Below are 57,671 nucleotides of genomic sequence, written 5' to 3' on the forward strand. Positions count from 1 at the left end.
TTCGTAATCCGCGCGGGTTTCGTAATCCGCGCGGGTTATGTAAAGGCTGTTCATGATGGTCAACAATTCCATAACTAATAAGTATAAATTAAGCAAAAGAAGACTAGGGCGTTATGCCTTAGTCTTCTTTGTTATGAAGAGCACGATGAATCATCGATGAAATAAGATTGACCCTATTCATTAAATGTGTTAATTTGGTAAAAATCATCGGAGTGGAGCGTGCTTATGCCGAAATCAGCGATATTAATTAAACCAACGATCGAATACCGCGACGCGTATATATCCTTTTATGAGGACTGGATAAAGAGCGGTGAAGATATGGTGCCGTGGGTCATTGAGAGAGAACCGGAAGATTTTAATGCCATGATAGATTTTTTGTATGCTGAAGATACTGAATCCAAAATATCAAGCAGTGATCGTGTTCCTCATTCCACTTATTGGCTCCTAAGTGAGGACAACTTAATTGTAGGAGCGGTTAATATTCGGCATCGATTGAATGAAAAACTGCTCAATCAAGGCGGCCATATCGGATATGGCGTTCGTCCATCGGAGAGAAGAAAAGGGTATGCCAATATCATATTATCAAATACGTTGGAGCTGTTAAAAGATTGGGGTCATCAAAAAGTTCTAGTTGTTTGTGATAAAGGGAATACCGGCTCAGAAAAAACGATTTTAAAAAACGGTGGCGTGTTGGAATCAGAATTCGTAGAGGAAAATGGCAATATTATTAAAAGGTTTTGGTTAGGCCTATAATCAATGCAGTTAGCTATTTTTTTAGCATTTGCAAACCATAAGCAGGTTTCCGTCGGGGTCTTTAAAGCTGAAAAAGTGACCATGTTCAATTTCGCTTACAAGCTCTACATTCTTATCACGCATGAACTGAAAAGCAGCATGGATGTCATCCGTATTAAAATGAAAAATAGGTGTTCTTGCATAAGTATCTTCTGTATAGATTTTACTGTCTAAAACAAGGTTTTGGCCGTTGTTATCTAAAGGAATACAGCATAAATGACCTGCAATGATATCATAGGTAGGCTCCAATTCAAGAATGGAGCAATACCATTCACGAGCTTTTTCAATATCGCTGACCGTAACAAAGATTGCTCCTACTCTATTTATAATAATACCCATCATGAAACACTCTCCTTTAGTTTTACATTTATTCTATCATGCTTAGTAGGCGAGTTCACTTCATTTTTCCATCATTAGTATAAAAAAAGAGGTTATTCCAATTGCTCGGAATAACCTCTTTAACTTATTGATCGCGAAGCAGCTTCTTATCAAGAATAAATGTGCCAAATGGAAGGAAAGCTGCGATAAACGCTGCTGCTGCCTTGAGAATCGACCAGCGGTGTTTAATCCAAACATGGAAGACAGCAAGGATATAAAGAACGAATAAGAGGCCATGAAGTCCGCCTACAATAGTCACAGGTTCTGGAATATCAGCCCAGTATTTGAGGGGCATTGCTATTAAAAGTAGTAATAGAAAAGATAACCCTTCGATGAAACCAACGACCCGCAGACGACCCATTGCGGTTTTAAGCATTAAAAAACCTCCATTTAATAAGATTGCGAGCGAGGCTCTAGTCCTGCCCACAATAGTTCTACGATTTCGAACGCGGCTTGTTCCACTGTTTTTTCATTATTAATGATTTCTTTACGGTTTCGTACCGTTAACATAGCTGTAAAGACATGAGCAAGCAACATCGAATCACCCCGTTTGATTTCGCCCTCGTCCATTGCCTTCTGAAATACACTCCCAATTAATTCGTGTATCGCTTGCTCACTCGTACGAATGCTCGTTATTTGCTCCTCAGTCAAACCGCTGGATGCTTCCCGCATCATCGTTTCAAACTCAACATGAGCATTGTTCATATGGCGCTCAGCAACAACAAGCATTCTTTCCTTCAGTGACCCGGTGCTGCTAACAATTTTTGAAGTTTGATCATAAGCCATCTTTAGAACAAATTGAAGACATTCCGTGAACAAAACGCTTTTATTATTAAAATAATAATAAACGCTTGCTTTAGTAACCCCGCATGCTTGGGCTACACTTTCTAATGAAACTTTTTCGAAACCTTGCTCCATAAATAAAAAGGCTGCTGTGCGCAAAATTTGCTGCATCGTCTGAATTGAACCTGTGCCTTTGGGCCGGCCTGGTTTGCGTTTTATTTGGTCCTCGCTCATCGACATGCCCTCCATTCATCAAATTGTAATAAATATGAATTGATTAATTAACCTTTCGGTATATATAATTAAATTATCGCTTGAGTTAATTTTAAACGATATTAGTCGTAATGTGAAATGGAGGATTTGTCAAATGATCGAAAGATTAGCAGGAATGGTCGCTGGACGACGTACAAGGTGGATAACATTAGTTGCGTGGATTGTATTAGCCGGGCTGGTAACTGTATTTCTGCCAGCTGTGGGCGACAAAGAAGTAAGCAATGCTCCAAACCTAGAGGCTGACAGCCCGTCCGTTGTCGCTGATGAGTTAATAAAAGATAAGTTTCCAAGCTCCTCTGGCATTCCAGCATTGGTGGTCTGGCATCGAGAAGGCGGCTTAACAGAAGCGGATTATGCGCTTATTCAAAAAACGACGCAGAAGATTGTTGAAAATCCGTTGAAAGAGCAAGGCGAGGTTATACCTCTTCATCAAATGCCTTTACCTGCTTTGCAAAAATTTGCTTCTGAGGACGGAACGACACTCGTTCAGCCGATTCAGTTCGGTGAAGCAACAGAAACTGAAGTTTTGAAGGAAAATATTGAGTCCATTAAAGCTATCATCGGAGAAGCATCAGGTAAAGAACCTTTTTCCATACCTATCGATGATGATGCTGAATTAAGCGTGCGTGTCAGTGGTCCAGTTGGTATTTCGGTTGATGCAACCGATTTGTTCAAAGGAGCGGATGTATCACTGATGATCGCAACAGTACTTATCGTACTAGTCTTGCTGCTCCTCATTTACCGCTCACCGATTCTTGCTATCATTCCACTAATTGGTGTTGGATTTGCTTATGCTGTTACAGGACCATTGCTTGGCTTTATGGCAGGTGAAGGCTGGATAACGGTGGATGGTCAAGCTATATCCATTATGACTGTGCTCTTATTCGGAGCGGGTACTGATTATTGTTTATTTTTCATCTCGCATTTCCGTCAAGAGCTTACTCGTGAAAGTGACAAAATGAAAGCACTAAAACGATCGTTCAAGGACGCCTCAGGTGCTATTGCAATGAGCGGCTTTACGGTAGTTCTTTCTTTGCTAGCTTTGCTTGCGGCTAAGTACGGTGCTTATGATCGCTTCGCAATTCCATTCAGTTTATCGATCCTTATTATGGGAATCGCAAGTTTGACGCTGGTTCCGGCATTGCTTTCGATTATTGGAAGAGCTTCCTTTTACCCGTTTATCCCGCGTACAGATGCGATGGGGCATGCACATGCGGACAAAAAAGGAAAAGTGTACCGTAAGCCGAATTCGGAGAAAAAGCTCGGCTCCAAAATTGGAAATCTCGTAATAACGAAGCCGTGGATGGTCGTTATCACCTCTGTTTTGATACTAGGAATTTTCGCAAGCTTCTCCAGTCAAATTAAATTTACTTATGATCTGCTGTCTTCTTTTCCAGAGGATATGCCTTCAAGAGAAGGGTTTGAAGTGATTTCGAAGTCATTTACGCCAGGAGATTTAGCGCCGATTACAGTGGTTGCTGCGACGGATGGTGCAGTACCTGAGTTAGCAGAAAAACTTGCTGCTGTCCCGCTTGTAGATCATGTTCAGGAGCCGCAGCCGAGCGTTAATGACCCTAATTTACTATCGTATACGGTCATCTTGAATACGAATCCATATTCCCAGGAAGCAATGGAGACGATTCCGTTACTCCGTGCGGCGGCAGAAGCTGCGCTTACGAATGGAAACGTTGCTGAGGCTGATCAAAAAGTATGGATCGCTGGCCAGACAGCTACACAATATGATGCTAAGGTGCTGACGGATCATGATAATAATGTCATTATTCCTTTAGTTATCGGACTCATCATGATTCTGCTGTTTGCTTATTTAAGATCCATTACTGCAACATTATACTTAATCGGCACTGTATTGCTGTCGTATGCAGCCGCACTAGGCTTGGGCTGGGTGATCCTGCATTACATCATGGGCGTTGACGCCATTCAAGGTGCAATTCCGCTTTATGCATTCGTTTTCCTCATTGCGCTTGGTGAAGACTACAATATATTTATGATCTCAAGCATTTGGAAAAAGAGCAAAACGCTGCCGCTGAAGCAAGCCATCAAAGAAGGGGTTAGCGAAACGGGCGGTGTTATCACTTCAGCAGGACTTATTCTTGCAGCTACGTTTGCCGTGCTTGCGACGCTTCCTATCCAAGTGCTTGTCCAGTTTGGCCTCATAACAGCGATTGGGGTATTAATGGATACCTTTATCGTTCGTCCATTCCTCGTACCGGCTATTACGACTTTACTAGGCAAGAGAGCGTTCTGGCCAGCAAAAGTATCGCTAGTAGAGGAATCCAAGCAAAAGGCAAAAGGATAATAACTAAAAAAGCTGTTTCGATCGTAGCTTCCACTACGGGAGAAACAGCTTTTTCATTGCTATAAATGAAACATTTTCCCAAAAGAAACCGTCTTAACCTAAAGGCATAAATGCCTGCTATAGAGAAAAGGTTGGGGGAGTAGATATGATTAATAAAAAACAGAGACTTTCAGTTGGATTCATTTTCATATTTTTTATTAGCAGCTTATTGATTATGCCATCGAATGTCCAAGCCTGTTCTTGCGTAAAACCAGGTACGGTGGAGGAGAGCAAAATCAAAAGTGACGCAGTGTTTGAAGGAACGGCAACTTCCGTTAAAACATCCTCACAATCCTTGTTTCGCTCCTCTGAGAGAGCGGTCAAAGCCAGCTTCCAAGTCAATGAAGTGTGGAAAGGACATGTTGCTCCAACGCTTGAAGTGAAAACGGCTGAAAGCAAAGACAGCTGTGGCTATACGTTTAAAGAAGGAGAACGTTATTTGGTTTACGCAAAAACAACTGGAAAATCGCTACATGCACTCTGCAGCGCAACTTTATTGCATAGTGAAGCAAATGAACATATCAAGCTGCTGGGTATTGGTTCATTGCCGCCGCAGCCGGAGATCCCCTTGCAGAAAACGGAAAGCTCATTAACACAAGGCTGGTACATAGGCCTTGGCGGTGTTGCTGTAGTATCACTCATCTCCGTATTTTATCGTCAACGAAAGCGATCTAAATCAAGAACATAGCAACGATCGTTGTCACACAAAGACCGATGAGCACCGGTTTTAAATTGCGACGCGCAAGTTCAAACGGATCTACCCCGCAAATGGCTGCAGCAGGGATAAGCGCCCAAGGAATGATTGTACCGCCGCCTACCCAGATTGCAGCAACTTGACCAAGAGCCGTCAAAGTGGCAATCCCGGAGCCTATGGCGTGGCCAAAGAGCTGCGCGATCGAGCCTGCAAGCGAGATACCAGAGAAGCCTGAGCCATCAAGGCCTGTCACTGCTCCGACTACTGTTAACGTAATCGAGCCAACAACTCCATTAACGGGCACGACATGAGCAAGGGCAATGCCGAGGTCATTAACTATTCCGTGCGACGCTTCAGGAAGCTTGTCGCCGAACATGGCCAGAAATCCAGAGTCGCCCAAGTAAAAGAAAGCCGCAATCGGTATAACCGGTCCAAATACTTTGAAGCCGAATAGGAAGCCTTCAATTAAATAACTAGTCGTTTTCTCGAACCCTTTGCCACGGTGTGTCAGCATTGTAATGAACAGCATAATGAGTATGGCTGTTCCGCCAATCAGCGCAGTGGCATCACCGCCTTGAAGCTTAAGCACGAACATGGCTGCCACATCAAGTGCGAATAACAAAGGAATAAGTGCTGCGAGCCAGCGCTTTGTACTCAGTGACAGCGCATTCCGGTCGGCATCGAAGCTGGGGTCGTTTGATGGATCTGGCCCTGCGGCTGAAAGGACAAGTCCATCACGCCATGTACCAAGTTTCTGATCACGTCGCATTATCCAGTAGGCAGCGACGGTTGTGACAACCCCCATGACAATGACTAACGGAATGCTGGCCTGCATGACGGAGCTGACAGGAATACCAGCAGCATCCGCAGTAAGCTTGGGTGCGCCTTGGATGATATAATCACCAGACAAGGCGATGCCATGTCCGAATAAATTCATCGCGACTGCTGCTCCGAGTGCAGGCAGCCCAACACGCAAAGCTACAGGGAGTAAGACGGCACCGATGAGTGCAACCGCTGGCGAAGGCCAGAAGAAAAATGAGGTTACCATCATAATTAAGCCGATTCCCCAGAAGGCGAGCGCGGGTGTTCTAAGAAAACGGGTAAACGGAGATATCATAATCTCGTTTATACCGGTTCGAATAAGGATACGACTCATGGCGACGATGATGGATATAATTAAAATCGTTCCCAGCAATTCTTTTATGGCAAAGATAAAGCTGTTAAAAATACCGCTTACAGAACCGCTTGCCGATGTGGTTGCTAGTATTCCAATTCCTAAGATTCCGGCAATACAAATAAGCGTTGTATCGCGTCGCATCAGCATAAATCCAATGATTGCGATAATAAAGGTCAAATAAACCCAGTGAATCGCCGATAAATGAATATCCATCTCGATCATCTCCTTGTGACATACACGAAACCAGCATGAGCTGTTAATCGTACAGTAATGTATGCATCAACTCGAATAGGCGTTCATCTCGGTAGTAGGATGATTATGACAAGGAGGTTGCTTATGATTAAACGGGGCGTTTCGATAATATTGCTCTCCATAATGCTAATGACATCTGGGTGTGGTATTATTGATCAAGTAGGTCAAACGGTAAATTTTGCAACAGAAACGACGGATTACTTACAAACGTTAACGGATTTCGGACAAGATATGAATACACTTGCAGAGCAAGCAGTGACGGATTTGGACAAAAGAACGGATTTAAAGGAGAAGCTTCTTGCTTTAAAGGAACAGGTTGTCCATTATGAGGGACTGCAGGTACCTGATTACGCAAAAGATATCCATCAATCGATTGCCGATTACAACGCGACGCTGCAGCAGGGTATCGATCAAGCTCTAACGAATATTGAGCAGGGTAGAGCCGCTTTTGAATCGACGGGTATTCCAGATACGATCAACAAAATTAACGAGCTGTTAAATCAAATCAATCAGCTCGCACCGTAATGAACGATGAGAAAGGAAGAACAGAAGTGATTAACATCAATGTATTACAGGCCACTATGACGTATTCGAAAGAAGACGGTTACGTAGGCAATGTTCAATTCGGGGTAGAAGGGCATAAGAATGAGTATGAAATTGCACTGCACAGCAAGCGAGGCAAAGAGTGGGGTTATGGCTTGTTTTTCCTTCATGAATCAGGTAAGGAAGAAGAACTGCTGGCACTTGAGGATTTGTTAGAGGAAGATGACGAGCTGTTTGATTTCTTCATCGATACAGCCAAGGAAAAGCTAGTTAAGGAAGAAAAACAGGAATAAAAAATGATTAGAAAAGCTCATGTTAGCACACCGACAGGTGCACTTGCATGAGCTTTGTTTGTTAATGACCGCCTGATGAAGTTAAGCCCAAATGACGTATAATTAATTTGCTTTCCTCATTGAGCCCCGTAAATGAAACTTTCTTGTTCAGCTGCTCATATTTGTTTTTAACCTTCGCTATGGCGGTCACCGCGGATTGATCCCATACATGCGAGCCGCTAAAGTTAATAGTCACATGTGTTGGATCGTCTTTATAATTAAAAAGAGTCACAAAACGACTGGTTGTCCCAAAAAACAACTGTCCACTTACATGATACGTAAGATTCTTCGAGCGTTCACCTGCGATGGAAACACGGATTTTCGCCATTTTACCAACGAATACAAATGCACTTAGCACAACTCCAGCAAATACGCCTTTGGACAAGTCATGTGTGATAAGAACAATAACTACTGTAACGATCATGATTAACGCATCGGTACGTGGAACTTTATGAATATGAAATACTGATTTCCAATCAAACGTGCTAATAGACACCATAATCATGACGCCGACTAAAGCAGCCATCGGAATTTTATTGACGACATCACTTAATACCATAATAAGAAAGAGCAGGAACGAGCCAGCTACGAAGGTGGAAAGCCTAGTTCGGCCGCCTGATTTCACATTGATAACCGATTGACCAATTAATGCACAGCCTGCCATTCCGCCAAAGAAGCCTGTCACCATGTTTGCAATGCCTTGACCGCGTACCTCTTTGTTTTTGTTGCTTGTGGTATCTGTCATTTCATCAAGGACCGAAGCTGTTAAAAGCGACTCCAAAATTCCTACGATAGAGAGTGAGAAGGAATACGGCAATATGATCCACAACGTATGAAGCGAAAATAACGTATCCGGAATATGGAACAGCGGCAATGTACTTTCGATTAAACCTCTGTCGCCAACGGTTTTGAGATCCGCGCCAATGGCAACGGCTATAATGGAAACGATAATAATTGCAGCCAGCGGTGAAGGTATAACCTTTGTGAATTTAGGCAGTGTATAGATAATGACTAATGTTAATGCAACGAGAGCATACATGATCCAAGTAGCACCCACAAAATGAACAAGCTGGGTAGTGAAGATGAGGATGCCTAATGCATTGACAAAGCCGAGCATGACGGATTGCGGAATGAATTGAATAAGCTGCCCTAGCTTGAGCACGCCCATAATATACTGCAATACACCCGCCAAAATCGTAGCAGCGAACAAATACTCGATGCCATGATCTTTAACTAGAGAGACCATCAGTAACGCCATCGCTCCTGTCGCAGCGGAAATCATTCCGGGCCTGCCGCCAACAATGGAAATAATGACAGCGATGCAGAAGGAGGCGTACAATCCAACCATTGGCCCAACACCTACCATTAAAGAAAAAGAGATAGACTCCGGTATGAGCGCTAACGCAACTGTAATGCCCGCCAAAATATCACCGCGTACATTTGAAAACCAAGATTTTTTTAGTTGTTCAAGCAAAGCAAATAAACCTCCCAAATTGCAGTCATTTGTCTAATTTTACTGACACCAAGAACATAACAAGGATATTGATTGACTTTCCTCTCGCAGAAAAGTCGGGGCCGTTGCACACTGTTCATTATTATACAACAAATAAAGTGAAAACAACGCGGCTCGATATCTTGAGAAAGCGGTTACATCCAGTGAATTCGCCAGTTATCTTGCATTATCTAATTTTCAGGCATAAGGCTAGGAATAGAAAAGAACCACCGCGGCTTGCGATGGTTCTTAAATCTGTAACGGCTACATTGGCCGTTCGATATGATCCTTTTGTTGTTTGCTTTTATAATATTTATAAATGATAAAACCAACAACGATAACAATGATGGCATAAATGACCCATATTAAGTATTTGTAAATATGATCAGAGAGGTCTTGCACTTGATCTCCCACGAACGTACCAATAATAAAGTAGATGAGTGTCCATACAAATGCGGATGGGTAAGCGAAGATTGCGAATCTTTTGTAAGGCATGCGATTCATCCCCATAACATATGGCGTGACATGTCTTAAAAAAGGAAGGCAAAGGCTAAGGCTGATGGCGTAGCCGCCGTACTTTTCACTTAACTGTTCGGATTTAGCGACAAATTTACTTATGTTTTTCTTCTGGCTGAACCAGTTGGACAACTTGCTTCCTGCAAATCTACCGATGCTGTATCCAAAGGTCATCGCGGAGCAAATACCAAGACACGTCATAATAAAAGCGGGTATCGGCGATAATACACCGGATTCAGCTAATGCTCCGCCAGTCATCACGACTGCTTCATTAGGTATGGGCAAACCGATTAAACCAAGACATAAAACGAGGAATAAAGCGAAATAACCAAAATCATCTATTATGTTCAATAATAAATCATACATTGAGCAACATCCTAACCTACCAAAAAATAGAATTTTTATTATTCCACTTCAAACATGTTAACATATCCGAATCCGAAAGGATACCATACATACGATTGGTGAGAGGAAAGGATTCAAATTTAACCATTTCGTAACTAATTGCTTTTCAGGAACAGTTACAATAGGGAATAGGTTTTATGTGTATGAAGGGGCGACTATTCTCATGCTGGATTTCCAAAAAAAGGTGGATGCTTTACGGCGATATGAATCGCTATGTTTTACGGTATGCGTCACAATCTTAATAGAAGAACATGCTTCATATAAAACAGCTGAACAGGCTTTATGTCAGCTTTTTGGCGATCGTGAATTTTGGCGTACAGCTGAAGTTGATCGATCACAATATATATTGCGGGTTTGTACTAAATTATGCATGCAAAAGAAGGAGATTCGTTTATCGCGAACGTCTTGATTGAAATAAATACGTTGATATTTCATGCTTCCAGCGACCATAATAGAAAGGTCGTGTGAATATTTTTTTTATTTATCATGTTATTCACAGAAAGGATGAACAATGAACGCTAATCAGACTCGGAAAAAAGTAACCATTGCATTATTCGTAGCCACATTTCTTGCTGCCATCGAGGGGACGATCGTTAGTACAGCCATGCCTAGCATTACGGGAGAACTTCAAGGAATCCAGCAGTACAGCTGGATTATTTCGATCTATTTGCTCGCAACCGTTATTACTACTCCTGTTTACGGCAAGCTATCCGATCTTTACGGTCGAAAGAAAATTTTTATTATCGGGGCATTGATTTTTCTTGCAGGCTCCATGCTCTCTGGTGTAGCGCAATCAATGAATCAGCTTATTATGTTTCGTGCTTTGCAAGGACTCGGAGCAGGTGCGCTCACGACGATACCTTATACGATCATTGGAGATTTATATCCCTATGAACAGCGTGCGAAGGTACAGGGCTGGATGTCAAGCATATGGGGGATAGCGGGTATTTCAGGCCCATTGTTTGGCGGTCTGTTGGTCGATTACATATCCTGGCGGGCAATCTTCTATATGAATTTGCCGTTTGGAATCGTTGCTATTTATTTGCTCTCCACTTCACTGCGGGAGACATTGGAGAAGAAAAAGAGACATATCGATTATCCTGGCATCATTACCTTTACGATCGCTATGTTCAGCTTCTTGTATGCGATGACGCTAATTCGCGATGCCGATGGTGGCAACGGCGGAAAACTAACGATTAGCGTATTATTTGGTATAGCTGTACTATTTTTCGTCATTTTTGCTCGTATCGAAAAACGTTCTCCAGAACCGATCATTCCATTCCAGCTATTTCGGAATCCGATTATTAGCATGGCGAATCTTAGCAGTTTCTTATTGTGTGTGATCAATGTCGTCATAATATTTTATTTGCCTTTATGGATACAAGGCGTATACGGCAAACCGGCTACCTATTCTGGACTTGCCATGATTCCACTATCCGTAGCATGGCCGCTGGGCTCAATATTAGCAGGAAACTGGATAGCCAAAAAAGGATTGCGCTTTATTAGTGTGGCGGGCTCTTGCTTCTTGTTCGTCAGCAGCATTGGTTTCGCTTTTATGACAGCTTCTACATCCATTGTATTATTTATCATTTATACGTTTTTGGCAGGGCTTTCGTTTGGCCTTTCTCTTACATCCATAACGGTAGCTGTATCTTCAGCTGTCGGCTGGGAGCTTCGTGGATCTGCTGTGGCCAGCAACAATTTCATTCGTACACTCGGCCAGACCATTGGGATTACTGTGTTTGGTTTGCTGCTTCATACCGGTCAAGCTGATCGAATTGAAGCAACGGTTCTTGCAGGAAGCTTGCATACGATATTTATATGGGTAGCGGTATTATCTGTTTTTGTTGTATTTGTATCCATTGGCATGCCTAAGATTAAGCAGCCTGAACAGCAGCAAAGAAATGCTTCTTAGAAAGGTCGATTAAACAGATGAATCCAATTGATTTGGAAGCTAGTAACAAGCTGTTAGCCGAATGGAAAATGAAATCTGTTATCGTGCTTCAAGGACAAAAGCTGCTTGGCGAATGGTATGAGAGCGGACAGGATTCAATCGGTCCGCTCTATTCTTGTACAAAAAGCGTCTTATCCTCGTTGATTGGAATCGCGATTGATAAACATTTTCTTAAGAGTGTGGACGAGCCCATTACGAATTATTTGGAGCATCCGCAGGAAATAAGCGAAGCGCTCAGCCAAATCTCTATCAAGCATTTGCTGACGATGACGCCTGGGTTTGAATGGCCTGACTTTGACAAGCCATATAAAGCCTTGAAAGCAGCGAAAGATCCCATACAATTTGTATTTAATCAGCCGCTGATTTCTGAACCTGGAACGGCTTTTGCTTACAATTCGGGAGGATCTCATCTGTTGTCTGCGATATTGACTTCAGCGACTGGGATGCCGGCTCTTTCGTTTTCCAAAGATTATTTGTTTGGTCCGCTTGGTTTTCGCAGTGCGAGATGGATGGAACGGGCAGGTATTAATGAAGGCGGAACCGGGCTTCAATTGTATGGCAGAGATCTTGCGAAGATTGGCAGTTTATTTGTAGGTAGTGGACATTTTGACAACGAGCCGCTGCTGTCAGCTTCATGGATAACAGAATCGACTCAGCTCCATCATCGCGGATTGATGCAGTATGAACCGCCGATATATGGCGGCTATGGCTATCATTGGTGGTATTCGCCGGAGAGTCACAACGGCCAATGCGATTGTTATTTTGCTTTTGGCCATGGCGGTCAATATTTGCTCATCGCGCCAGAGCATGAGCTTGTGATCGTCGTTCGAAAACAAATAACGAAACGAAATGAGGCAATATGGTCAAGACGCCTTATATTTGAACATATTATTCCGTCTTGTTTAGGAACAAATAAACAATAAACGGTATGTGAATAAATCAAAAGCCGCTCCAAACGCGATTTTTTCGTGCTTGGAGCGGTTTTTTGTTCTTTTTGCTGAATTGAATTTTTTCTATGGAACATTAATGTCACATTAATGTTAAGTAGTTCCACGAATTCGTAGTAAAGCATATAAATATTTAAAGAAACGTATTGCCTAACGATCGAATCTGCATTATTATGTTAGATAACCTTACACAAAGAAAGTAAATGCCTCCATTGTCTTTCCGTTTGTAGGATGACGGTGATGCTGTAATTAATAAAGGCAGAATATTTGGTGAATTTAACATACTAGCACTTGAGGCATGAGGGGGAATTTTTGAATGACAACTATACTTATTCGGAACGCAGTAGTTATGACTATGAACCACGACAATCAGATTTTCACAGGTGATGTCTTAATAGAGGGAAGCCGAATTGCCCAAATGGGCGAACGGTTGGACACACAGAATGTTGAACGTGTTATTGAAGCAGGCGGAAAAGTGCTGCTGCCCGGGTTTGTACAAACGCATATCCATTTATGCCAAACGCTGTTTCGAGGGAGGGCTGATGATTTATCACTCATTGAATGGTTGAAGGAAAAAATCTGGCCACTTGAGGCTGCTCATAGTGAGGATTCTGTTTACTACTCAGCCATGCTCGGGATTGGCGAACTGATTCGCAGCGGTACAACGACAATTCTGGATATGGAGACGGTTCATTATACAGAATCGGCTTTCCAAGCCATTAAAGAAAGCGGCATTCGAGCTCTCTCTGGAAAAGTGATGATGGATCATGGTACGGAGGTGCCGCTTGCTCTGCAGGAAAATACTCAAAAATCGCTGCAGGACAGTGTGGATCTTCTCGAAAAATGGCATGGTGCCGAAAATGGGAGAATTCAATACGCCTTTTGCCCGCGTTTTGTTGTTTCATGCACCGAGGAATTGCTTATTGGGGTTCGTGACTTGTCTGCCAAGTATGGCGTAATGGTGCACACGCATGCATCGGAAAACCAGGGCGAAATTGCAATGGTTGAGGCGGAACGCGGAATGAGAAATGTCGTCTATCTCGATCATATTGGACTTGCGAAGCCGAATCTCATTTTGGCACATAGCATTTGGTTAGATGAGGAGGAAAAAAGAATTATACGGGAGAGGGGAGTCAAGATTACTCATTGCCCGGGCTCTAATATGAAGCTTGCGTCAGGCATTGCAGAAATTCCGCATCTTCTTGAGCAAGGGATTGATATTGGCATTGGTGCGGATGGCGCGCCTTGCAACAATAATTTGGATATGTTTCAGGAGATGCGCTTAACCGCTTATATGCAAAAGGTGAAGCATGGTCCTACGATTATGAATGCAAAAACGGTGCTGCGGATGGCGACGATGGGCGGAGCGAAGGTGCTTGGCTTAGAAAATGAGATTGGCAGTATTGAGACTGGGAAACTCGCAGATTTGCAGCTGCTTGATTTGGAGGATTTCCATGTGTATCCATCATTTGATGCAGATTGGTATTCAAGAGTTGTTTATGCGGCGACAAGAGGCGATGTTGATACCGTTCTTATTGATGGGCAAGTGGTCATGGAAAACAAGATCGTGAGAACGGTTGATAAAAAAGTTGTCTTAAAGGAAGCGGATCGCTCACTCAAAAAATTGATCGCTCGATTGTAGCTGATAGGTTGAAGGCTAGRCTGAATGATTACCATGCGAGGGCTAAATACGCTAATTGCTAATGGAGGGATAGCGGATGGATATGCATGATGTATTGGAATCGTTGAAGGTAAGCGACGAGCCGGGTGTGCTCGCTACCATTGTATGTGTTAAGGGTCATTCCTATCGTAAGACCGGAGCGTCGATGTTGTTCAGCTTCAGCGGTGATCAGATTGGATCGGTTAGCCCTGGCTGCTTGGAGCAAGATTTGTTGGAAAGGGCGGCGGGGGTATGGGATTCTGGTCAATTCATTTGTGTCGATTATAATATGAAGCCTGAAGAGGATGCTATATGGGGTGAGAGTGTGGGCTGCGGCGGCGAGATTCGCATGTTGCTGGAGCCTGTGGAAGGACGATTGCGGGCGATTTTGCTTGAAGCGAAAACAAAAAATGATGCCGGTATTTCCGTTAAGCTAATGCGAAGCTGGGATGAGAAAGAAATCAGCTACGCTCTTATTGATAACCTTGGCGATCACTCACTGGTGGACTATGAAGATGAACTGAACAACAATTCCAATCAAATGACGATCGTAATTACGCCTAGACCTCGTTTGGTGTTATTCGGGCTAGGAAAAGACGCGGAAGCTATCTATTCGTTAGCGATACAAATTGGCTTTCGTGTGATAGTAGCTGATTGGCGGCCGGCGTTATGTACGAAGGAAAGGTTTCCACACGCCGAATGTGTGATTGGATCTCCCATACAAATAATGGAGCAGGTGCAACTCCGTCCAGATGATTATTTAATCGTATGCAGCCATAATTTGTCTCAGGATAAGGACATGATTAGGCTTGCATTGCCTCTAAAGCTTGTTTACATCGGCGTTCTTGGTTCAAAGAAGCGGATACGGATGCTGTTTGAGACCTTTCTCATTCCATCCAATGTACACGCTCCGATAGGTCTCTCCATTCATGCAGATGGTCCGTATGAAATAGCTGTCAGTGTTGCAGCTGAATTAATTGCCATACGTGCAGCAAGGAAAGGGAGCCAGCGACAGGAGGGGAGCAAACATGCGAATATCAGCCCTTTATTTAGCAGCAGGACAGAGCAAGCGCATGGGAGTTCGAAAGCAATCGCTCGAGCTGTCGAAGAACAAGCCGCTGGCACGGATGGGGCTGCTGGCTCTGTTGTCCAGCGATCTTCATGAAATCAAGGTTGTTGTTAATCCCGAAGATTCAAATGATTGGATCGGGGCAGAGGATAGTACTGTAATTGCTGCTCATCATTTTCGGTCAAGCGGCGTCACTGTGATTGAATGTGCGGATGCGCAGAAGGGAATGTCCTATTCGATCCGCTGCGGACTTGAAGCGCTTCTGAGAGAGGGAGCTGCGCTTGATGCAGTTGTGGTTGTACTCGCTGATCAACCCTTTATTACTTCCGGAATGATTAATAGGCTTATCCGCTGCTGGAGCGAGCGTCCGGAGCTCGATTTTGTCGCAACCGCAGTGCATGACGCGAATGAAGGGGAAATTGTTCTAATGCCTCCGGCGATATTATCCCGCTCCATGTTCGATTCTTTATTTCAATTAAAGGGCGATGCTGGAGCTCGTAAGCTGTTCGAATCAACTGAATTTCAAGGCTATGGGCTGCTGGCGTTAGATCGTGAGACATTATTTGACGTAGATACGCCAGCAGATTTTGCTTTAGCTAAAAAACGATATTTGGGTTTGACTAAAGAGTGCTAATGATACCTTTTTTAGCAGATCACTTCGGGCCAAACAATTGTACGCAGGCTTGCAATGACCATGTTTGGAGCGGGGGACCGCACTTATTTAGATGCAAACGGATCGGGGGAGTAATGTGAACATGAATGCTCAGGAGATCATGTCATCTCCTCTAGTATGGCATCCTCAGACGGCCGCAGAGGCATGGCTGCTTAAACAAAGCTATGGGTTTGATGGATTATATATTTCAGGTGGAACCTTGCTTCGAACGCAGTGGGAATCTGGTGTTTCTGCTATCCCGAAACATTTGATCAATTTGAGTGCTATTCGTGGATTAAACGAAGTTAAAATCGGCGAATCAGGCGTCATTATTGGCGGCCAAGTGACTTTGCAGGCTTGTCGGACGAATGCATTCCTGCAGCGTAATTTTCCACTAGTCACCGATGCTGTACGCGCAATAGCAGCGCCGTCCATACGGCATTTAGCAACGATTGGCGGCAATGTTTCCTCCTTAATTGGTGACGCTATTCCGGCTCTCCTGGCCTATGATGCTGAAGTGATTTGGTACAACGGTGTAATAGAGCAGCGCGCTCCTTTATCCAGCTATTTGCTTCTAGCAAACGATCCGGCCCAAGGATGTGAGAGATTGCTCCTCAGCATCGTCCTGCCTTTCACATTATTAACGGAAGAGAGCACGGCGTGTGGGGATGAAGAGGAAAATACCATTTCGAAAATCAAGCATTTTGGCGCCTACCATAAAGTAGGACGTCGTGAAGCATTTACTCCTTCTATTGTAACTGCAGCCATATTAGGCGCGATTTCGTCCGCTGGCGTGCTCATGGAACTAAGAATCGCGCTTGGAGGAGGACAAACGCTTCCGCAAAGACTAGAACGATTAGAAGCAGAAATCGTAGGAGCGGCTGTGGATCATCAGCTTCTTCAGCAAGCCTATGATTGTATTTTGCAAGAATACGAACCTAGGGAAGATTTATTCGCATCATCGTCGTATCGGAAGATTACAGCAGCTAACGTCATCGCAGCGGAGCTTTGGAAGGCAGCTAGAGATTGAGGAATGACAGGAAGGAGTGAGCGTATGCTCTTAAACCGCACAAGCAGCGGAGGTAGATGGCGAATCCGTCCTGATGGTCCAGGTAAAGTAACAGGCAGTCTGGCTTATTTAACCGATATGACTAGGGAGCATATGCTTTATGGCCTTGTTCTACGAAGCGAATATCCTCATGCGCGTATTCTGTCCATTCATACAGATAAAGCCAAGCAACTAACCGGTGTCCACGCCGTGCTTACCTTTGAAGATATCCCTGGATTAAATGCTTTTGGCATTGCGCATCCTGACCAGCCTGTTTTATGTGAGGAGCGAGTGAGATATGTGGGTGATGCAATAGCGACAGTAGCAGCTGAATCCCTTGCCATTGCACAAAGAGCTATTGCACTTATCGAAGTTGAATATGAAGTTTTGCAGGTAGTGGATGATCCTGAGCACGCGCTGCGGGATGATGCACCTCTGCTTCATCCAAAAGGCAATGCGATGCACCGGGCATCCTTTCATAGAGGGAACGCTGAGGCTGGATTCGAGCAATGTGCTTGTATCATAGAGGAAACCTATTACACGCCGCGCCAAATGCACACCTATATGGAAACGGAAGGCGGCTTGTTCGTGCCGGAGGCGAATCATCGGTTAACGGTATATTCACCAACGCAGCACGGCTTTATGGATCGTATGCAATTATCACGTATTTTAGCTGTACCACAAGAGGATATTCGGATCGTATCCAGCCCCATTGGAGGTTCTTTTGGCGGAAAGGACGAGTTGAATGTGCAGCCTTATGGGGCACTGCTCGCCACTTACACAGGAAAACCAGTCAAGATGCATAATTCGAGGCAGGAATCGGTTCGTGCTGGCTTAAAGCGGCATCCGATGAAAATTACGATGAAAACGGGCACTGACGCAGCAGGGAAATTAATTGCTCACCAAGTCAGACTTATTTCTGATACGGGTCCCTATTCAACGCTTGGAGCCGAGGTGCTTAATTTTGCTGTAGAGCATGTTATAGGTCCTTATCAATACGAGCATTTGGACGTTGAAGGCGTATCGGTATTTACGAACAACGGCATGTCGGGTGAATTCCGAGGTTTTGGCGGCAATCAAGCTATCTTCGCACTTGAGGGACAATTGGATCGACTGGCTGAGCAGCTTGGCTTAGAGCCTTGGGCATTTCGCCAATTAAATATGCGCAAAATGGACGATCTCGGGCCATTTGATCAACCGATCGTGATGACCGAAGGTGCCGAGCGAGTATGGAGCGCTATAGCAAAGAGCCCATTAATGCAGGAGAAGCTGCAAACCAAGTCACGAAGCAAAGATGGCGCAGAACCTTGGGTGAAAACGGGCATCGGAGCCGCTTTTACGATGCATGGCGCAGGACTTGGGGTTGGTATTCCTGACCCTGCAGGCGGTCGCTTAGAGCTTGCGGAAGACGGGAAGATTGAAGCCGTATTCGGTTATGAGGAGTTTGGGCAAGGTCTCATTGCATCGCTGGAGCAGATGCTCATCGAGCAGTTCAAGTTAGGAGCAGATGATTTGCGGATCATTATCGGCGATACCGATGTCGTGCCAAACAGCGGTTCAACTACGGCTTCACGTGCAACAGCAATGATGTGGAAATCACTTCAAAAGTTAAAGCAGCCATTTACAGAGCAGTTGCTAAAACGAGCTGAAGCAGCGTTAAGACAGCCTGCTCAAGAGCTGCAATTGGGTGAAGGCGGCATAAGAGAGACGTCGAGCAACGCACTGCTGCTTACCTACCAAGAGCTCGCCGAAGCTTGCGATTCCCCTATTCGCTGTGAAACTTCTTTTTCATTTCCAATCTCACCTACAGAACGTGTAGGAGCACATTTTATGTATACCTATTCGGCCGTAGTTGCAAAGGTTGAGATTAATACGCTGACAGGGCGAGTCAAGGTGCTGCAGCAGTATCATGCGGTAGCGGCTGGACCTGTCATAAATCCACAAGGCTTTCTCGGTCAAATCGAAGGAGGCAGCAGTATGGCTCTTGGTTTTACACTTATGGAAGATGCGATTATGGAAAAAGGACAATATGTTACGCGAAATTTGGATACGTATCTTGTTCCGACGATCATTGACCAAAAAGGGTTAGTAGAAGTGGAAGCCATTGAGCATTTGCCTGAGGGTGACGATTATGGGCCACGCGGTATTGGCGAGGTCGGATCGGTTACTCTAGCACCAGCTATCGCAGCTGCTATAAGGCAAGCTTGCGGGAAATGGGTGACTAAACTGCCGGTAGACCCTGCTTTTTTGCAAGAAAAGCCATTTTTTCTTATGAAGGGGTGAACGGAGATGAACGATCATACTGCAAAAGTTCAAACACCGTTTGCACTCCAATGCTTCATTAATGAACAGGAGCTTAAGATTGAAACGGCAGCTTCCACCAGATTGCTGAGCATATTGCGTGATGACTTGGCGCTTACGGGGACGAAGCGATCATGTGATATCGGCAGGTGCGGTGCATGTATGGTACTGATTGACGGCCAGGCGGTCAATTCTTGTTTAACGATGGCTTATCAATGCACCAGCAAGCGGATTACGACGATAGAAGGTATTTCGTCAGAGGGGATCGACCCGATTGGGCAAGCCTTTCTAGAGGAAGGCGGCTTTCAATGCGGTTATTGCACACCGGGAATGATCGTTTCCGTTAAAGCGCTGCTCGACCACCAGCCAGAACCGTCAGACGATGAAATTGAAGAAGCCTTGACAGGTAATTTGTGTCGCTGTACTGGATATGGCGGAATATGGAGAGCTGTGAAACGAGCCATTGAAGGGAGGCGTCAAGCGATATGAGTGATAGGCATGAGATCGATTCACGAGGGGTACTGGAAATGAAAATAAATATGGATCAAATCAATGCATGCACCCGCGAGCTGTTCATAACATGGCTTGGAACGATATTTGAGCATTCGCCTTGGGTGGCCGCTTCGGCAAGTGCAGCGCGTCCGTTTGCTTCGGTCGAAGCGCTTCATGACGCGATGATGAACGTTGTGCGGGAATCAAGAGTAGAGACGATTATTGATTTGTTCCGCGCCCATCCCGATCTTGGAACAAGGCTTGCGGTTGCCGAGTATTCCGCGATAGAGCAGCAAGGTGCTGGTTTGGATCAATTGACGGCAGATGAATACGAGCTCTTCCTCGGATTAAATCAAACGTATGTAAAATCTTTTGGGTTTCCCTTTATTTTCGCAGTAAGAGGAAAAAAGAAAGAGGATATACTCGCAGCGATGGAAGCTAGATTATGGCATTCTGCTGCTGAAGAAATAGATCAAGCATTGCGAGAAATTGAGAAAATTTCCGGATTTCGTTTAAGAGATCTCATCATGGAGTAGAGAAAGGAACGATCATTATGCTAAAATTACGCAGCGGACGAACATTATATTATGGCAAAGGCGATGTGCTGAGCTACCGGACATACGCAATACCGCTTTCTGTTAAATCGATCCCTCAATCAACTTATATAGGCGATCCTAATATTATTTTTGCTCATAACATAACCTTCTCCGTGAGCAGCGAGGTGCTGCTTACCTCCTTTACGGAGGGTGACAATGCGCAGGTCGTAGCTACTGACTCGATGAAAAATTTTATATTACGGCAAACTGCTCATTATGAAGGAAGTACAACAGAGGGACTGCTAGCTTTCATAAGCGAGCGATTTATGGAGCGTTATTCGCATATAGATGCGATTGAGATTCGTGCGGATCGGCTGCCTTTCAACTCCGTCACGATTGCCGAAGGGAGCAGCTGGAACGATAGCCAGCTTGTGTTTCGAAGATCGCACAACGAGCATGCGAGCGCTTCGCAAAAATGGATACGTACAGCCAATAGCTTTCAACTGGCGGAACATGAAAGTGCTTTGTCCCACATTCAGCTCATTAAGGTGAGGGGCAGCTCGTTTTATGGATTCGTTCGCGATGAATATACAACTTTGCCTGAAAGCTATGATCGTCCTTTATTTATTTTCCTTCATATCTTTTGGACTTATGAGCATGCAGAGGATGCTTTGGACAGTAGGCGCGGAAATTATGTTCCATCCGAGCAGATTCATGATTTAGCCCACACGTTGTTCCATCTTGCAAACTCACCTTCCATTCAGTATTTAATCTATCAAATTGGAAAAAGCATTCTTACAACCTTCCCGCAGCTGTCTGAGGTTCGATTCGAGTCGAACAATCGGACATGGGAAACGGTAATGGAACCTGAGCATTCCGCAGCAGCAGGCGTGTTTACTGAACCACGTCCGCCTTATGGCTTCCAAGGATTCACTCTTACAAGAGCTGACCTGATTGAGGGAGAGTGATGCAGTGTGAACGGGAAAGTTACGACGCATGTTCTTGATCTTGCTGGAGGCAAACCGGTTGTTGGCATAACCATAGAGCTATGGTATTTGGGTGAGGAGAGTGCGGAAGCTGCAAACCAGCCTAGGCTCATTGGTTCTTATCAGACGAATGAAGATGGACGCGTTGATAAGCCATTGCTTCTGGGTGAAAGTATGGAGTGCGGAACCTATGAGATCGTTTTTGCAGCAGGAGATTTTTTTCGGCGATCGGAACATTTGTCAGCGATAGAAGAGAGCATATTTGATAAAATTCCGATTAGGTTCCGCATTCGCGATAAAAACTCGCATTATCACGTTCCATTATTAGTTGCTCCTGGCGGCTACAGTACCTACCGCGGAAGCTAGCCCAATTTTGTGGTCATGTATACAAACTATCAGGATAGTGTATGAATATACCGAAAGGGGATTTGACGATGGCGTTAATGAATGAAAAAACTGYAGCTCTGACAACGTTATTGTCGCAGCTGCCAAAGGTTGATTTGCATGTGCATTTAGATGGGAGCGTAAAGCCGGAGACCATTAGGGAGCTCGCTATAGAGCAAGGGAATCCTTTACAAATAGATTCGGAAACAGAGCTTCTGTCTCATATGCAGGTTGGAGAAACTTGCGAGAGCTTAAAGGAGTATTTGGACAAGTTTGGTTTTGTCTTGCCGTACTTGCAAACGGGATCAGCGTTAGAGAGAGTTGCATATGAGCTTGTTGAGCAGGCTGCAAACGATAAGGTAAGCTATATCGAAGTGCGCTTTGCTCCTCAGCTGCATCGCACACAAGGCTTAACCATTCAGGATGTCATCCAGCATGTGATAAATGGCTTAAAGCGCGGTGAGCAAGCATTTGGCACGGTAGCTAGAGCAATCATTATTTGTATGAGGCATCATTCCTATGCGCTCAATAAGGACGTTGTTGAAGAAGCAGCGCGATTTTATAATAAAGGAGTCGTTGCCGTCGATTTGGCTGGTGACGAGGCAGGATTTCCCGCCAAGCTGTTCCTTCAGCTCTTTGAAGAGGCACAGCAGCTGGGGCTGCCGATTACGATCCACGCGGGAGAAGCGGCAGGTGCGGAAAACGTGCGAGTCGCTGTCACGGGCTTAGGTGCTGTACGTATCGGCCACGGCATTCGAATGCAGGAAGACCCGGAGGTCGTTGCTCTCGTGAGGGAACGGCAAATACCTTTGGAGATGTGCCCGCTCAGCAACATCCAGACAAAAGCTGTTCCAAGCTGGGACGCGTATCCGATCCGACGTTATTTGGAGGAAGGGATCATTGTTACTGTAAATACGGACAACCGAACGGTTTCGAATACGACGATTCAGAAGGAATACGAGCAGCTGGCTGAGCATTGCGGCTTATCGATGAAGGATATCGCCAAAATCGTGCTAAACGGCGCAAAGGCTGCTTTCTTAGAGGAAGCAGAGAAACAATTATTGATTGCTAAGCTGGAAAATGAATGGGCAGCAAAAGGATTTAAGGTTTAACAAAATATAAGGTAAAAGGCTTCACGTCAGATTTTGACGTGGAGCCTTTGTTTTTGCCCCTAAATCCTTGAATTTATTGAAAATGTTTCATCTGTGCTTTGACAGATAGATATTACTCCCAATCTCAACCATTTTCTGCTATATCCTGTGCACCTTGGGCTTTGTAATCCCTTACATCATGAACTAAGATGGAAAAAGTTATTAATTGTGTTTCGGGAGGGATTCACATTAGTCCAGTTAAACGATATTTACTATGGGCAAAACCTTATTGGTGGTCGATAGGACTTATCATTTTGTTAGGTATGGTTCAATTCGTTGCACCTCTATCAACACCCATCTACACGCAAATTTTGCTCGACGATGTACTTGCAGGCAAAGGGGACTGGGGGCTTTATCAAATTGTAGGCATCATGGCTATTATTTTATTTTTTGGTGTTATTGTCAGTTTTTTAAGAAATTATTTCTCAGCGATGCTTGGCAATCGGATGATGAAGGATCTTCGCGAGCAGCTGTATCATCATCTGCAAAAAATGCCTGTCAGCTTCTATGATCAGAGGCAAGTAGGCGGAATATCCTCTAGAGTCATTCATGACATCGGAGGGGCTCAAAACTTGATTGGCGGGGGCATCATTAACCTTGTTCTCGATTTGTTTATGGTGCTTTTTGCGGGGTTTCTGTTATTTCGGATGAATGTGTACTTAGCATCGCTTTCACTTATTATCTTGCCTTTTTATTACTTGTCATTTACGAACATGAATGTGCATATTCGGCTTGCGTGGCGTTCGGTTCATCGGCAGATGGAGCGTATCTCAGGTACTCTCGTCGAGCGTATGGCGGGAATACGGATCGTGCAAGCATTTAACGGTGAAAGACAGGAGCGGGCCCGGTTTGGCAAGCAGACAAAGCAGCATTATAACCATACGGTGTACGCTCATTTATTTTCAAATGTGCTTGGGAGGCTAAGTGAATCGTTTGCCCATATCGGCGGCATTATCATTTGGCTCGGCGGAGGCAGCTTAGTGCTTGCAGGTAAAATGACAGCAGGTGAAATCATCGCTTTTCAATTGCTGCTGGGCAATCTTTATGGACCGATACAGCGATTCGCAGATGTTAATGTCACCATTCAAAACTCGATTACAAATATCGAACGAGTGTTTGAAATGCTTGATGAGAAACCTTCGATTAAGGAGTCAGATGATGCGCTTCCTATGCCAAGGTGTGATGGGCATGTCGTTTTCGTTAATGTTACCTATAACTATAAAACACGAAATATAATACCTGCACAAACCGTTAACGGTACTGAAGACACGGATATCATCGAACGTGAGAAGGCGACTAAACGGTTTTATTGGAAACCAACGAATGTACATCCATTCCCGCCGGAAGTCACGATTGAAGAAAGACAGGGCATAAAGGACATTACGTTTGAAGCGCGCTCCGGCGAAGTGATTGCGCTTGTGGGGCCAAGCGGCGCAGGCAAATCGACTTTAATCAACCTTATTCCGCGATTTTATGAGCCTGTAGAAGGTTCGGTATTTATTGACGGTGTCGATGTGCGTGATTACAATCTGGATGATTTGCGAAAGCATATTGCATTGGTTTTACAGGAAAACATTCTTTTCTCGGGCACGATCAGGGATAATCTGGTTTATGGTCGACCCGATGCTACGGATGACGAGGTTGTCGCAGCTGCAAAAGCAGCAAATGCCCATGATTTCATTATCGCGTTTAAGGACGGTTATGAAGCTGTCATCGGTGAACGAGGCATGCGATTGTCGGGCGGACAAAAGCAAAGACTGGCCATTGCGAGAGCGATTTTGAAGGATCCCAAAATATTAATTTTGGACGAAGCGACATCTGCTCTTGATTCCGAGTCGGAAGCTATGGTGACAGAGGCGCTTGAACGCCTCATGGTTGGAAGGACAACATTTGTCATTGCACATCGTTTAGCTACTGTTGTTCGCGCCAATCAGATATTGGTTATCGATGATGGAGAAATTGTACAAAGAGGAAGCCATCGCACGCTGCTTCGAGAAGGCGGGCTTTATCGCAAATTGTATGAACAGCAATTGAAGGCAATGAAGCCTGAAGAGATGACAGGATTGGCGCAATAAAGAACAATAGAAGAGGCTGCCTTTCAAGGTCTAGATCTACATTGACCTTGAGGGACAGCCTTTTTTGTTACGAGGCATTTATTGTACTCATTCGAGGTTTGAAACCCAATTGGCTCAGAGTGCCTGAATTATTTCAAAAGCCATAGCGAAGGAACATTAGAAGGTTCCCAGCCTACAAGCGAGGTATGAGATTGACGACACTCGTATGTGGAGCCATTGTACGAAACAAGTGTACCTGTTGTGTATGCTGTATTGGCAGCCCAAGGTGCAGCCGTTGAAGCGGCAGCCGTTGTTCCAGTAACCGTGCTTGCAGCGGAAACATTGCCTGCAGCATCGATCGCTTGAACATTAAATGTATAAGCTGTGCTTGCGCTAAGTCCTGTAACCGTGTAGAAGGTTGCAGTGCCGGCTACTGTTGTAACTAAAGTTGTTCCGTTATAAATGCGGTAGCCTGATACTCCTACATTATCAGTTGATGGGTTCCACATAAGCATTAAGCTGCTGGATGTTGGCGCACCCATTACATGAAGGGCGCCTGGTGCAGTTGGCGCTTGTGTATCATTGCCGACTGGAGCGTTCGTTGTAACTGACAGCGAGTTGCTTGCACTGGATTCATTGCCAGCATTGTCGATGGCCTTGACGCTGAATGTGTAAGCTGTATTCGCAGCTAATCCCGGTACATTGTAAGCAAGAGTTGTTCCAGAAACGGAACCAGTTAAAGTGCTGCCGTTATATATCCTGTATCCGGTAACGCTTACATTGTCTGTCGAAGCATTCCATGCCAAGGACACGCTGTTCGTAGTTTTCGCTGTAGTCGTTAAAGCGGAGGGTGCTGTAGGGGCTTGCGTATCAACAGGATTGCTGCCGCTGAAGTTTGCATCAATGACATTGTAGAAAGCGTTAGGTGTGTCAGCGACTTCCCAAACCGCCAAAATGATATGATATCCGCTGCGTTCAGGTACGTTGCAGCTGTTTGAATAGGAAAATGGAGGCTGCGTGCCGCCATAATTTACAGAACAGAATGGCGTTAAATCAAAGGAGTCCCGAGTTAGCGCAGCATTTGGATTCCAATTTGGTTTCGTTATATAGTATTTCCAGCTAGCTGTTGCATGATTAGCAGTCAGCTTCCAAGTAAATGTATTTGGACCGGAAGACATATTCACTTTCGACCAGCGAGTAGCAGATTGCTCATCAAGTTTAGGGAAAGCGCCATTAGCGCTAGCTATTTTACCGTCAGCAGGACCTGCTGCGGGGAAACCCTTAGGTGCTTCAAGGCTTTGAGGCTCATAAACGATTGGACCACAATCGGTATTTTGACCAGATTTACAAAGTGCAGCACGGCTGGCAGGCCCTTCAACATAACCATGTGCAAAAAGCTGTTGGGAGAATAGCGTCAATCCTAGAGCAGTAATAAGCAGAATGCCAATGTAAGTACGCAGATGTTTTACCTTAAAATGTGATGAACGAATAGTTGACAATGCAGTAGCCTCCTTCAAATTTGGGGAAGATGGAATTGCCGTCACGTCTAAGAGCTGGAATGACCAACGCTTATTCGTTTCGTGTTGCATTTGAGCAAACGTGCGGGAACAAACCTCCTGTTCATAGAGATTGTATATATAAACTCCGAAGAGTTCATATCCAGTTTAGTTTGTGTATTCTGCGCTGTTCAAAAGGGCAATTGGCTCTAGATTGATGAATGGCTAAATCATTTTAGGAGGTCATTACGGGTGTTTAGGGGGGACAAATGTATAATGTGTTTGTCGCTGAACTCAGTGTACTACATTTTCGCGACAATTATGAGTGTATTTTGGAGCATTTAATCAAACTTTTGATTGAATATCACAAATAAAGGATTAAAACGATTATAAAATGACGTTTATGCCGCATGGATAAAGGCTTTTTCGATGAATGGTGAAAGGTATTATTATCTTTTTTACATGGATTTTGGAAGATATTCTAGGACTTTGGATAGGAGAAAAATCTCTTTTTACTGAAAAACCCAGCAAAGACAGCCAAATTGCAAAAAAAGTGATTTGACTATGAATCCGATTGAAACAGCAGACATATAGAAAAACATAAAAAAAGGCGAATTTTCATTCCTAATAGAATGGAAATTCGCCTTTATCACTTTAGATATATTTTAAAAATATCAGTAGATTATTTCATTGCAGCAGCTGCGCTGTAAACTACAGGGAAGTGCTCGCCTGATAAAATATCTCCCTCATTAACCGTTACATAAGGCACCATGGGATGATTGCTTGTTGGCGAATAGATGGTGTGGCCAGGCATGTAATGAACAGCGATTGCTCTACGTTTAAGCTCGGAACGGTTGTGYGGGCTGCCATGCCAAGTGAGGCTGTGATGGTAGCCGACCTGCCCTTTCTTTATCTCGAACGGTACAGCTTCAACGACTGCGCCTTCAGGCAGCAATTCTGGCTTGCGATGAAAAGGCATAAAGTCAGGCGTACTTGCTAGATATTTTTGGTGATCGCCCCATCTATGACTGCCGGGTACCATCCACATGCAGCCGTTTTCGATGACTGCATCGTCAAGGGCAACCCATGCACTGACGAGGTCAGCTGGCTGAATAACCGGCCACAGCGGATGATCCTGATGCCATGGCGTCGGTCCACCCGTTACCGGTGGTTTATACTGAATCTGATCATGCCAGACACGAAGGGTATCGGTTTTGCATAATTGTGCGATTTCTTCGCAAATAACCGAATGTCCGGCATGCTGCAAATAAGCATCGCTAGCCATCCATATATTTACGATTTGCACTACCTTTTCACTGACGCTCATCTTCATGCCTTTGTATAAGGAGTCAGCTTCTTCCTCACGCATATTGTGGTTAAGAATGGGTTTCTTGACCGCTTTTCCTTCCATAACCAAATCTAGTTCCTCGCGTAAACGTTCAACCTCAGCATCGTTTAAGACCACATCGCCTTTCAAAAAACCATTTTTCTCGAATTCAGCTAACTGTGCAGCATTCAACATCCTCTTGCACCTCTCCTCAAGCTTGATTATGATTGTTGATAACCTAATCATAATGAAAGCGTGAAGCATTGTATTTTCCTAAATCAATGAATCATTTGTGTTTTTCTTATCATGTGGAGAAAAGGAGCGCATATGTCTACTATCGAGCTTGAGAAAATAGCACCAACAGTCAACTTCGCCGTTAGACAAACGGCGGAAGCAGGCGAGAATTGGGGAGTTCGAGTCATTCCTGACTGCCAAATCATGAACGTCATTACGGGCTGTGCCGAGCTATATATCAATAATCAGACCTATACGATCGGACCTGGAGAATGCGTGTACTACGGATCTGATTGTCAGTCCTATTTGAAAGCAACGGAGAAAACGGACTTTTACAGCATTCATTTCAGTTGGCAGCATGATTCGCCAGAGCCTGTGCATCCTGGACTTGGCATTCGTTTTTTCAATTCATGGCCGCCACAGGGTGTTTCTAACAATCCGGTACTTGTGTGCGGGACGGCAAGCCAGCTTCTTATGCCCACATTGTTTGAAGTGCCTGGGCTGGAAGCGATATGGACGCGTATGGTTAAGGAGTATAAAGGGGAGCAGCCGGGATATACCATGGCACTTCGTGCGTTAATGATCCAAGCAATCACGGTTATGTATCGGCATATGCTGGAAGGCTGTTTGTCGGCTAATGCCAATCATAAAATAGAACCTGCTATTCAAGCGATGCAGCTGCAGCCAGATTACAACTGGTCGGTAGCGGAGCTTGCTGCATTATGCGGTTATCATCCTATCCATTTCTCTAAATTGTTCAAGGAAGAAGCGGGTCTTACACCGAAGCATTTTATTATTAGAGAACGGATTAAGAGAGCGAAGCAGGCTCTTCTTCTAGGGGAGAAGATGGAGTCACTTTCGATAAGGCTCGGATTCAAAAGCATTCATTATTTCAGCCATCAATTTAAGGAAGTAACGGGGCTTACGCCGTCTCAATTTCGCATGCTTGGACAAACGAAGAAAACAATAAATGATAAGAAGCAAGAATGAGGTATCGAAATCATCGTATAGTTGCTATACTAGTTGGACATTTGTTTATAGGTATAATTTGAAGGTGGAGATAGAATGGTAGACACGAATAGTCGTGCACAAGAGTTATTCACTGCCTACTACGGCAATTATTTTCAGATGCATCGCGCGGGAGAGCTAGAGGAGTACAAGTCCTACGAGATTGCAAAAGAAACGGAAACGGCATGGTACGATGTTTTGATTGCCAAAAACGCCAGTGAGCTGTCGATTAGAAACTGGGACGCTGTTCTTGAGCTGCTGTCGATCGCCAAAAACAATTCAGATCCAATAATAGTAGAGCATGTTATGGCTTTCGCTAATCGTCACGTCAAGTCGTCCGATAGTATCGTAAAGCTGATGTATGCTGAAAATATGATCGAAATAATTAAACTAGTTAGAAGTAAAGCGAGTACCGAGCTGCTTCATCAAGCGTATAAATCAGCCGCTCAGCTTCTGGATGACGTTATGTCGAGTGCGTTGATCATCGATCCGGGTCATGATTTAAAATCGTTAAACCTAAAGGACAAAAAGTCCTTGAATCATAGAGCAGCAATAAATATTGAGATGATAAAAGAAATGCTTGCTGAGGATCAACAAGCTTAATTTTGGAGGTAGATATGAAAAAGACTAACAGGCTCGCTGCCATCGGAATGGTCCTATTGCTCTTGTTTGCATTAGCGATATGGAATTCTTACTCGAATGTAACAGGAGCACAGGTGAAAGTGATTGAGGTTCATGAAACAGCCATCAAAATTCAGGATTTGAGCGGGCATCAAGACATGATTCAAATACCTAAAGGCATCTATAAACTAATTGAAGTGGATCATGATTATTATATTAAATATGAACACCGAAAATGGGAAAGACCTACGCTCGTTTCCATTGAGCCATAATAAATCTAAAGGGATTGCTCGGCGCGAGTCAGCAATTCCTTTTTTTTATTTACCCATTAATTATGCGATATCGATGTAAAATTTTGTTGCTTCGACCTCACCGTTATGTCAGGATTTAAGTAGACCTATCAATATTACCCAGTACGCCACATAAAAAGAGAGAGGGTTATTTTATGGATGAGAGGGTAGCGAGAATTAGAGAGGAAGAGAAAAAATATCACGAAGTCTGCTATGATGATTATAAATTGTTTGAGGAAGGCTCGTGGCTGCATAAGCCTGTGCTGACGGTTATGAAAAATCTTGACTTACTTGATAAATCAGGCCCGCTATCTGTTCTTGATTTAGGCTGCGGAGTAGGTAGAAATAGCATACCGATAGCAAAGGTATTGCAAGAACATCATATTCATGGACAAGTGGTATGCGTGGATCTCTTGGAGTCAGCCCTCAGTAAGCTAATGAGTTATGGCGAGCAATTTGGAGTGCATCATTTACTAAAGCCTGTTGCAAGCGATATAGGCAATTTTACAATTTCAGAGAAAGAATATGATTATATTGTAGCAGTATCCTCGCTGGAGCATGTGAATACTGAAGCGATGTTGCGTCATACACTGCATCATATGACTGCGGGTACAAAAGATAATGGAATCAATTGTATCATCATAAACACCAATATTCGCGAAACAGATATACGAAGCGGTGAAAGTCTAGAAGTTCTTATTGAAGTAAATATGGAAACACAAGCGATGGAGCATTTGTTAAGCAAAGCATATATGAGCTGGGAAGTTATTGACCACCACGTCAAACAGCTGGAATTTGCAATCGTTAGAAATGAAAGGGATATTTTGCTGAGCAGTGATTGCATCACTTTTGTCGTCCGAAAGATAGGATAAATTGTACGTTGACAACAACATTGAGGAGGTTGATCAAATGAATCTTAAACCGATGAAATCTTTCTATATGGGGCTTCTGACAAGCTTTGTACTTGGCATGAATGCCGTTATTCAATTTATAAACATTTATATGAATGATGGTCCTGAAGCTATAGGTTTCTTTTTCTTCTTTATGGGTTTTGTAATGATTGTTTTTTTTATAGTATACGTCGTAGATGTATTCAACAAAAACTACCAAATTATCCATGCCAAAATGGTTAGCAAGCATAAAAATATTATTTATGCTTTAAACGAAAACGGCAAAGTGAAACGAATTAGAGTCATCTATCCTGAAATTTTAAATGAGTTAGTTCCTGGGCAGCAGCTCGAAATCACATTGTCATCGACTCTATCAATACCGCTTCATATTGTTACAGTTGGCAAATCTAATGAAGGACATTTACATAACCATTTTGTGAAGTGTTTCCAACATATCGCGTGGGCGAATGCTCAAGTTATTATGGCGTTGAAATCGAGTGACCTTCCTATGGAGAAGTCATTAAGCTTGCTTAGTCATGTCCTTGCTGCCGAGAAGGTATGGCTAACCCGTATTAATGGAGAAGATAGTGCGGGGATGGCGATTTGGCCGACGCACACCTTAGAGCAATGTGAACATTTCGCTGAGCAAAATAAAGCGGACTATGAAATTTTGTTCTCCAAGCTGGTTGAATCGGACTATGGGAATGAAAGTGATTACTCAGACAGTAAAGGAAATCCGTTCACTACAAAAATAAGCGATATCCTTACGCAGGTTGTTTTGCATGGCAGCTACCACCGCGGACAAATCGCTTTATTGCTTAGGCAAGCTGGAGCAGATCCGATACTTACAGATTATATTATCTATGAGCGACAGGCAGCTTTAATAGAAAAAAGTATGCCAATTTCGAAATAGAAGTTGAATATGACGAAGCGAATCGTTAGTATAGAACAATGATATGACAATGATGTCGAGGTGACAGTCATGATTATATGGATTAATGGCGCGTTTGGCGCTGGGAAGACACAAACTGCGTATGAACTGCATAAAAGAGCGGAACATTCATTTGTATACGATCCAGAGAATGTTGGTTATTTTATTCGTAAAAATACGCCGCGTTCAACTCATACGAGTGATTTTCAACACAATCCGATGTGGCGTGACTTTAATTATGCGATGCTGAAGCATCTCGATGAAACCTATGATGGCATCATAATCGTACCGATGACAGTCGTTAATCCGCAATATTTTGAGGAGATCATTGGTCGCTTACGGGGAGATGGAGTGGAAATTATTCACTATGCTCTGTGTGCAACGGAAGAGACTTTAATGAAACGACTTCGGGGCAGAGGCGAGCGGAAAAACTCTTGGCCGATACAGCAAATAAAGAGATGTGTGGCAGCTCTTTCGGATGAAAGGTTTGGTCACCATCTGCAAACGGATCATTCGTCCATCATGGATAATGTKGAGCATATCGCTTCGCATTCGAATATTCAATTGCTGCCGGACCAAAGAAGCTCGTTAAAAAGATCGTTTGACCGCGTGATCACGCAGGTGAAGCACATTCGATTTTAAGAAAAAGAAATTAGGAAACTGGGAGGAACATCATGTCTAACTTAATGAACAACAAGGTAATCGTAATTATGGGTGTAGCCAATGAACGCAGCATAGCTTGGGGAGTAGCTAAATCACTGCATAATCAAGGTGCTAAGCTGGTTTTCACTTACCGTAAGGAAAGATCATTGGAAAAACTCAAAAAACTGCTCGAGCAGCATCAAATAGAAGCGTTGGAAGCCGTTTCCTGCGATGTGCTTGATGACAATAGTGTTATTGAGGCATTTAAGCAATTGGAGCAGAAGGTTGGCGTTATTCATGGCGTAGTTCATTCCGTCGCGTTTGCTGAGAAGGATGAGCTGCAAGGGGAATATGTAGACACAACAAGAGAAGGTTATTTGCTTGCGCAAAACTCCAGCTCCTACTCGTTAGTTGCCGTTGCGCGTGAAGCGAAGAAGCTTATGACCGAAGGCGGGAGCATCGTTACGCAAACGTATATCGGCGCAGAACGAGTGGTAAAAAACTATAATGTTATGGGCGTTGCGAAAGCCGCGCTTGAAGCCAGTGTAATGTACCTTRCTGAGGATTTGGGCAAATATGGCATTCGTGTTAACGCGGTATCTGCAGGTCCAATTCGGACGCTTGCTGCAAAAGGCGTTTCAGGCTTTAATGACATTATGTCCACGATCGAAGAAAGAGCGCCGCTTCGTCGCAATATAGATCAGGATGAAGTTGGAGATGCAACGATGTTCTTGCTTAGCCAGTTGTCGAGAGGCATCACAGGGGAAGTTCTTCACGTGGATGCCGGTTATCACATTCTTGCTTTGTAATTCGTTCAAATAAAAAATGGCTCAGATCTCATAACGAGGTCTGAGCTTTTTTTATGGATGTTTTAACCTATGCGGTAGAGTCGATTCGAACGATAGGGTAGATCTGTCTCCTGCAATTCACTTTATTTTGATTGAATAGCGGCTTTGATTTGAAGATTGACAGCTTTTACATCAATAGAAGGTAGTGTTTTATCTTCAAGCTTATACTTTTCTTTTAAGCTTAAAATGCGATAAACGCTTTTATCCAGCATATCCCTCGAAATAACGCCGTCGCGTGCATTTTTTTTGAGCGATTGGAGGACGGATAGCTGCGTTTTGTAATCATGTCCGATGAGGATGATATCACTTCCAGCCAAAATCGATGTGACTGCAGCTTTCCCAACATCAAAATGCTCCGTTATGCCGCCCATCGTCATATCATCAGTCATAACGACTCCTTCATAACCGAGTTCCTCGCGCAATAATTTCGAAATCATCTTTTTGGAAAGGGAAGCAGGGTAGTCTTTATCGATCTTCGGAATTAACAAATGGGCAATCATAATCGCATCGGTATCCTGCTGGATCGCTTCGACGAATGGAAGCAGCTCAAATGCCTTAAGCTCTGCCAAGGATTTATTCACGACAGGCAGATCGAGATGAGAATCTACTGAAGTATCGCCGTGTCCTGGAAAATGCTTGACGACTGCAGCCACTTGCTTAGATTGAATGGCTTTCATCGTTTCCAGGCCATGTGTAATGACTGTTTCTGCGTTGGTCCCGTAGGATCGATTGCCGATGACAGGATTTTTTGGGTTGCTGTTAATATCTAATACAGGCGCAAAATCCATGTTAAATCCGATGGAGCGAACTTCTTCACCAAGCGCTTGTCCAATTTGAAATGTGTAATCGGTATTGCCAGCTTTACCAACCTCAGCGGGGGGAGGAAGCTTAATGTACTCTTCGGGCATACGATTCACTTTCCCGCCCTCTTGATCGACACTTAGCCATAGAGGTGTTTGATTTTTTTGATTGGTTTCTTTTAGCTGATTAAGCAGTTTTAATATTTGTGCTGCATCGTTCATATTGTCCTTATACAAAATAAATCCGCCAACCCGGTATTTTTCAATCAGCTCTTTTGCCTGCTTATCCATTGAAGTACCTTCAAGACCTACGATGACCATTTGGCCGATTTTCTCATCTAAAGTCATGTTGGCGATTTTTTGTTTGAGCGGATCATTTTGTTCCGCTGGCTTGTCAGTCGATTTGTCAGTCGGTTTCGGGCTAGGCATAATCGTTGGCTGGTCACTTGGACTTATTGTTGGTGATGGAGATGTTGAAGTGTTACCCGTACTGCAACTTGAACAAATGATTAAAAGGGTTAGTAGTGTAACTGCTTTTTTTATCATCATAAATTCCTCCCTCGTTGCATGATCACCTTTATTGGCACGACTTATGCCTGCTGACAATTTGAATATTGCTCATTTTCCCATCATAAGCTGTATAGGTTATGAAAGCTACTACACATATTTTAATGTCGAGGAGGACTATGATGGAGGATCATCCCCAAGATCCAAATAGCGGCTCAGTTATCCCTCAGCCCATTCGAGCAAGTGATGGAACGGGAAATATAGACCAAGGTCCGCGTGATATTATGCGTGATATTGAAAACCCGAACATGCTCGTCCCTCCCGTTACCGATTCGGGTTTGCTTCCTAATTTGAAATTTTCATTCTCGGATACACATATGCAATTAAACAAAGGCGGCTGGTCACGCGAGGTAACCGTTCGAGACTTACCGATCGCAACAACTCTCGCGGCAGTCAATATGAGTCTCACAGCAGGCGGCGTTCGAGAGATGCACTGGCATCAGCAAGCCGAATGGGCTTATATGCTGCTTGGTAAAGCACGAATTACTTCAGTTGATCAAGCTGGACGCAATATGATCGCTGACATCAGTGAAGGAGATCTTTGGTATTTTCCGGCAGGCATCCCTCATTCCATTCAAGGGCTTGAGGGAGGCTGCGAATTTTTGCTTGTTTTTGATGATGGAACCTTCTCTGATCTGAATACATTATCCATATCCGATTGGTTTGCACATACGCCAAAAGACGTGTTGTCTGCAAATTTTGGCGTTCCCGAAAGCGTTTTTCAACATATTCCTTCCGATCAGGTTTATATTTATCAAGATAAGGTGCCAGGGTCAATTGAAAGCCAAAAGGTGCAATCTCCATATGGTGAGGTTCCCTCTCCATTTACACATCGCTTGTTGGCGCAGCCACCACTTAAAACTTCTGGCGGAAGCGTGCGGATTGTGGATTCCTCGAACTTTCCTATCTCGAAAACGATTGCTGCCGCCCTCGTAGAGATACTACCGGGAGGAATGCGTGAGCTTCACTGGCATCCAAACAACGATGAGTGGCAATATTATCTTGCTGGACAGGGTCGAATGACCGTGTTTGCTGGAAACGGTGTCGCTCGAACCTTTGATTATCGTGCTGGTGACGTTGGATACGTACCATTTGCTTATGGACATTATATCCAAAATACGGGCAGCCAATCACTTTGGTTTTTGGAGATGTTCAAAAGTGATCGCTTTGTTGATGTGTCATTGAACCAGTGGATGGCGCTAACTCCGTGTGAACTGGTTGAAAGTAATTTGCATGTCGGTCCGGAGCTGATGGATGCCCTGCGCAAAGAGAAATGGCCTGTTGTAAAATATCCGAACTTCTCCTATAAACCGAAGTAAGCAGATATGATGATAATGAAGATTTTCTAAAAAGTGATTTCAAGCTTTTTGGGAAATCTTCTTAATTTTGTGGACAGGTTCTCTTCTAAAACAGCAATGTGGTAAAGTATAGCTATGATGATAGATAGGAATAGTACAAATTTTATATAAGAACACGAACATAGGAGAACGATGATGCTGAAATATAATATTTGTTTTATTAAACGCGCCAATGAAATATTGTTGCTAAATCGTGAGAAATCCAGCTGGATGGGCTGCTGGAATGGGATTGGCGGCAAGCTTGAACCGCAGGAGTCTCCGAGGGAAGCGATGATTAGAGAGATTGAAGAAGAAACGGGTATTCGTCATTACGATTTGCATTTTAAAGGATTAGTTACCTGGTCTGGCGATAATTTTGATTTTGGCGGCATGTATGCGTATATAGCAGAAGTGCCGGCTTCCTTTGGATATGCGACACCTAAGAAAACAGATGAAGGGATTTTGGACTGGAAAACATTCGAATGGATTATGGATAAAAACAATGTCGGCATCGTGTCCAATATTCCAATCACACTGCCTATGATGCTGAATGAAGCCCATAGTTACGATCATCATTGCGTCTATAAAAACGAGAATTTAATCGATATTAAACATAAAGAGATTTCTTCCAGCATCGAATCAGATACTTCTAGTAGAGAGCTATATTTAAGCGGTTACGCGATTAAACAAGAATCGCATAGTTAATGAATGTACAGTAGAGAGGATGAGTCGATTGATTAAAGCGTTGGTCTTTGATTTTGACGGTCTTATTATTGATACGGAAACGCCATCCTATTATGCTTTTCGTCAAGTTTATGAGGAGTATGGAGTAGAGCTGCCTGTGACGCTGTATGCCAAATGTGTAGGGACGTCGCTGGATCAATTTAACCCTTATACTTATATTGCCGATTGTGTAACTGAAACGATAGATTTAGCAGCTGTTAAAGCAAAATTTAAAGAAGTCTATGCAGAGCTTCTTAAGTCAGCTGATATTCGCCCAGGCGTGATGGACTACTTGAATGAGGCGAAGCGTATGAATCTCAAAGTTGGTCTCGCATCCAGCTCTCAGCTTTCTTGGATAAAGCCATATTTGGTTAAACATCAATTGGATCATTATTTTGACAGCTTCAGTACAGCTGATGAGGTCGAACGGGTCAAACCTGATCCGGAGCTGTATTTGCTGGCGCTGCAGAAGCTTGGAGTTGAAGCGAGTGAAGCGATTTCATTTGAGGATTCTCTAAACGGGTTTTTAGCAGCTAAAGCAGCGGGACTACATACAGTGATCGTTCCAAACGAGCTGACGAAGGATTTTGCTTTTATGGATTATGATTTACTGATTCCTTCAATGGCAGATAGAAGCTTGTCTGATCTTATTGAAACGAGAGAATTAAAGGCACCACGTATAGGGGAGAAGCGTTAAGTAATAAAACCATCAAGATTTCACAGCATTGTTGATTTACATAGAGGATTAGGTTATTTTTCATATAGAGAATATTCATACTTACAACATACAGAATTGAGGAATGAAAATTGAAATTTAGACCTTGTATCGATTTGCATGACGGTAAAGTGAAACAAATTGTCGGTGAAACTTTGAATGCCGAAATCATAGAAAACTTTGTATCCAAACAAGATTCAGCTTATTATGCAGAATTGTTCAAGAAAGACGCGCTTACGGGCGGTCACGTGATTATGCTCGGCGGCGGAAACGAGGAAGCGGCAGTTCGGGCTCTTGCGGCATATCCTGGCGGCTTGCAAATTGGCGGTGGTATTACTGCGGATAACGCTGCTTTTTATTTGGAGAAGGGCGCTTCGCATATTATTGTGACCTCATATATTTTTAAAGATGGTCAGCTGAATGAGGATCATCTTGCGAAGATCGTCGCTGAAGTGGGGAAGGACCGTTTAGTAATCGATCTAAGCTGCAAGGAGAAGGACGGGCAATGGTTTGTTGTGACGAATCAATGGAAGCAATTCAGCGAGTTCGTTGTTAACCAACAAAACATCTCATTCCTTGAGCAATATTGCAATGAGTTTCTTGTTCATGCTGTTGATGTGGAAGGCAAGCAGAGCGGCATTCAGCAAAGCCTCGTTCGTTCATTAGCTGATTGGGTAACGATTCCGACAACCTATGCCGGCGGGGCAAGGTCGATTGCGGATATGGATCAATTTAATGAGCTTTCAAATGGCAAGCTGGATATTACAATCGGCAGTGCGCTTGATATTTTTGGCGGGCAATTATCCTATGAGGAAGTTGTTGCCTACAGTAACAAGGCTTAGAGAGAAAACAGCAACGAAGCTGGCTAACTGAGACTTCGTTTCCTAGGTGGTGTTAAGGATGGATGTGGAAGAATATTATTGCAGGTTAAGAAACACTTTTCCAGCAAACCCAGAAYGCGAGCCTATTTTTTTATCCATGGAACGGATCTGCGACATATTGTCTTGTACACGCAGAAATGTACAAATACTTTTGACAAAAATGATGGAAAAGAGCTATATCGAATGGTTGCCCGGTCGTGGCCGCGGCAATCTCTCGCAAATCGTATTTCTTGTTTCATACCGTGATATCGTTCTCGGCAAAGCGAAGGGGCTAGTCGAGAGAGGGAAGATCAACGAGGCTTGGAGCATGCTCGAGATGCTTCAGGATCCAGCTGTGAAATCCGAAATTATGACATGGTTGTCTGAATTATTTGGCGTGAAGAGGGATATGGAGGAGAAGGATGTACTGAGATTTCCCTTTTATCGTCCTCTCTTGCGCTTAGATCCTGCTTTCGTCTGTCGCCGCATGGAGACGCACTGGATAGAGCAGGTTTTTAATACATTGGTCAGATATTCAAATCAGGATGGTAAATTCCACCCTCAGCTCGCTCATTACTGGGAAAGCAACGTGATGAAAACGAGCTGGACGTTTTTTTTGCGCAAGGGCGTTCGTTTTCACAATGATAAGATAATGACCTCGCGAGATGTCGCATTTACTTTTCAAAGACTGCTCACAAGCTCGCCTGCGGAGTGGTTAACGTCCAAGATTAAGGAAATAAGAGAAACGAGCAAGTACAGCATTACCTTTGAGCTAAATGAGCCTAATGCGCTGTTTCTTCATTTCCTTTGTACGGAACGTTATTCGATTGTACCTGAAATGCTCGATGGTACTGGTTCTGATGAGCAGTTTGCCATCATGCCTATTGGGACTGGGCCGTTCAAGATTACCAAAAACAATGAGTCTATGCTCGTTGCAGAAGCCAATGAGTTTTATTTGGAAGGTTGTCCTCATCTGGATCGCATTGAAATGTGGGTGTGGCCAAATTATGAGGAAAATCAAGAGCAGCTGCAGTCAGACGGTGAAGATCAACTGGTTTATTTTGAAGCGCAAATCAAGGAGAGTTTAAGACCAGCGCTGGCACAATTGGAGAAAGGCAGCACTTTTATTACCATCAATACAGCGAAAAAAGGCATCACGCAGCAAATGAAGTTCCGCCAGGCTTTGCACTACGGAATAGATCGGCAGCAAATGATCCACGAATTAGGCGGCATTAGGCACCAGCCTTCAACCGGCTTTAATTTAGAGGATACGGATAAGGCTTTCTATAACGATTATGATACGCAACTAGCGGCAACATTGCTTGAAGAGTCAGGATATAAGGGCGAGACCATTACGTTATATACTTATGAAATGCCTGCGAATGATCAAACTTCGAAATGGCTGCAAAGGGTTTACAAGTATTTAGGCATTTCACTGGAAATCGTAAAGCTTTCGCTCGAAGAGCTTGCTAATCCCGAAATCATAATGAAAGCGGATATGATCCTTAGTGGGGAAGTACTCGGAGAGCAGCCTGATATTTCGCTTATTGAGATGTATATGTCAAAGAACAGTTTTATTACGAACCATCTGGGTGCGGTTGACAAGATGAATATCAATCAACAAATTTCAAATTGTTTGCGGTATGAGAATTCAGATATTAGAATGGGTTATTTGATAAGCATACAAGAGGAGCTCAAACGAAATTTCAGCTTATTGTTCTTATATCATAGCCTGCAGATTGTAGGACATCATCAAACGCTGCAAGGAATTTCGTTAAACGCATGGGGTAAAATCGATTATAAAAACGTCTGGTTAAGAAATACGTGATGATTAGCTCGTTTTTATTTGGATTTGCGAGGTGAGATTATGAATGAGCAGGAGCTCATCGACAACATTATCAAAGGTATAGACATACTTCGTGGCAGCAGTCGAATATCAAAAATAAATAAAGGTTATATTTACAATTGGATTGGAAGCGGGACAAGAGCTTGCTAAGATGCATAAGTGGCATGCTCCTGCTTCAGTCTTGTCATGGCATGACCGTAAGCTTGCAAAGCATAAAAGCTATATCGAGCAATATATGGCTAGTGGGGCTCGAATGAAAGACGATGCGCAGATTCTATCCTTTATTGAACAAAATCTGCATCTGATGAAGGATCGGCCTAACGTTTTTCAGCACGATGATTTTCATGTGGGCAATTTAATTGTAAAAGAAGGCAGATTAGCCGGCGTCATTGATTTTAATCGATGGGACTGGGGAGATCCGGTACATGAATTTCTGAAGGCCGGGATGTTCAGCAGTGAAATCAGCATTCCATTTACGATGGGTACGATTAAAGGATATCATGGCGAACTAGAGCCTGATGAGAAGTTCTGGACCTTATATTCTCTTTATCTTGCGATGACGATTATCTCCTCAATCGTTTGGATATTGAAGGTGCGGCAAGTTGAGCTGCCTATTATGGTAGAGAAGCTGGAGCGAGTATTAGAGGATCATCATTATTTTGACAGCATAGTTCCACGATGGTATTTGGAGGTTCAAGAATATGAGACCGGATCATTATAAGCTTATGTACGAATTTGTAAAATGGGCAGGCGGACATTCGCATATTACTGGAATTGCGTTGGTTGGGCCTTGTGCGGACGATGAGAGTGAAGAGGATTCGAATTTAAGCTTTCTTCTCGTTACCGATAAGAAGCAAAAAACAGTAGATGCCATTTTATATCAGTTCCAATACGAGGCTATAGAGCAAGCGACGAAAGAGGAATATGCTTTGCTAACCTCTCTAAAAATAGAGTATGCAAGTGGAATCGAAGCTGACTTTGGTGTTGCAGATACCGAGTGGCTGCATAGACCTTTGGAGCAGGGATTGGGTGACTTGTTAGTGCAAGGCTTCAAAGTCATTTGGGAACAAGAAGAAATGTTCGATGATATTTTAAGAGCGATTGCTAGACATGCTGTTGAACTAGAGAATGGGGCTCTTTAATATAAAGCAGGCTGTACCTAATGGTCAAAAACCTTTAGATCCAGCCTGCTTTTTTATTAAGAACGAAATGTGAAAGAGACCAGCTCTGCTGTTAGTACATATTTGGTTTCTAAGGCAGTTGTCGTAATGGTCAAAAAGTTAGCGTTAAATGCCATCAACTGGCCTTCTTCATTTCCTGTTGAGGTCGTTATATAAATAATGCTGCCAATATGGCGCTTGAGTAAACTATAAATAGCAGTACCTGGAAGAATCTGATTTCCATTTGAAATAATAGACATCGCAAGCCTACTCTCCTTAGAATCTTGTTTATGAAACTGCTGGATTCTCGTGGACATAAATAATGTTTGCATAAAAGATTCGCAGCTCGTAAAGAAAACTATCTTGATCGAAGGAAACGAGTATAAAGTCGTTACCTACCTGATCGAGTCTTCCGATTACAGCAAGCTGACCAAAGCCATTCGTCATGACAAACACTTCTTTGCCGAGTAAAGCGATCAAATCGCCCGAAAGCGTTGTTGACATGAGCACAAACCTCTTCTCATAGGGAGTTATGAAATTGTTTCAATGTTCGTGATGAAGGAAAACGGGATAAACATCAAAGTACCTGCGACCGTGTTTAATTGGACAAGTGTTGATTGTACGCTGATTACTGTTCCAGTGAACCCGGTCGGCTGTCCCGGTGTCATGACATTAATGAGAGTACCAACAATAAGGTAGCCGTTAAGCAATGTAATGAGCTCTGTAAAGTCAAACCCGCTTGACGGTCCCGGGGGACCCTGAACGCCTTGAAGACCCTGAAGACCCTGCGGTCCTAATGAACCGGGGACGCCTTGTGGTCCTTGAATGCCTTGAGGACCAACAGCTCCAGCCGCTCCTTGTGCTCCTGCTGCGCCTTGAGGACCTGTAAGACCGGTTGGACCGGCAGGGCCTTGCAAACCTCTTTGCCCACTTGGACTTCCCTTTTTCTGTACTTTAAGGTGGCAGCGATCGGTCTTTCTTTTTTTGTGTTTCCGCACAACTTTAGGTTTACATTCCGTATTGCTCAGACTGCCATTGCTATGATGTAAGTGCAGCTTGCCATGAATAACGACATTTCTCTTTTTACTCACTATTTTTTTCCGTTTCTTGCTCACAGTCTGAAGCTGCACTGTGGGTGAATTTGCAGAAGCTATCAAAATATAATCCCTCCTATAAAGCTATTGCTCCTATATATGTATTTCTTTTTGCCAGAAAAGGGACTAGGGATTACCCCAATTATGCTAGTGAAGAGGATAGATAGACGTATTTTCATAGTTTTCAAAAATGATTTGAATGGTAAAAGGGATTATAAAAACAATCTACCCTATAATCAACTTAAGATGTATAATCATGGGAATCAATAAGCAAAGGAGAGAGGAATAGTTATGATACATTATCAGAACGATAAAAACTTGTCCGCGCAAGACTTGTCGCAAGTATTTGCGAGCTCTGGGATTAAAAGACCTTATCAAGATTTAGAACGCTTGCAAAAAATGATCGATCATGCAGATATCATTATTAGTGCATGGGACGGCAATAAACTGGTCGGAATAGCGCGGGCGATTACAGACTATTCCTATTGCTGCTATCTGTCTGATTTGGCAATTGATCACGACTACCAAAGATTAGGTATCGGCAAGGAGCTGGTAGAGCGACTTAGGCAAACACTTGGTGCGCAAGTGTCACTTGTCTTGTTGTCTGCACCTTCAGCTGTCGACTATTACCCGAGAATTGGATTTACCTCTACGGATAAAGGCTTTGTAATAGCAAGAGAACGTTAAGTTTATTTAGAAACGTAGAGAGGGGGAAAGTCAGTGATCGAGTCGAAAATAGCTATTAATCAAGATGTTCATATTCATTACTTAGATTCAAAACCAGATGCAGACCAAAAATTAACCCCATTAATCATATGCCCAGGGTTATCGGAAACAGCTGAAGAATATGAGGATTTATTGTTATATTTATTGCCTCGAAGAGCAATCGTTCTCTCGTTCCGCGGGAGAGGGCAAAGCGATACGCCGTTTAATCATTACGATCTAAAAGATCACATAGCAGATCTTTCAGCTGTTGTTGAAGCTGCAGCCGTGGATCGCTTTCATCTGATGGGATACTCTCGGGGTGTATCTTATGCGCTTGGTTATGCTCAAACGAACGAGCATCACTTAGAATCACTTATTTTAGAAGATTATCCTGCAGAGCATAAACAAATGTCGGCTGAATGGCGTCACGATTATATTTTTAATTATTTGAAGCCGATGAAGCGGGAAGAGAAAATAAGAGAACAAGCGGTTATCGGAATTGAGCGGGACTCTTCACAGCTGCAGCTGGATGTAAAGCTTAAGCTGCCTGTTCTTGTTATGAGAGGGATGCTAGAGGGATCATTGCTTAGCGATGCGGAACTAATTCATTACAAGCAGTTGTTCAGCAATATATCGGTTAAAGAGTTTTTTGAGTCCGCTCATAATATTCGCGGTACCGAAAAGGAAGAGCTCTATCAAACAATCGAACAGTTTATCAAGCATCGTTAGAAAAAGTAGGACGGTTGCGGTTCAACTTGAAAACCCAGTTGACAATGAAAATGATAATTGTTATCATTAGGTGACTTTTGAGGTGAAACTATTTTTACTTCACAGCCATATATCGTCTTACAGGGGGAACTATCGTGATTAACCGCAACAAGAGATTTGTACTTGTATTTATGAGTTTGATTGTCCTATCCATTTGTCTAGCAGCTTGCGGAGGTAATAAAACAAATAATACACCTGCTGCTACAGTGGCTCCAACAGATGCGCCAACAGAAAGAAAACTAACAGATGCATTAGGTAACGAGGTTACCATTCCAGCTAATCCTCAGCGCGTCATTGGTTCTTATTTAGAAGATCACTTGGTAGCTATAGGCATTAAGCCAGTTGCTCAGTGGTCCGTACCTAACGGTATTCAAGATTACTTGCATGATTCGCTTGCTGATGTTCCAACTATACCGTATGATCTTCCATTTGAAGCCGTAACAAGCTTTGAACCAGACCTTATTCTTATGGCATATGATGCGAATGTGGAAGGCGATAAATTTGCGCAATACTCAAAAATTGCTCCAACCTTCACCATTGGCGATAAATTGATTGCAGACTGGCGTGCTACTTTGCTGAAAGTCGGAGAGGTTTTTGGAAAGAGTGCAGAAGCGCAAAAAGCTTTGGATGAGTATGATGCAAAAGCAAAAGCTGCTAAAGAAAAATTGCAAAGCGCAATCCCAGGTGAATCAGCTGCAGCTCTTTGGTTTGTACAAGGCAACTTTTATATCGTAAGTGAAAAGCTATCGAGTGGTGATCTTCTTTATAATCAATTAGGTTTGACTGTTCCAGAGGTTGTAAAAGAAGTTTCTGCAACAGGAACGGGCAACTGGAACGCCATTTCGCTAGAAAAACTAGCTGAACTTGATGCCGACCATTTGTTCCTCATTAACAGCGGCACAGATGCGGATTCGCAAGCATTAAGCGATCCAATCTGGAAAAACATCCCTGCTGTGAAAAACGGTAAAATTTATGAGTACCCAAGCACATCAAGCTGGTTGTACGCAGGTACAATTGCTTACTCACAAGTCATTGATGATGTATTGGAAAGCATTGTGAAATAATAGCAGTAGAGTTGAACAAAGGGCTGTACCTCCGTGCGAATTGTGCATAGGGGTACAGTCCTTTTCTCTGTGGCAAGCCTTCCGTACCTTTTGAAATCCATGTATAATCATGGAAGATAGGACACTGGACAAGGAGTTGTATAATAATGACTTTTCATATGAAATCAACCGTACCGATTCTTCGCATTTTTGATGAGGCGAAAGCACGAGACTTTTATTTCAATTTCTTGGAATTTAAATGCGATTGGGAGCATCGTTTTGAGCCAGACTTGCCGCTCTATATGCAAATCTCTAATGGCGATTGTGTCATCCATTTATCGGAGCATTATGGCGATAGTACGCCTGGTTCAGCAATCCGCATTGAAGTAGACAATGCCAAGGCGCTTCAAGAGCATTTGTTAGCCAAAAAATATAATTTCGCTAGACCTGGCTTTGATGAAGAATGGAATCAAGTGAGCATTACAGATCCATTTGGAAATCGTCTGCACTTTTATTCTGCTAAGTCTGAGGAAATTAGTTAGATACGGTTGAATTAGAGACATGTGAAGGGGCTGAAATATTGGATCAATTGATTTTAAATATGGCTAGAGAGGTTGCTATTGCTGCAGCTTATGAAGCGGGCCGGCTTACACGTGAGAAGTTTGGAACATTGGATCATTATGAAGAAAAAGGCGACCATGGCGATATCGTTACGGAAGTCGATTATTTGGCAGAGAGCATCATACTAAATAAAATTAGAAGCGTATTCCCCGATCATCGCATTCGATCAGAGGAATATGGCGAGAATGATCTGACTAGCGAATGGCTGTGGTTGGTCGATCCACTTGATGGAACTAATAATTTTGCGGTTGGATTGCCGTTGTTCGGCATCTCGATCACGCTCTCTTATAACTTTAAACCGGTGTTGGCGGTCATTTATGAGCCGATGACAGATCGTTTGTACGTGGCAAGCTCAGGCGAAGGCACTCTATGCAATGCTAGGCCAATACATATGAAACAATCAAAGGCTTTTGCAAAAGCGAGAGTTGGCTGGATACAAGGTCATGCGGTGCAAAATGAACAGCGTGCCGTAACGCTTAGACATTACATAGACGTTAACACGAAGCGGATGATGCGGCTGTGGGCGCCAACGCTGCAATGGACGATGCTTGCCAGAGGGGATTTGGATGCAATTATCGTTTACAACTCGGAGGGCGAGGATCTATATTCAGGTATCTTAATGGTTCAGGAAGCGGGCGGCGTTGTCATTGATTATGATGGCAATTCTTTTAAGGGCGTAAATGAAGAGCCTTATTTAATTGCATGCCACCCTGATCATCAGACCTATTTTATGAACCTTGTTAAAGAAGGACTGGCAACGTAAGAAAAGGATGGAAATCGCTTTATTCGTATAAAATAAGGAAACAGTTTTTGGGTAGTGATCGACCCGCTAAGGAGAGACAACATGGTAGAAGCACTCATAGGAAGCTTTATTTCTGCAATGGCTACCGTGCTAGGCGCGGTTCCGCTGCTCTTTGTCAAAAGCCTTTCGGAAAAATGGAAGGACATATTGATTGCTTTTACAGCTGGCATCATGGTTTCTGCGTCTACCTTTGGCTTGCTGCCGCAAGCTCTCAAGGAATCTGGGCTAATCCCACTGACGTTAGGACTTTTAATTGGCGTGATTGCGCTTGACCTCATTGAAAAAAATCTACCCCATATCGATATTGAGCAAAAAAGAGGGATCTCATCCTTTGACAGCAAGTCGCTGCTCGTCATATTTGCATTAATCATCCATAACATTCCGGAGGGCTTAAGCACCGGCTTTAGTTATGCAAGTACGAATGGCGGACTTGGACCGATGGTAGCTATTGCAATCGGGGCTCAGAACATGCCGGAAGGGCTCGTCCTTGCCATCTTCCTTATTCATTCCAAGGTGAGCAAGCTGAAGCTTATGCTAATCGTAACCTTGACGGGTCTAATGGAGGTTGTCTCTGCGATAGTCGGTTATTTTGCCGCAAGTTATGTGGCTGGGCTTATTGGCTATGGACTTGCGTTTGCATCTGGTGCTATGTTGTTCATCGTCTATAAGGAGCTAATTCCTGAGACACATGGACATGGTTATGAACGTTCTGCAACCTATTCCTTTATCATAGGGCTGCTTGTGATGGTGTATATTAGTCATTTCTTTGGTTAATCATTCCAAAATCAAGATGTAATTTTTACGGGAAGCACAAACTTTATATTTTAATTGGTTTTTCAAGCTTTATTCGTTTACAATGAACGATAGAAAAGGGAGGTATCATAATATGTCGAAGATAAACAGGATGTTGCTTGACGTTGATACAGGCATTGATGATGCTTTAGCCATCTTATATGCACTGCTTTCACCAGAGATTAAGGTAGAGGGTATTACGACGGGATTTGGGAATATCGACGTTGAACAAGCTACGGAAAATACGCTGCGTGTCATTCAAGTTGCAAATTGCGGTTATGAGGTTCCCGTTGCGAAGGGTGCATCAGGTCCGCTCAAGCGTGTGTTCCCAGGCGCTGTCGCTCATATTCATGGACATAATGGCATCGGCGATGCAGAATTGCCGCCAACTCATCAGAAGCCTCTGGAGGGTATATCTGCTGCGGAATTCATCGTTCAGAAAGTGAATGAGAGCCCAGGAGAGCTTATTCTTGTAACTGTAGGCAGACAAACGAATCTAGCTCTCGCTCTACAGCTAGATCCTTCCATTGTAACGAAATTCAAAAAGGTCGTTATTATGGGTGGAACAGTATTCGCACCAGGCAACATTACACCCGTGAGCGAAGCAAATCTGTACGGTGATCCAGAGGCAGCAGCGCTAGTATTCGAATCAGAGCTTCCAATTACAATTGTCGGCTTGGATGTAACACAGAAGACTCGTCTTACAAAAACACATATGGAGCAATTATCACGCGAGATTGCTGATGATAAACATGAAATCCTTGATTTCCTAAATGTCGCTTTAGAGCGTTATTTTGAATTTTATGCATTTTCTAATCACTTTGACGGCGAATGCGCAATGCATGATCCGTTAGCTGTTATTGTAGCTATTAATCCTTCTCTCGTGAAAATAGAAACGATGAATGCGGTTATTGACTGCGGTGAAGGTTTAACGGCAGGGATGATCATTACGGATCTCAGAGTACGTTCGGTTGTAGGCCGTCCTGTTGATTTCTGTTTGGAAGTTGAGCAGGAGAGAGCGATCTCCCAGCTATTATCCGTATTTAAAAAAGGGGAATAATCATCAATGGAGCAGAGGCATTCACGCGAGTCCAGATGTTACAAAACGGCAAGAGTATTTCCGCCGGACGTCAACAATCACAATACATTGTTTGGCGGGAAACTAATGGCTTACATCGACGATATTGCTTCGATTGCAGCAACCAAGCATTGCCGGCGTTCAGTCGTGACCGCCTCCACAGACTCTGTTGATTTTTTGCATCCCATCAGACCTTCTGATTCGGTATGTTTAGAAGCGTTCGTGACGTGGACAGGCCGAACCTCAGTAGAGGTTTTTGTGAAGGTGATCAAAGAGGATTTGTTAAGCGGCGAACGTAAAATTGCAGCAACCTCTTTTTTAACCTTTGTTGCACTGGACGAGAATCGGAAGCCCGTTCCTGTACCAATCGTTGTACCGGAATCGGATGAGGAGATAAAACTGTTCGAGACAGCTGAACACCGAGCGGACATGCGCAAGGTGAGAAGAGATGAAAGCAAAAAGTTTGCTGGATTTTTGACGGTTACTTATCCTTGGGATTAACTTTTGATTTCTCAAAAGACTGCGTCAGCATAAAAATTGCTGTCGGGGTCTTTTTTTTGATGAAATTTAATGTTTAGCATTATATTTGTTGAATCGCTTGCTGTTTTTTTGGGGGTATTGAGAGAAAATGCAGTGTACTTGTATCGATTTATGTGTAAAAATGATCCGAAATACGGGTGTGGAACAAATGTTCTCATATAATTTAGCCTAATTAGATGATATTTTTCATCATCTTGGGCAAAATTGACTTAAATGCCGATCTGAAAGGAGATATTGCATTAAGAATTGGGTGAATTGACTAAAATTAATGGTTTTTATCCCCAATATGCTCATTTCGCGAGTGGGGAACATTTGTTCCCTTTTTATGTTTTAGCGCTCAGATAGTAAAGGCAGCTCTTTTTATCGGAGCTGCCTAAACATTAGATTAGCAGCTTTTGTCCTTTTTCTTCGGTATAGCTTCGTCGTTTCTGCTTTGCTTATCACCAAATTGATCGAGCCTGGATGGACTTGAAGCTGGTCCATCATTATCAGGTTTATTATTTCTTCCTGTCAATGTCATCACCTCCAGCATTATAGGGTGAGCAGGATCTGTCCATTTCATACCCACAAAAATCGATGAATTGGAGCCTGTTTGTCCAGTTAGACGTAGTAGTGTATGTACAACATTTTTTTCAGTCTTATTATTCAGAGTATGGAGAGTGCTGCAGGATGAATTTTACTTTCGTTTTTACACGTGCATTTTTGTTAAGTTTAATGGGTGCAATCGGGTTCATATGGATATCCATTTGGATTGGCGATCAGCGAATTGCAAATTTTGATCAGAGCATCATCAGTAAAATTCAAGGAGCGGAATCTGATACTCTTACAGCGATAATGAAGTTTTTTTCGTTTATTGGATCAGGAGTTATGGTTTCTATTTTAGCCATCATCATGTTAGTCGTATTAGCAAAATTGCAATATAGAAGAGAACTGTACTTCTTTGCAGGAATCTTAATTGGATCAACCATTTTAAATAGTGTGCTAAAATTGAGTTTTCAACGTGTCAGGCCAACGATTTACCGCATTATTGAAGAAAATGGCTACAGTTTTCCGAGTGGACATTCCATGGCCGCTTTCACTTTTTACGGGATTATCATTTTTCTATTATGGAAGCATATTCCGAAGGCGTATTGGCGTGTCATTTTGATCTTAGTTGGTTCAGTTATGATACTGGGGATAGGGATTAGCCGGATTTATTTAGGGGTCCATTTTCCAAGTGATATTGTAGGTGGATATTTGGCTAGTGGGACATGGCTTGCTGTATCGATCGGTTTGTATCAGTATGTGCTCGATAGAAGAAATCGCAAATTGAAAAGTTAACTGGGCTGGGACTTTATCAAGCATCATTGAATGTTTATGGAGGATTAGAACAACATGTTTGGTCAAAATCATCCTAATTCTTAATAAAATGATCGGAAGAGAGTGTCTTTTTCCGGTCATTTTTTTGTAAAGTGTAGAGACTATTTGGTATAGTTGTCGTTAATGACGAAGCATTGAGGAGTAAATATGAATTGTATTGCTATCCAACATTATTATAAAGTGAAGAGAGAAATCACAAGTGTAGAACAAAAAACAGTAGTGGATGAACGTGTTATGTATTTATACAAAGAGAAAATTGTTACTAAGTACCGTGAATTTCCGATAACGGAAGTATTCGATTTATCGTATAAACCGATTGGCGGGGATGGCGGTATTTTCTATTTGCACACGCTGCAGGGTGTTTTCTCGTATATGCTATCCACAGATCCAGCGTCTTTTATAGAAGCGTTTAAGGATTTAAGCAGCTCTTCTCCAAAAGAATGATTCATGTTGAAAATGAACCAATAGCGTTGTAGCTCTTGATGAGACCGCCCTTGATTAAAGGCGGTCTTTCCATGTTTAAACAGGTATCCATTTTGCCGTATATGAAGAAGGACGAACCTTACTGCTGTAATCTTAGCTGTAATCTTAATGGAAGCTTAATTGTTAGCCCAATAATGAATAAGAGTTAAGGTCTAGTTAAAGCTGAGTTACACAAGATCTAAGAGTGGTTTGTTAGAATGAGGAAGACAAAAGCAAAGCTATATAAATAAGCAGGTGATTTATCGGAGATTCAACTGAATTGGTTAAAACAAAGAATGTAGAATAAGGGGAGAAATTGAATGATGAAAAAAATACTTAGATTTTTACTTAAAGCTGTAATTGTCATTATTATAGCTATTGTAGTTTTTCTAGCCGTCGTTTTTATCGTTAATATCATCAGCAATAAAACGGACAAAGATAAAATCGTATCTTATGGTCAGCTTGTACCTGTAGACGGGAAAAATATGAATGTTTTGATTCAAGGCGATGGCAAAGAAACGGTTGTGCTGCTGCCTGGTTACGGAACAGGAGCGCCAGCGCTTGATTTCAAACCACTAATTGATGAGTTGGCACCATTTTACAAAGTAGTCGTGATTGAGCCATTTGGGTATGGCTTAAGTGATGTTACAGAAAAAGAACGTACTACTGAAAATATAGTGAAAGAAATTCATGAAGCGCTGCAACAGCTAAATATTAACCGCTACACGTTAATGGGCCACTCTATAGCCGGTATTTACGGTCTAGATTATGTGAACAAATATGAGAATGAAGTTACAGCATTTGTTGGGATAGACAGCAGTGTTCCAACACAAGGCGGTTTGGATGAACCATTTCCATCAGATGTTTATAAAGTACTCAAAAAGACTGGTTTCTTGCGATTGTTATCGAAACTAACCGACGATCAGCTTATTGCTCCAGAAGTTAATGATGAAATGAGAGAGCAGATTAGAATAATCTCTCTCAAAAATATGATGAATCCCAATATCATTAGTGAAGGGGAAAATTTCAAGCCTAATTTTGCCGCTGTTGAGAATTCGAAATTCCCGAAAGACCTTCCTGTTATTTTCTTTTTAGAAGCGAATAATACGGATGTTGAAGGCTGGGAACAATTGCATGAAGAACAGATAAAAGATCTAGTTCATGGAAAATTGATGACATTTGAAGGCACGCATTATCTACACCATACAAGGTCCAARGAAATCGTGGAAAACTATAGGAGCTTTATGGAGGATGTAAATAAAGGCCAGTAGAAAGTTCTGGCCATATACAATTGAATATAAAGCAGGCGCTCCTGGACTACTGCCGGGAGCGCCTTTTTTCGTGTTAAGTATGATAATACATAGAAGAAACCCCGATTTTGTTTCCTTAAGCTTGGATTTGAAAACCCTGAAATCATCATCTACCTTTCTATACAAAAGTGAACAGCCGGAATGAGAGAAGTAGGGAAATAAACTGACAGCGTGATCCTTCCGGAGCTTATGCTTTTAGAAAGGGTTGGGATAATCAGCAGCTTGGAAGAAGGGAGAAATAGAAATGAAGTATTGGGCTTTGCGATATAATATGGTAAAATCTTCAACTCCATAAACGCAGAGACGATCCCACATGTAGCGTCATCTTTCAGAGAAATTATCTCTCAATAACCGTTGTTTCCGGAGTTCCTGGATTTGAAGACATCCCAAGAGGAGGAAAACAGAGCTCAGCCCTAACGGCAAATATCAGAAGCTTGTTCTGCAATTCGCTGCAATCGGCAAGGAAGTAGAGTCTCTTGAAATTAGGGATAATGATAAGAATGTGCTCCTTAAAAAAGTAGAGAAGATTTCGCCAAATAGTGATCTCCAGACGATTGAGGTAGATATTTCTGGAGTAAAGAATATCGCAATAAATGTGACACAAGCTGTTGACGGCGGGTTCATTATTCCGCTAGATACTTCAATTTACAAGTAAGATTAAGCTGATAAGCCCACAATGCCCGTATAGGCGTAGTGGGCTTATTTTCATGTTAAATTACATTAGATTTTTTCTCGTTCTTTTGGTTTGAATGACAGACTCATTCTTTAAAATAGGGCGTAATCCCGCTTGAATATAGGTTCTCCACTAAATTGAAAAATTGTTCTGACGATAAATCCTTTTGACGCTGGAGCCAAAGACGAAATAAAGAAAGGGAAGTTGTCAGGTAAAACTCAATTAAGTATGGCGTTATGGAATGGTTTTGCGGAATGTTTAATTCTAATTGATTCAAAGTGATTTCATTTTTTAAGCGTTTTAAAAAACGGGCACTTCCATAATCACCCAAAAGGGCATTAAGAACCAGGAGATGTTCTCTTTTGTCCAGACAATAGAGCGTATCTTGAACCGTATGCATCGATAGCTCTTTGTTTTCCAATTCTTTTTTCATTTCATTCAATAAGTCATTTTCAACAGAGTCTAACAATTCGTAAATGTCGATAAAGTATTGATAAAAGGTGCTGCGGTTATATCCTGACTTATTCGCAATTTCCTGAACCGAAATTTTCTCAATCGGCTTTTGGCTATATAACTCACAAAAAACTTCTACAAATTTTTGTCTTGTTTTCTCCGTTATTTGGGGTTGCTTTTTCATGTTTCCCTCCTACTAGCGATAAGAATATCATCCGACAAATAATAAAAAACTGATGGTTGATCAAGGAATAATGAAGATTTATAATCACATCATACAACATGTTGTCTGATAATCAAAAAGGAAAGTTAATAAGTAGGAGTGATTTAAATGTCAGCAAAACAAGATAGAATTTTAATTTTTGGTGCAGGTGTCATCGGGAGCATGTACGCAATTAAGCTTATTGAAGCAGGGTTTGACGTTACCCTGTTTGCACATTCTAATAGATTTAAATCATTAAGAGAAAATGGCCTGCAATATAAAGAAAAAGATACAGTTAGATCGATACAAGTGAATGTCATCGATACGCTCGAAAATGACGATATATACGATTTTATTTTCGTTACCGTTCGTTATGATCGGTCCGAATCAGCGTTGTTAGCGCTAAAAGATAATCAAAGCAAAAATATAGTTACGATGACTAGTAATTCAATTGGATTTTCTTCGTGGCTGGATATCGTAGGGGATAGACTTTTACCAGCTTTTCCAGGCTTCGGCGGACAGATTAAAGATGGAGTATTGCATGCTCGATTTCTACCAAAGATTATAGCAGCAACTGCATTTGGAGAAATGAATGGTGTTGTGACAGAACGCATAGAAAACCTCGCAAAATTATTTAAAACAGCAAAGCTTCCTTACGTAATTAAAAAGGATATGCAAGCGTATCTAATCACACATTCCGTATCAGACATTGCCATGTTAAGCTTTTTGCATTCTGAGAATAAGATAATTGACCAAAAAACAGTCAGAACCAGAAAGACGGCACGCAAAATAACAGTCACTTTAAAAGCGTTTCTAAGGGCAATACAAAAAGCAGGCGTTTCAATTGATCCACCAATGCTTAAAATAGTGCTTAAATTTCCAAACTTATTTTTGGATCTTTTCTTTATGACATGGCTACGAACTAAAATGGTTAGGGATATGATGTTGCCGGATTATGCGAATAATGCTAACAATGAGATTGTGCAGTTGCGTCATGATTTAATGAAATTTTTAAATCAAAATGAGATCAAATCGGAAATACATGTTTAGTAATGTTTTTGTTGAAATATTATGGTAATGTTTTTTTCTGCAACAAAAAAGAGAAGAATGTAAAAAGTAGATATACGTTATTAATGCATGTTTGTGTCGCAACATACAAATCGATTATCTAGCATGAAAGCATTTTAAAGAAGGTTCACTTCAGCTGAGGTGAATAAATAGTTAATACGTAATAAGATGACAAAGTATCAATGATATGAATGTTGAGATTACCTTTAAGACTAATCCGAAGACCGGATTAGTGAAGTTGTTTTTATTTCTGATTTAGAAATAATCATACATTGACAACAGATACAGAATAAAGGTTTTTGTACAGATGTCCCAGTAATTAGCGTTAAACCAAGGGACAGGATAGCGCAACTTCCAACTACTGGTATCGTATAAGTAATTGTTGAGTTAACTACCATACATTTACAATTGAGTATTTTTAAGGAGTGAGAAAATGAGAGTTTACTCGAAACACATTAGAATAATCATTCTTGGTGTTGTTTTAACCATTTGCGTAGTGGGAGGTACTATGGCGTTTCAACGCGATGCTAAAAGCACGATTAATCAAAGCCTCACAAATCTTCCTAGCTATCCTGAAAATGAAAATGGACAGACATACGGTTCTGCCAATGAAAGCACTTCCGTTGAAATGCAACCTGACTTAATTTTTTCAGGAAGTGTGAATGGCATTGCAGGATACTTGCTGAAAGAAGATTATCTCGGTGAACTTAGTCGTAATGTCCCACTGTATGATGTTGATGGAGTAAACATAATTGGTTCTTTGTATATTAGCCCTAAGAATATGAACTATCCTAAAAATAAAAACGGACAGACATACGGTTCTGCTGCAGATGCCACTTCCTACGAAACGGGACCTGATTTAATTAGTGCAACAGGTGTGGATGGCACTACGGGATATTTGCTAAAAAAAGATATAGACGGTGAGCAGCCTAAGACACCCGAGGAAGCTCTAGCTATACAAAACAGTAGACCCCCAGGTGGTTATGATATCCCGCTATATGACGTTGATGGTAAAACCGTTATTGGTGTCTTTCATATTGGAGGCAATTGATAAAAAAAATGTCTTTCAATTGTTAAGCTAACGGGAGGTTTAGTGCAGGAAAAGGCAGTTAAAGTTATTATAATAAATAAGCTGTTTAAAATGAGGAGTTACCGCATGAAGCCGCTAAAAGAGCTTGTATTTGAGGATGAATCAGCACTTTTTATGATAAGACAATGGATTCGTGAATCTAACAATTGTAATGGAGCAGTTATCCTCCCCTCTTTCAAAGAATAAGGCGAAAAAGAATTGTTTCGCCTTCAATTAACAACTAAGTCAACGCTAGGTGCGGTCGCATATTMAACTGGTGGTATTTTACTTCAGAATGGATGGCTTCGCGTTTTAGGTTCAGGTCATGAAAATTTACCTAGAACGATCCATCATGGACCAAAAATTGTAAGTTGGAAAATGCCTTATTGGTTGCCGATGATATATTAGGCGGTTTTTTTGCTTTAAACGGCGGGTACTTTGATGAAGGTAAAGGAGAAATTTTTTATATTGCACCTGATACGTTAGCGTGGGAGTATTTAGAGATAGGCTATACTGATTTTCTGAATTGGTCTTGTACGGGGGATTTGTCGGGATTCTACGAACCATTTAGATGGAATAACTGGGAAACCATTGTTCCTACGCTAGATGGGAATCAGGGCATTTCTATTTATCCCTATCTTTGGTCTAATGAAGCAAAGGAAAGTGGAATTGAAAAATGTTCAAAAAAAGCAGTACCACTCGAAGAACTTTGGGGACTTAATTTTCAGTATAGAGAGCAATTAGGCACAGAATAAAAAACCTTTTTTGTTAGAGATTCATTACGCTAACGGGTAGGATAGTATAGTAAATTAAAATACTGTTTGGTAAAGTGAGTGGAAACAGGATACTCGTGGAAAAGCAAAATATTGAACTCTTGAAAGCTGAACTGTTAGAAATAATAATCAATGCAAAACCGGTTTACGACAAGTGGACGTTTTACAAAAACGAAATTTAGTAAAGTGAATCTGTTTACTAATAAGTACTGTAGCTATGAAGAGGTAAGGGGTAAGCAGGTGCTGAACGAGTTGGGTGTCTTATTTGTGATCTTTGCGATGGACTAGCCCGCAATTCAAAGTAAGTACATTGTCCATGAGAAAGTATCTAAGTTTTACTTTTAACGGCTGCAAAAGTTGAAGGAAACAGTGCACTAAAGGGAGACAATAGTGTAATATCCAGGGAGCAATTCGCCGTTGCGGCAACTGCTCCTTCTGTCATTAAACTAAAGAGTAGGTTAGTGCAGTATTCTGTTCAATGTCTGGGCTTCAAGACATGAGAAATTCGTGTTCATAAATCGCTTGAATCCTTTCCAGAACGTTCTGCGCCTGCTCTTTAAACTTTAATTCCGCAACCCGTCCTTTTAGCAAAAATACGCCGTTCTCATGATGGTGTTCACCAAGAGCCCCTTCATACAGCTTGTTGGCACCGAGGGTAGGAGGCGAGAAAAATAGCTTCATCAATACTTCAACCAAAACGGGTAGTCCGGATTGTTTCCCTTTTCTAAGTGTATTGTTGCTACCTGGGTCAACGCTACGGATCTTGATACCATTCTTGGCGAGCTGCGGTGCAATGGCCTGAGTCCACAGAGAAATAGCTAGCTTTGAGGTCGCGTAAGGACCAAGCAACTTGCGAAAGGTTTTGGGATGCTCCAGGTCTTCGATCGAAAACTCTTTTGTAAATTTTAGAGCTGAAGATGAGGTATTGATTACCGTTTTTAAACGACTGATTTTAATGAGTTCCTTCAATTCCATCAGAATAATATACGGAACGACAGTCATCAGTTCATAATGTTTCTCGCGTCCTTGTTTCGAATAGCTCAGCTCGGGAAAAGACCCTCCGGCGTTATTGAACAAAATATCGATCCGCTGCTCCTTGCTTTTGATCTCTTCTAAAGTAAGTCTCAAGCAGGCATAATCGGCGAGATCATCCGTTTTATAAATTCGAAGCGAACCGCTCTTGACCGCATTCTGGATGCTCCTATCGTCGGCTGGAAAATCAGAACGGTTTACAGCAACCACATGCCAGTTCTCCGACAGTAATTTCCGTGTTAGTTCTAACCCGATCCCAGCGCTTGCGCCTGTAATCAATGCGATATGTTCACTCTGGTCCTTGT

General features: G+C 42.6%; 63 protein-coding genes (1 of these 63 running past the window's edge). 48 read left to right on the top strand and 15 right to left on the bottom strand.

What is annotated here, in order from left to right:
• Positions 1-225 precede the first annotated feature (225 nt).
• Positions 226-753 (top strand): GNAT family N-acetyltransferase, encoded by a 528-nt coding sequence (locus AC1DPK_RS25115; protein ID WP_477511979.1) that lies wholly within the window; start codon positions 226-228, stop codon positions 751-753.
• A gap of 21 nt (positions 754-774) precedes the next feature.
• On the opposite strand, the gene AC1DPK_RS25120 is transcribed toward AC1DPK_RS25115, so the two are convergent.
• From AC1DPK_RS25120 to AC1DPK_RS25130, 3 genes are all read right to left on the bottom strand, one after another.
• The gene (locus AC1DPK_RS25120; RefSeq protein WP_477511980.1) at positions 775-1,134 is read right to left on the bottom strand and encodes a VOC family protein; all 360 of its coding nucleotides are present in this window, start codon (positions 1,132-1,134) and stop codon (positions 775-777) included.
• Positions 1,135-1,255: 121 nt separating this feature from the next.
• Positions 1,256-1,546: a DUF3817 domain-containing protein gene (locus AC1DPK_RS25125; RefSeq protein WP_076269299.1), complete on the bottom strand. Its 291-nt coding sequence runs from the start codon at positions 1,544-1,546 to the stop codon at positions 1,256-1,258.
• A 14-nt stretch (positions 1,547-1,560) separates the two neighbouring features.
• Complete coding sequence (locus tag AC1DPK_RS25130) at positions 1,561-2,187, bottom strand: TetR/AcrR family transcriptional regulator (protein WP_076269300.1); 627 nt, start codon at positions 2,185-2,187, stop codon at positions 1,561-1,563.
• A 133-nt stretch (positions 2,188-2,320) separates the two neighbouring features.
• On the opposite strand from AC1DPK_RS25130, the gene AC1DPK_RS25135 reads away from it, so the two are divergent.
• Together AC1DPK_RS25135 and AC1DPK_RS25140 are read left to right on the top strand one after the other, a co-directional pair.
• Positions 2,321-4,543, top strand: a complete 2,223-nt coding sequence (locus AC1DPK_RS25135; protein ID WP_477511981.1) for an MMPL family transporter — start codon at positions 2,321-2,323, stop codon at positions 4,541-4,543.
• Positions 4,544-4,688: 145 nt separating this feature from the next.
• Positions 4,689-5,270: a hypothetical protein gene (locus AC1DPK_RS25140; protein ID WP_477511982.1), complete on the top strand. Its 582-nt coding sequence runs from the start codon at positions 4,689-4,691 to the stop codon at positions 5,268-5,270.
• Here AC1DPK_RS25140 and AC1DPK_RS25145 read toward each other — a convergent pair.
• The gene (locus tag AC1DPK_RS25145) at positions 5,254-6,666 is read right to left on the bottom strand and encodes a hypothetical protein (RefSeq protein ID WP_441885832.1); all 1,413 of its coding nucleotides are present in this window, start codon (positions 6,664-6,666) and stop codon (positions 5,254-5,256) included. The genes AC1DPK_RS25140 and AC1DPK_RS25145 overlap by 17 nt on opposite strands.
• Positions 6,667-6,789: 123 nt before the next feature.
• On the opposite strand from AC1DPK_RS25145, the gene AC1DPK_RS25150 reads away from it, so the two are divergent.
• Together AC1DPK_RS25150 and AC1DPK_RS25155 are read left to right on the top strand one after the other, a co-directional pair.
• Positions 6,790-7,230, top strand: a complete 441-nt coding sequence (locus AC1DPK_RS25150) for a DUF6376 family protein (protein WP_076269304.1) — start codon at positions 6,790-6,792, stop codon at positions 7,228-7,230.
• Positions 7,231-7,256: 26 nt separating this feature from the next.
• On the top strand, positions 7,257-7,541 hold the full coding sequence (locus AC1DPK_RS25155; RefSeq protein WP_430054745.1) for a hypothetical protein: 285 nt from the start codon (positions 7,257-7,259) through the stop codon (positions 7,539-7,541).
• 61 nt (positions 7,542-7,602) lie between these two features.
• On the opposite strand, the gene AC1DPK_RS25160 is transcribed toward AC1DPK_RS25155, so the two are convergent.
• Together AC1DPK_RS25160 and AC1DPK_RS25165 are read right to left on the bottom strand one after the other, a co-directional pair.
• Positions 7,603-9,054 carry a SulP family inorganic anion transporter gene (locus tag AC1DPK_RS25160; protein ID WP_477511983.1) on the bottom strand — a complete coding sequence of 484 codons (1,452 nt, stop codon included), beginning with the start codon at positions 9,052-9,054 and terminating at the stop codon, positions 7,603-7,605.
• 282 nt (positions 9,055-9,336) lie between these two features.
• Positions 9,337-9,954: a DedA family protein gene (locus tag AC1DPK_RS25165; RefSeq protein WP_076269307.1), complete on the bottom strand. Its 618-nt coding sequence runs from the start codon at positions 9,952-9,954 to the stop codon at positions 9,337-9,339.
• Positions 9,955-10,504: 550 nt separating this feature from the next.
• Here AC1DPK_RS25165 and AC1DPK_RS25170 point away from each other — a divergent pair.
• From AC1DPK_RS25170 to AC1DPK_RS25230, 13 genes are all read left to right on the top strand, one after another.
• The gene (locus tag AC1DPK_RS25170; RefSeq protein WP_441885825.1) at positions 10,505-11,908 is read left to right on the top strand and encodes an MDR family MFS transporter; all 1,404 of its coding nucleotides are present in this window, start codon (positions 10,505-10,507) and stop codon (positions 11,906-11,908) included.
• A gap of 17 nt (positions 11,909-11,925) precedes the next feature.
• Entirely contained in the window at positions 11,926-12,870 is a 945-nt protein-coding gene (locus AC1DPK_RS25175; RefSeq protein WP_441885822.1) for a serine hydrolase domain-containing protein, read from the top strand.
• Positions 12,871-13,210: 340 nt separating this feature from the next.
• Positions 13,211-14,536 (top strand): 5'-deoxyadenosine deaminase, encoded by a 1,326-nt coding sequence (locus AC1DPK_RS25180; RefSeq protein ID WP_477511984.1) that lies wholly within the window; start codon positions 13,211-13,213, stop codon positions 14,534-14,536.
• A gap of 76 nt (positions 14,537-14,612) precedes the next feature.
• Positions 14,613-15,719: an XdhC family protein gene (locus AC1DPK_RS25185; protein WP_477511985.1), complete on the top strand. Its 1,107-nt coding sequence runs from the start codon at positions 14,613-14,615 to the stop codon at positions 15,717-15,719.
• Positions 15,628-16,257, top strand: a complete 630-nt coding sequence (locus tag AC1DPK_RS25190) for a nucleotidyltransferase family protein (RefSeq protein ID WP_477511986.1) — start codon at positions 15,628-15,630, stop codon at positions 16,255-16,257. The genes AC1DPK_RS25185 and AC1DPK_RS25190 overlap by 92 nt, the downstream gene beginning before the upstream one ends.
• A 121-nt stretch (positions 16,258-16,378) precedes the next feature.
• Complete coding sequence (locus AC1DPK_RS25195) at positions 16,379-17,305, top strand: FAD binding domain-containing protein (RefSeq protein ID WP_477511987.1); 927 nt, start codon at positions 16,379-16,381, stop codon at positions 17,303-17,305.
• A gap of 24 nt (positions 17,306-17,329) precedes the next feature.
• Positions 17,330-19,606, top strand: a complete 2,277-nt coding sequence (pucD, locus tag AC1DPK_RS25200; protein WP_477511988.1) for a xanthine dehydrogenase subunit D — start codon at positions 17,330-17,332, stop codon at positions 19,604-19,606.
• A gap of 6 nt (positions 19,607-19,612) precedes the next feature.
• Complete coding sequence (locus AC1DPK_RS25205) at positions 19,613-20,113, top strand: (2Fe-2S)-binding protein (protein ID WP_477511989.1); 501 nt, start codon at positions 19,613-19,615, stop codon at positions 20,111-20,113.
• Entirely contained in the window at positions 20,110-20,652 is a 543-nt protein-coding gene (uraD, locus tag AC1DPK_RS25210) for a 2-oxo-4-hydroxy-4-carboxy-5-ureidoimidazoline decarboxylase (RefSeq protein WP_477511990.1), read from the top strand. Before AC1DPK_RS25205 ends, uraD begins: the two co-directional genes overlap by 4 nt.
• Before the next feature lie 17 nt (positions 20,653-20,669).
• Positions 20,670-21,620 carry a factor-independent urate hydroxylase gene (pucL, locus tag AC1DPK_RS25215; protein ID WP_477511991.1) on the top strand — a complete coding sequence of 317 codons (951 nt, stop codon included), beginning with the start codon at positions 20,670-20,672 and terminating at the stop codon, positions 21,618-21,620.
• A 6-nt stretch (positions 21,621-21,626) separates the two neighbouring features.
• On the top strand, positions 21,627-22,004 hold the full coding sequence (gene uraH, locus AC1DPK_RS25220; RefSeq protein ID WP_477511992.1) for a hydroxyisourate hydrolase: 378 nt from the start codon (positions 21,627-21,629) through the stop codon (positions 22,002-22,004).
• Positions 22,005-22,072: 68 nt separating this feature from the next.
• Positions 22,073-23,134: an adenosine deaminase gene (gene add / locus AC1DPK_RS25225; RefSeq protein ID WP_477511993.1), complete on the top strand. Its 1,062-nt coding sequence runs from the start codon at positions 22,073-22,075 to the stop codon at positions 23,132-23,134.
• 188 nt (positions 23,135-23,322) lie between these two features.
• A complete protein-coding gene (locus AC1DPK_RS25230) occupies positions 23,323-25,248 on the top strand; it encodes an ABC transporter ATP-binding protein (protein ID WP_477511994.1) in 1,926 nt (641 codons plus the stop codon).
• Positions 25,249-25,376: 128 nt separating this feature from the next.
• Here AC1DPK_RS25230 and AC1DPK_RS25235 read toward each other — a convergent pair whose 3' ends face one another.
• Positions 25,377-26,726, bottom strand: coding sequence for a lytic polysaccharide monooxygenase (locus AC1DPK_RS25235; RefSeq protein WP_441885790.1), 1,350 nt, complete (start codon positions 26,724-26,726; stop codon positions 25,377-25,379).
• 679 nt (positions 26,727-27,405) lie between these two features.
• Positions 27,406-28,245, bottom strand: coding sequence for a phytanoyl-CoA dioxygenase family protein (locus tag AC1DPK_RS25240; RefSeq protein ID WP_076269320.1), 840 nt, complete (start codon positions 28,243-28,245; stop codon positions 27,406-27,408).
• Between the two features lie 132 nt (positions 28,246-28,377).
• Between AC1DPK_RS25240 and AC1DPK_RS25245 the strand changes: the two genes are divergently transcribed.
• The 7 genes from AC1DPK_RS25245 to fabI all read left to right on the top strand — a co-directional run bounded on the left by AC1DPK_RS25245 (position 28,378) and on the right by fabI (position 33,475).
• Positions 28,378-29,274: an AraC family transcriptional regulator gene (locus AC1DPK_RS25245; RefSeq protein ID WP_477511995.1), complete on the top strand. Its 897-nt coding sequence runs from the start codon at positions 28,378-28,380 to the stop codon at positions 29,272-29,274.
• 75 nt (positions 29,275-29,349) lie between these two features.
• Complete coding sequence (locus AC1DPK_RS25250) at positions 29,350-29,895, top strand: hypothetical protein (RefSeq protein ID WP_441885778.1); 546 nt, start codon at positions 29,350-29,352, stop codon at positions 29,893-29,895.
• Between the two features lie 14 nt (positions 29,896-29,909).
• Positions 29,910-30,185, top strand: coding sequence for a hypothetical protein (locus AC1DPK_RS25255; protein ID WP_477511996.1), 276 nt, complete (start codon positions 29,910-29,912; stop codon positions 30,183-30,185).
• 173 nt (positions 30,186-30,358) lie between these two features.
• The gene (locus AC1DPK_RS25260; protein ID WP_477511997.1) at positions 30,359-31,075 is read left to right on the top strand and encodes a class I SAM-dependent methyltransferase; all 717 of its coding nucleotides are present in this window, start codon (positions 30,359-30,361) and stop codon (positions 31,073-31,075) included.
• Between the two features lie 37 nt (positions 31,076-31,112).
• Positions 31,113-32,006, top strand: coding sequence for a DinB family protein (locus AC1DPK_RS25265; protein WP_477511998.1), 894 nt, complete (start codon positions 31,113-31,115; stop codon positions 32,004-32,006).
• Positions 32,007-32,075: 69 nt separating this feature from the next.
• Positions 32,076-32,666: an AAA family ATPase gene (locus AC1DPK_RS25270; RefSeq protein WP_477511999.1), complete on the top strand. Its 591-nt coding sequence runs from the start codon at positions 32,076-32,078 to the stop codon at positions 32,664-32,666.
• A 32-nt stretch (positions 32,667-32,698) separates the two neighbouring features.
• The gene (fabI, locus tag AC1DPK_RS25275) at positions 32,699-33,475 is read left to right on the top strand and encodes an enoyl-ACP reductase FabI (protein WP_477512000.1); all 777 of its coding nucleotides are present in this window, start codon (positions 32,699-32,701) and stop codon (positions 33,473-33,475) included.
• Between the two features lie 122 nt (positions 33,476-33,597).
• Here the strand turns inward: fabI and nagZ are convergent, their stop codons facing one another.
• Positions 33,598-34,863: a beta-N-acetylhexosaminidase gene (nagZ, locus tag AC1DPK_RS25280; RefSeq protein WP_477512001.1), complete on the bottom strand. Its 1,266-nt coding sequence runs from the start codon at positions 34,861-34,863 to the stop codon at positions 33,598-33,600.
• Positions 34,864-35,000: 137 nt separating this feature from the next.
• On the opposite strand from nagZ, the gene AC1DPK_RS25285 reads away from it, so the two are divergent.
• The 7 genes from AC1DPK_RS25285 to AC1DPK_RS25315 all read left to right on the top strand — a co-directional run bounded on the left by AC1DPK_RS25285 (position 35,001) and on the right by AC1DPK_RS25315 (position 41,504).
• The gene (locus AC1DPK_RS25285) at positions 35,001-36,200 is read left to right on the top strand and encodes an oxalate decarboxylase family bicupin (RefSeq protein WP_477512002.1); all 1,200 of its coding nucleotides are present in this window, start codon (positions 35,001-35,003) and stop codon (positions 36,198-36,200) included.
• Between the two features lie 171 nt (positions 36,201-36,371).
• Positions 36,372-36,923, top strand: coding sequence for an NUDIX hydrolase (locus AC1DPK_RS25290; RefSeq protein ID WP_477512003.1), 552 nt, complete (start codon positions 36,372-36,374; stop codon positions 36,921-36,923).
• Positions 36,924-36,951: 28 nt separating this feature from the next.
• Positions 36,952-37,638 (top strand): HAD family hydrolase, encoded by a 687-nt coding sequence (locus AC1DPK_RS25295; protein ID WP_477512004.1) that lies wholly within the window; start codon positions 36,952-36,954, stop codon positions 37,636-37,638.
• Positions 37,639-37,748: 110 nt separating this feature from the next.
• Positions 37,749-38,498 carry a phosphoribosylformimino-5-aminoimidazole carboxamide ribotide isomerase gene (gene hisA / locus AC1DPK_RS25300; protein ID WP_477512005.1) on the top strand — a complete coding sequence of 250 codons (750 nt, stop codon included), beginning with the start codon at positions 37,749-37,751 and terminating at the stop codon, positions 38,496-38,498.
• Between the two features lie 58 nt (positions 38,499-38,556).
• Positions 38,557-40,344, top strand: a complete 1,788-nt coding sequence (locus AC1DPK_RS25305; protein WP_477512006.1) for an ABC transporter substrate-binding protein — start codon at positions 38,557-38,559, stop codon at positions 40,342-40,344.
• Between the two features lie 142 nt (positions 40,345-40,486).
• On the top strand, positions 40,487-41,083 hold the full coding sequence (locus AC1DPK_RS25310; RefSeq protein ID WP_477512007.1) for an aminoglycoside phosphotransferase family protein: 597 nt from the start codon (positions 40,487-40,489) through the stop codon (positions 41,081-41,083).
• Entirely contained in the window at positions 41,064-41,504 is a 441-nt protein-coding gene (locus tag AC1DPK_RS25315) for a hypothetical protein (RefSeq protein ID WP_441907754.1), read from the top strand. The genes AC1DPK_RS25310 and AC1DPK_RS25315 overlap by 20 nt, the downstream gene beginning before the upstream one ends.
• A 56-nt stretch (positions 41,505-41,560) precedes the next feature.
• Here AC1DPK_RS25315 and AC1DPK_RS25320 read toward each other — a convergent pair whose 3' ends face one another.
• From AC1DPK_RS25320 to AC1DPK_RS25330, 3 genes are read right to left on the bottom strand one after another with little or no spacing between them, the layout of a single operon-like run.
• Entirely contained in the window at positions 41,561-41,782 is a 222-nt protein-coding gene (locus AC1DPK_RS25320; RefSeq protein ID WP_076269334.1) for a DUF2642 domain-containing protein, read from the bottom strand.
• A 28-nt stretch (positions 41,783-41,810) separates the two neighbouring features.
• Positions 41,811-42,026 (bottom strand): hypothetical protein, encoded by a 216-nt coding sequence (locus AC1DPK_RS25325; protein ID WP_339209148.1) that lies wholly within the window; start codon positions 42,024-42,026, stop codon positions 41,811-41,813.
• A gap of 26 nt (positions 42,027-42,052) precedes the next feature.
• Entirely contained in the window at positions 42,053-42,679 is a 627-nt protein-coding gene (locus tag AC1DPK_RS25330) for a hypothetical protein (RefSeq protein ID WP_477512008.1), read from the bottom strand.
• A 228-nt stretch (positions 42,680-42,907) separates the two neighbouring features.
• On the opposite strand from AC1DPK_RS25330, the gene AC1DPK_RS25335 reads away from it, so the two are divergent.
• From AC1DPK_RS25335 to AC1DPK_RS25370, 8 genes are all read left to right on the top strand, one after another.
• The gene (locus tag AC1DPK_RS25335; protein ID WP_441885733.1) at positions 42,908-43,303 is read left to right on the top strand and encodes a GNAT family N-acetyltransferase; all 396 of its coding nucleotides are present in this window, start codon (positions 42,908-42,910) and stop codon (positions 43,301-43,303) included.
• Positions 43,304-43,336: 33 nt separating this feature from the next.
• A complete protein-coding gene (locus AC1DPK_RS25340; RefSeq protein WP_477512009.1) occupies positions 43,337-44,050 on the top strand; it encodes an alpha/beta fold hydrolase in 714 nt (237 codons plus the stop codon).
• A 134-nt stretch (positions 44,051-44,184) separates the two neighbouring features.
• The gene (locus AC1DPK_RS25345; RefSeq protein WP_477512010.1) at positions 44,185-45,153 is read left to right on the top strand and encodes an ABC transporter substrate-binding protein; all 969 of its coding nucleotides are present in this window, start codon (positions 44,185-44,187) and stop codon (positions 45,151-45,153) included.
• A gap of 146 nt (positions 45,154-45,299) precedes the next feature.
• Positions 45,300-45,674: a glyoxalase superfamily protein gene (locus AC1DPK_RS25350; RefSeq protein WP_477512011.1), complete on the top strand. Its 375-nt coding sequence runs from the start codon at positions 45,300-45,302 to the stop codon at positions 45,672-45,674.
• Between the two features lie 38 nt (positions 45,675-45,712).
• Positions 45,713-46,516, top strand: a complete 804-nt coding sequence (locus AC1DPK_RS25355) for an inositol monophosphatase family protein (RefSeq protein WP_477512012.1) — start codon at positions 45,713-45,715, stop codon at positions 46,514-46,516.
• A gap of 81 nt (positions 46,517-46,597) precedes the next feature.
• On the top strand, positions 46,598-47,329 hold the full coding sequence (locus AC1DPK_RS25360; RefSeq protein ID WP_441885718.1) for a ZIP family metal transporter: 732 nt from the start codon (positions 46,598-46,600) through the stop codon (positions 47,327-47,329).
• A gap of 112 nt (positions 47,330-47,441) precedes the next feature.
• Positions 47,442-48,407: a nucleoside hydrolase gene (locus tag AC1DPK_RS25365; RefSeq protein WP_441885715.1), complete on the top strand. Its 966-nt coding sequence runs from the start codon at positions 47,442-47,444 to the stop codon at positions 48,405-48,407.
• 6 nt (positions 48,408-48,413) lie between these two features.
• Complete coding sequence (locus AC1DPK_RS25370) at positions 48,414-48,926, top strand: acyl-CoA thioesterase (protein WP_076269341.1); 513 nt, start codon at positions 48,414-48,416, stop codon at positions 48,924-48,926.
• Positions 48,927-49,350: 424 nt separating this feature from the next.
• On the opposite strand, the gene AC1DPK_RS25375 is transcribed toward AC1DPK_RS25370, so the two are convergent.
• Complete coding sequence (locus AC1DPK_RS25375; RefSeq protein WP_256710960.1) at positions 49,351-49,479, bottom strand: hypothetical protein; 129 nt, start codon at positions 49,477-49,479, stop codon at positions 49,351-49,353.
• A 155-nt stretch (positions 49,480-49,634) separates the two neighbouring features.
• Here AC1DPK_RS25375 and AC1DPK_RS25380 point away from each other — a divergent pair, with 155 nt between their 5' ends.
• The 4 genes from AC1DPK_RS25380 to AC1DPK_RS25395 all read left to right on the top strand — a co-directional run bounded on the left by AC1DPK_RS25380 (position 49,635) and on the right by AC1DPK_RS25395 (position 52,751).
• A complete protein-coding gene (locus AC1DPK_RS25380; RefSeq protein WP_441885711.1) occupies positions 49,635-50,285 on the top strand; it encodes a phosphatase PAP2 family protein in 651 nt (216 codons plus the stop codon).
• Positions 50,286-50,471: 186 nt separating this feature from the next.
• Positions 50,472-50,768, top strand: coding sequence for a hypothetical protein (locus tag AC1DPK_RS25385; RefSeq protein ID WP_441885708.1), 297 nt, complete (start codon positions 50,472-50,474; stop codon positions 50,766-50,768).
• A 338-nt stretch (positions 50,769-51,106) separates the two neighbouring features.
• Positions 51,107-52,057 carry an alpha/beta fold hydrolase gene (locus tag AC1DPK_RS25390; protein WP_477512013.1) on the top strand — a complete coding sequence of 317 codons (951 nt, stop codon included), beginning with the start codon at positions 51,107-51,109 and terminating at the stop codon, positions 52,055-52,057.
• 541 nt (positions 52,058-52,598) lie between these two features.
• Complete coding sequence (locus AC1DPK_RS25395) at positions 52,599-52,751, top strand: hypothetical protein (protein WP_477512014.1); 153 nt, start codon at positions 52,599-52,601, stop codon at positions 52,749-52,751.
• 103 nt (positions 52,752-52,854) lie between these two features.
• Here AC1DPK_RS25395 and AC1DPK_RS25400 read toward each other — a convergent pair whose 3' ends face one another.
• Positions 52,855-53,406, bottom strand: coding sequence for a TetR/AcrR family transcriptional regulator (locus AC1DPK_RS25400; protein ID WP_477512015.1), 552 nt, complete (start codon positions 53,404-53,406; stop codon positions 52,855-52,857).
• Between the two features lie 147 nt (positions 53,407-53,553).
• Here AC1DPK_RS25400 and AC1DPK_RS25405 point away from each other — a divergent pair, with 147 nt between their 5' ends.
• The 4 genes from AC1DPK_RS25405 to AC1DPK_RS25420 all read left to right on the top strand — a co-directional run bounded on the left by AC1DPK_RS25405 (position 53,554) and on the right by AC1DPK_RS25420 (position 56,316).
• On the top strand, positions 53,554-54,474 hold the full coding sequence (locus tag AC1DPK_RS25405) for a ketopantoate reductase family protein (protein WP_477512016.1): 921 nt from the start codon (positions 53,554-53,556) through the stop codon (positions 54,472-54,474).
• A gap of 451 nt (positions 54,475-54,925) precedes the next feature.
• On the top strand, positions 54,926-55,543 hold the full coding sequence (locus AC1DPK_RS25410; protein ID WP_477512017.1) for a hypothetical protein: 618 nt from the start codon (positions 54,926-54,928) through the stop codon (positions 55,541-55,543).
• Positions 55,544-55,780: 237 nt separating this feature from the next.
• Positions 55,781-55,969, top strand: coding sequence for a DUF2625 family protein (locus AC1DPK_RS25415; protein ID WP_477512018.1), 189 nt, complete (start codon positions 55,781-55,783; stop codon positions 55,967-55,969).
• Entirely contained in the window at positions 55,948-56,316 is a 369-nt protein-coding gene (locus AC1DPK_RS25420; RefSeq protein WP_477512019.1) for a DUF2625 family protein, read from the top strand. Before AC1DPK_RS25415 ends, AC1DPK_RS25420 begins: the two co-directional genes overlap by 22 nt.
• A 507-nt stretch (positions 56,317-56,823) precedes the next feature.
• Here the strand turns inward: AC1DPK_RS25420 and AC1DPK_RS25425 are convergent.
• Positions 56,824-57,671, bottom strand: partial view of an SDR family NAD(P)-dependent oxidoreductase gene (locus AC1DPK_RS25425; RefSeq protein ID WP_477512020.1) — the 3' portion only. 4 nt of this gene lie beyond the right edge of the window; the window shows 848 of its 852 coding nt (coding positions 5-852); its start codon lies off the right edge, out of view — the gene reads right to left on this strand; its stop codon occupies positions 56,824-56,826.

The sequence above is a fragment of the Paenibacillus sp. 01T424 genome, from assembly GCF_056398745.1.

Coding starts and splice junctions, on each gene's coding strand:
- AC1DPK_RS25115 (WP_477511979.1), top strand. CDS start 226: ATGCCGAAATCAGCGATATTAATTAAACCAACGATCGAATACCGCGAC.
- AC1DPK_RS25120 (WP_477511980.1), bottom strand. CDS start 1,134: ATGATGGGTATTATTATAAATAGAGTAGGAGCAATCTTTGTTACGGTC.
- AC1DPK_RS25125 (WP_076269299.1), bottom strand. CDS start 1,546: ATGCTTAAAACCGCAATGGGTCGTCTGCGGGTCGTTGGTTTCATCGAA.
- AC1DPK_RS25130 (WP_076269300.1), bottom strand. CDS start 2,187: ATGAGCGAGGACCAAATAAAACGCAAACCAGGCCGGCCCAAAGGCACA.
- AC1DPK_RS25135 (WP_477511981.1), top strand. CDS start 2,321: ATGATCGAAAGATTAGCAGGAATGGTCGCTGGACGACGTACAAGGTGG.
- AC1DPK_RS25140 (WP_477511982.1), top strand. CDS start 4,689: ATGATTAATAAAAAACAGAGACTTTCAGTTGGATTCATTTTCATATTT.
- AC1DPK_RS25145 (WP_441885832.1), bottom strand. CDS start 6,666: ATGGATATTCATTTATCGGCGATTCACTGGGTTTATTTGACCTTTATT.
- AC1DPK_RS25150 (WP_076269304.1), top strand. CDS start 6,790: ATGATTAAACGGGGCGTTTCGATAATATTGCTCTCCATAATGCTAATG.
- AC1DPK_RS25165 (WP_076269307.1), bottom strand. CDS start 9,954: ATGTATGATTTATTATTGAACATAATAGATGATTTTGGTTATTTCGCT.
- AC1DPK_RS25170 (WP_441885825.1), top strand. CDS start 10,505: ATGAACGCTAATCAGACTCGGAAAAAAGTAACCATTGCATTATTCGTA.
- AC1DPK_RS25175 (WP_441885822.1), top strand. CDS start 11,926: ATGAATCCAATTGATTTGGAAGCTAGTAACAAGCTGTTAGCCGAATGG.
- AC1DPK_RS25180 (WP_477511984.1), top strand. CDS start 13,211: ATGACAACTATACTTATTCGGAACGCAGTAGTTATGACTATGAACCAC.
- AC1DPK_RS25185 (WP_477511985.1), top strand. CDS start 14,613: ATGGATATGCATGATGTATTGGAATCGTTGAAGGTAAGCGACGAGCCG.
- AC1DPK_RS25190 (WP_477511986.1), top strand. CDS start 15,628: ATGGGAGTTCGAAAGCAATCGCTCGAGCTGTCGAAGAACAAGCCGCTG.
- AC1DPK_RS25195 (WP_477511987.1), top strand. CDS start 16,379: ATGAATGCTCAGGAGATCATGTCATCTCCTCTAGTATGGCATCCTCAG.
- pucD (WP_477511988.1), top strand. CDS start 17,330: ATGCTCTTAAACCGCACAAGCAGCGGAGGTAGATGGCGAATCCGTCCT.
- AC1DPK_RS25205 (WP_477511989.1), top strand. CDS start 19,613: ATGAACGATCATACTGCAAAAGTTCAAACACCGTTTGCACTCCAATGC.
- uraD (WP_477511990.1), top strand. CDS start 20,110: ATGAGTGATAGGCATGAGATCGATTCACGAGGGGTACTGGAAATGAAA.
- pucL (WP_477511991.1), top strand. CDS start 20,670: ATGCTAAAATTACGCAGCGGACGAACATTATATTATGGCAAAGGCGAT.
- AC1DPK_RS25230 (WP_477511994.1), top strand. CDS start 23,323: ATGGAAAAAGTTATTAATTGTGTTTCGGGAGGGATTCACATTAGTCCA.
- AC1DPK_RS25245 (WP_477511995.1), top strand. CDS start 28,378: ATGTCTACTATCGAGCTTGAGAAAATAGCACCAACAGTCAACTTCGCC.
- AC1DPK_RS25250 (WP_441885778.1), top strand. CDS start 29,350: ATGGTAGACACGAATAGTCGTGCACAAGAGTTATTCACTGCCTACTAC.
- AC1DPK_RS25255 (WP_477511996.1), top strand. CDS start 29,910: ATGAAAAAGACTAACAGGCTCGCTGCCATCGGAATGGTCCTATTGCTC.
- AC1DPK_RS25260 (WP_477511997.1), top strand. CDS start 30,359: ATGGATGAGAGGGTAGCGAGAATTAGAGAGGAAGAGAAAAAATATCAC.
- AC1DPK_RS25265 (WP_477511998.1), top strand. CDS start 31,113: ATGAATCTTAAACCGATGAAATCTTTCTATATGGGGCTTCTGACAAGC.
- nagZ (WP_477512001.1), bottom strand. CDS start 34,863: ATGATGATAAAAAAAGCAGTTACACTACTAACCCTTTTAATCATTTGT.
- AC1DPK_RS25285 (WP_477512002.1), top strand. CDS start 35,001: ATGATGGAGGATCATCCCCAAGATCCAAATAGCGGCTCAGTTATCCCT.
- AC1DPK_RS25290 (WP_477512003.1), top strand. CDS start 36,372: ATGATGCTGAAATATAATATTTGTTTTATTAAACGCGCCAATGAAATA.
- AC1DPK_RS25315 (WP_441907754.1), top strand. CDS start 41,064: ATGAGACCGGATCATTATAAGCTTATGTACGAATTTGTAAAATGGGCA.
- AC1DPK_RS25320 (WP_076269334.1), bottom strand. CDS start 41,782: ATGTCTATTATTTCAAATGGAAATCAGATTCTTCCAGGTACTGCTATT.
- AC1DPK_RS25325 (WP_339209148.1), bottom strand. CDS start 42,026: ATGTCAACAACGCTTTCGGGCGATTTGATCGCTTTACTCGGCAAAGAA.
- AC1DPK_RS25335 (WP_441885733.1), top strand. CDS start 42,908: ATGATACATTATCAGAACGATAAAAACTTGTCCGCGCAAGACTTGTCG.
- AC1DPK_RS25350 (WP_477512011.1), top strand. CDS start 45,300: ATGACTTTTCATATGAAATCAACCGTACCGATTCTTCGCATTTTTGAT.
- AC1DPK_RS25360 (WP_441885718.1), top strand. CDS start 46,598: ATGGTAGAAGCACTCATAGGAAGCTTTATTTCTGCAATGGCTACCGTG.
- AC1DPK_RS25365 (WP_441885715.1), top strand. CDS start 47,442: ATGTCGAAGATAAACAGGATGTTGCTTGACGTTGATACAGGCATTGAT.
- AC1DPK_RS25370 (WP_076269341.1), top strand. CDS start 48,414: ATGGAGCAGAGGCATTCACGCGAGTCCAGATGTTACAAAACGGCAAGA.
- AC1DPK_RS25380 (WP_441885711.1), top strand. CDS start 49,635: ATGAATTTTACTTTCGTTTTTACACGTGCATTTTTGTTAAGTTTAATG.
- AC1DPK_RS25385 (WP_441885708.1), top strand. CDS start 50,472: ATGAATTGTATTGCTATCCAACATTATTATAAAGTGAAGAGAGAAATC.
- AC1DPK_RS25400 (WP_477512015.1), bottom strand. CDS start 53,406: ATGAAAAAGCAACCCCAAATAACGGAGAAAACAAGACAAAAATTTGTA.
- AC1DPK_RS25405 (WP_477512016.1), top strand. CDS start 53,554: ATGTCAGCAAAACAAGATAGAATTTTAATTTTTGGTGCAGGTGTCATC.
- AC1DPK_RS25410 (WP_477512017.1), top strand. CDS start 54,926: ATGAGAGTTTACTCGAAACACATTAGAATAATCATTCTTGGTGTTGTT.